This is a genomic window from Streptomyces sp. NPDC050287 (assembly GCF_044459385.1).
GTDB lineage: Bacteria > Actinomycetota > Actinomycetes > Streptomycetales > Streptomycetaceae > Streptomyces.
In genome coordinates this window covers 191885-249555 of record NZ_JBITIY010000006.1, presented here as the reverse complement: position 1 = coordinate 249555, position 57671 = coordinate 191885, and the positions used below count along the sequence as shown (strand labels likewise).

At 69.6% G+C, this 57671-nt stretch carries 51 protein-coding genes and 2 tRNA genes; 48 read left to right on the top strand and 5 right to left on the bottom strand.

Translation table 11 applies throughout. The features are described 5' to 3' along the window. Positions 1–50: 50 nt before the first annotated feature. On the bottom strand, positions 51–335 hold the full coding sequence (locus ACIBK3_RS23100; RefSeq protein WP_399368211.1) for a hypothetical protein: 285 nt from the start codon (positions 333–335) through the stop codon (positions 51–53). Between the two features lie 410 nt (positions 336–745). Here ACIBK3_RS23100 and ACIBK3_RS23095 point away from each other — a divergent pair, with 410 nt between their 5' ends. From ACIBK3_RS23095 to ACIBK3_RS23010, 18 genes are all read left to right on the top strand, one after another. Continuing rightward, positions 746–1369, top strand: coding sequence for an RNA polymerase sigma factor (locus ACIBK3_RS23095; RefSeq protein WP_399368209.1), 624 nt, complete (start codon positions 746–748; stop codon positions 1367–1369). Next, entirely contained in the window at positions 1335–2189 is an 855-nt protein-coding gene (locus tag ACIBK3_RS23090) for a zf-HC2 domain-containing protein (RefSeq protein WP_399368207.1), read from the top strand. The genes ACIBK3_RS23095 and ACIBK3_RS23090 overlap by 35 nt, the downstream gene beginning before the upstream one ends. Further along, positions 2186–3061, top strand: a complete 876-nt coding sequence (locus ACIBK3_RS23085; RefSeq protein ID WP_399368205.1) for an ABC transporter ATP-binding protein — start codon at positions 2186–2188, stop codon at positions 3059–3061. Before ACIBK3_RS23090 ends, ACIBK3_RS23085 begins: the two co-directional genes overlap by 4 nt. After that, positions 3058–4650 (top strand): ABC transporter permease, encoded by a 1593-nt coding sequence (locus ACIBK3_RS23080; protein ID WP_399368203.1) that lies wholly within the window; start codon positions 3058–3060, stop codon positions 4648–4650. Before ACIBK3_RS23085 ends, ACIBK3_RS23080 begins: the two co-directional genes overlap by 4 nt. Further along, entirely contained in the window at positions 4650–5354 is a 705-nt protein-coding gene (locus tag ACIBK3_RS23075) for an ABC transporter (protein ID WP_399368202.1), read from the top strand. The genes ACIBK3_RS23080 and ACIBK3_RS23075 overlap by 1 nt, the downstream gene beginning before the upstream one ends. Positions 5355–5573: 219 nt before the next feature. Beyond that, a complete protein-coding gene (locus ACIBK3_RS23070) occupies positions 5574–5900 on the top strand; it encodes a hypothetical protein (RefSeq protein WP_399368200.1) in 327 nt (108 codons plus the stop codon). A 72-nt stretch (positions 5901–5972) separates the two neighbouring features. Continuing rightward, positions 5973–6287 (top strand): pore-forming ESAT-6 family protein, encoded by a 315-nt coding sequence (locus ACIBK3_RS23065; protein WP_399368198.1) that lies wholly within the window; start codon positions 5973–5975, stop codon positions 6285–6287. A 109-nt stretch (positions 6288–6396) separates the two neighbouring features. Further along, entirely contained in the window at positions 6397–6789 is a 393-nt protein-coding gene (locus ACIBK3_RS23060; RefSeq protein ID WP_399368196.1) for a DUF6507 family protein, read from the top strand. After that, a complete protein-coding gene (locus ACIBK3_RS23055) occupies positions 6786–9629 on the top strand; it encodes an ADP-ribosyltransferase (RefSeq protein ID WP_399368194.1) in 2844 nt (947 codons plus the stop codon). The genes ACIBK3_RS23060 and ACIBK3_RS23055 overlap by 4 nt, the downstream gene beginning before the upstream one ends. 42 nt (positions 9630–9671) lie before the next feature. After that, positions 9672–10073, top strand: a complete 402-nt coding sequence (locus tag ACIBK3_RS23050) for a hypothetical protein (protein ID WP_399368192.1) — start codon at positions 9672–9674, stop codon at positions 10071–10073. Next, positions 10074–10508: a hypothetical protein gene (locus ACIBK3_RS23045; protein WP_399368190.1), complete on the top strand. Its 435-nt coding sequence runs from the start codon at positions 10074–10076 to the stop codon at positions 10506–10508. It abuts the gene before it with no gap. 5 nt (positions 10509–10513) lie between these two features. After that, positions 10514–11719, top strand: a complete 1206-nt coding sequence (locus ACIBK3_RS23040) for a DUF6508 domain-containing protein (protein ID WP_399368188.1) — start codon at positions 10514–10516, stop codon at positions 11717–11719. 132 nt (positions 11720–11851) lie between these two features. Then, the gene (locus ACIBK3_RS23035; RefSeq protein WP_399368186.1) at positions 11852–12295 is read left to right on the top strand and encodes an HD domain-containing protein; all 444 of its coding nucleotides are present in this window, start codon (positions 11852–11854) and stop codon (positions 12293–12295) included. A gap of 69 nt (positions 12296–12364) precedes the next feature. After that, the gene (locus ACIBK3_RS23030) at positions 12365–12676 is read left to right on the top strand and encodes a hypothetical protein (RefSeq protein WP_399368184.1); all 312 of its coding nucleotides are present in this window, start codon (positions 12365–12367) and stop codon (positions 12674–12676) included. 96 nt (positions 12677–12772) lie between these two features. Next, positions 12773–14128, top strand: coding sequence for a type VII secretion integral membrane protein EccD (gene eccD / locus ACIBK3_RS23025; RefSeq protein WP_399368182.1), 1356 nt, complete (start codon positions 12773–12775; stop codon positions 14126–14128). Positions 14129–14217: 89 nt separating this feature from the next. Then, the gene (locus ACIBK3_RS23020; RefSeq protein ID WP_399368180.1) at positions 14218–15738 is read left to right on the top strand and encodes a hypothetical protein; all 1521 of its coding nucleotides are present in this window, start codon (positions 14218–14220) and stop codon (positions 15736–15738) included. A 52-nt stretch (positions 15739–15790) separates the two neighbouring features. Further along, on the top strand, positions 15791–19765 hold the full coding sequence (gene eccCa / locus ACIBK3_RS23015; protein ID WP_399368178.1) for a type VII secretion protein EccCa: 3975 nt from the start codon (positions 15791–15793) through the stop codon (positions 19763–19765). Positions 19766–19769: 4 nt separating this feature from the next. Next, positions 19770–21203 (top strand): DUF6177 family protein, encoded by a 1434-nt coding sequence (locus ACIBK3_RS23010; protein WP_399368175.1) that lies wholly within the window; start codon positions 19770–19772, stop codon positions 21201–21203. A gap of 121 nt (positions 21204–21324) precedes the next feature. Here ACIBK3_RS23010 and ACIBK3_RS23005 read toward each other — a convergent pair whose 3' ends face one another. Continuing rightward, positions 21325–22545 (bottom strand): acyltransferase family protein, encoded by a 1221-nt coding sequence (locus tag ACIBK3_RS23005; protein ID WP_399368173.1) that lies wholly within the window; start codon positions 22543–22545, stop codon positions 21325–21327. Between the two features lie 555 nt (positions 22546–23100). Between ACIBK3_RS23005 and ACIBK3_RS23000 the strand changes: the two genes are divergently transcribed. Both ACIBK3_RS23000 and ACIBK3_RS22995 read left to right on the top strand, forming a co-directional pair. Next, positions 23101–23295 (top strand): hypothetical protein, encoded by a 195-nt coding sequence (locus tag ACIBK3_RS23000; RefSeq protein ID WP_030675302.1) that lies wholly within the window; start codon positions 23101–23103, stop codon positions 23293–23295. A 1420-nt stretch (positions 23296–24715) separates the two neighbouring features. Continuing rightward, positions 24716–25276: an HDIG domain-containing metalloprotein gene (locus ACIBK3_RS22995; protein ID WP_399368172.1), complete on the top strand. Its 561-nt coding sequence runs from the start codon at positions 24716–24718 to the stop codon at positions 25274–25276. On the opposite strand, the gene ACIBK3_RS22990 is transcribed toward ACIBK3_RS22995, so the two are convergent. Together ACIBK3_RS22990 and ACIBK3_RS22985 are read right to left on the bottom strand one after the other, a co-directional pair. After that, entirely contained in the window at positions 25264–25734 is a 471-nt protein-coding gene (locus ACIBK3_RS22990; RefSeq protein ID WP_399368170.1) for an NUDIX hydrolase, read from the bottom strand. The genes ACIBK3_RS22995 and ACIBK3_RS22990 overlap by 13 nt on opposite strands. 34 nt (positions 25735–25768) lie before the next feature. After that, positions 25769–26500 carry an XRE family transcriptional regulator gene (locus tag ACIBK3_RS22985; RefSeq protein WP_399368168.1) on the bottom strand — a complete coding sequence of 244 codons (732 nt, stop codon included), beginning with the start codon at positions 26498–26500 and terminating at the stop codon, positions 25769–25771. Positions 26501–26657: 157 nt separating this feature from the next. Between ACIBK3_RS22985 and ACIBK3_RS22980 the strand changes: the two genes are divergently transcribed. The 11 genes from ACIBK3_RS22980 (at position 26658) to ACIBK3_RS22930 (ending at position 33468) form a co-directional block, all read left to right on the top strand. Next, positions 26658–27014 (top strand): hypothetical protein, encoded by a 357-nt coding sequence (locus tag ACIBK3_RS22980; RefSeq protein ID WP_399368166.1) that lies wholly within the window; start codon positions 26658–26660, stop codon positions 27012–27014. A gap of 2 nt (positions 27015–27016) precedes the next feature. Next, complete coding sequence (locus ACIBK3_RS22975) at positions 27017–28372, top strand: FtsK/SpoIIIE domain-containing protein (RefSeq protein ID WP_399368164.1); 1356 nt, start codon at positions 27017–27019, stop codon at positions 28370–28372. Between the two features lie 82 nt (positions 28373–28454). Further along, positions 28455–29135 (top strand): DUF2637 domain-containing protein, encoded by a 681-nt coding sequence (locus ACIBK3_RS22970; RefSeq protein ID WP_399368162.1) that lies wholly within the window; start codon positions 28455–28457, stop codon positions 29133–29135. A 21-nt stretch (positions 29136–29156) separates the two neighbouring features. Next, positions 29157–29348 (top strand): mobile element transfer protein, encoded by a 192-nt coding sequence (locus ACIBK3_RS22965; protein WP_143614700.1) that lies wholly within the window; start codon positions 29157–29159, stop codon positions 29346–29348. 13 nt (positions 29349–29361) lie between these two features. Beyond that, positions 29362–29517, top strand: a complete 156-nt coding sequence (locus tag ACIBK3_RS22960; protein ID WP_399368159.1) for a hypothetical protein — start codon at positions 29362–29364, stop codon at positions 29515–29517. Between the two features lie 11 nt (positions 29518–29528). Next, complete coding sequence (locus tag ACIBK3_RS22955) at positions 29529–29843, top strand: SpdD-like protein (RefSeq protein ID WP_399368157.1); 315 nt, start codon at positions 29529–29531, stop codon at positions 29841–29843. Between the two features lie 92 nt (positions 29844–29935). Further along, a complete protein-coding gene (locus ACIBK3_RS22950) occupies positions 29936–30487 on the top strand; it encodes a GGDEF domain-containing protein (protein ID WP_399368156.1) in 552 nt (183 codons plus the stop codon). A gap of 85 nt (positions 30488–30572) precedes the next feature. Continuing rightward, positions 30573–30758 (top strand): hypothetical protein, encoded by a 186-nt coding sequence (locus tag ACIBK3_RS22945; protein ID WP_399368154.1) that lies wholly within the window; start codon positions 30573–30575, stop codon positions 30756–30758. Beyond that, positions 30751–32133, top strand: a complete 1383-nt coding sequence (gene repSA / locus ACIBK3_RS22940; protein ID WP_399368152.1) for a replication initiator protein RepSA — start codon at positions 30751–30753, stop codon at positions 32131–32133. The genes ACIBK3_RS22945 and repSA overlap by 8 nt, the downstream gene beginning before the upstream one ends. Further along, positions 32126–32329 (top strand): excisionase family DNA-binding protein, encoded by a 204-nt coding sequence (locus ACIBK3_RS22935; protein ID WP_399368150.1) that lies wholly within the window; start codon positions 32126–32128, stop codon positions 32327–32329. The genes repSA and ACIBK3_RS22935 overlap by 8 nt, the downstream gene beginning before the upstream one ends. Next, complete coding sequence (locus ACIBK3_RS22930; RefSeq protein WP_399368149.1) at positions 32329–33468, top strand: tyrosine-type recombinase/integrase; 1140 nt, start codon at positions 32329–32331, stop codon at positions 33466–33468. The genes ACIBK3_RS22935 and ACIBK3_RS22930 overlap by 1 nt, the downstream gene beginning before the upstream one ends. A gap of 71 nt (positions 33469–33539) precedes the next feature. On the opposite strand, the gene ACIBK3_RS22925 is transcribed toward ACIBK3_RS22930, so the two are convergent. Then, positions 33540–33613, bottom strand: a tRNA-Gly gene (locus ACIBK3_RS22925). Positions 33614–33742: 129 nt separating this feature from the next. Between ACIBK3_RS22925 and ACIBK3_RS22920 the strand changes: the two genes are divergently transcribed. From ACIBK3_RS22920 to ACIBK3_RS22840, 17 genes are all read left to right on the top strand, one after another. Then, positions 33743–33819 (top strand) — tRNA-Pro (locus ACIBK3_RS22920). 214 nt (positions 33820–34033) lie between these two features. Further along, positions 34034–35437, top strand: a complete 1404-nt coding sequence (gene tig, locus ACIBK3_RS22915) for a trigger factor (protein WP_399368147.1) — start codon at positions 34034–34036, stop codon at positions 35435–35437. Between the two features lie 494 nt (positions 35438–35931). Further along, complete coding sequence (locus tag ACIBK3_RS22910) at positions 35932–36537, top strand: ATP-dependent Clp protease proteolytic subunit (RefSeq protein WP_030928601.1); 606 nt, start codon at positions 35932–35934, stop codon at positions 36535–36537. A gap of 71 nt (positions 36538–36608) precedes the next feature. Then, positions 36609–37289, top strand: coding sequence for an ATP-dependent Clp protease proteolytic subunit (locus tag ACIBK3_RS22905; protein WP_030675317.1), 681 nt, complete (start codon positions 36609–36611; stop codon positions 37287–37289). Between the two features lie 206 nt (positions 37290–37495). Beyond that, positions 37496–38782 carry an ATP-dependent Clp protease ATP-binding subunit ClpX gene (gene clpX, locus ACIBK3_RS22900; RefSeq protein ID WP_399368145.1) on the top strand — a complete coding sequence of 429 codons (1287 nt, stop codon included), beginning with the start codon at positions 37496–37498 and terminating at the stop codon, positions 38780–38782. Positions 38783–38981: 199 nt separating this feature from the next. Then, the gene (locus ACIBK3_RS22895) at positions 38982–41612 is read left to right on the top strand and encodes a valine--tRNA ligase (protein ID WP_399368143.1); all 2631 of its coding nucleotides are present in this window, start codon (positions 38982–38984) and stop codon (positions 41610–41612) included. 219 nt (positions 41613–41831) lie between these two features. Continuing rightward, on the top strand, positions 41832–43331 hold the full coding sequence (locus ACIBK3_RS22890) for a bifunctional folylpolyglutamate synthase/dihydrofolate synthase (RefSeq protein WP_399368140.1): 1500 nt from the start codon (positions 41832–41834) through the stop codon (positions 43329–43331). 5 nt (positions 43332–43336) lie between these two features. Beyond that, a complete protein-coding gene (locus tag ACIBK3_RS22885; RefSeq protein ID WP_399368138.1) occupies positions 43337–43693 on the top strand; it encodes a DUF4233 domain-containing protein in 357 nt (118 codons plus the stop codon). A 140-nt stretch (positions 43694–43833) separates the two neighbouring features. Continuing rightward, on the top strand, positions 43834–44247 hold the full coding sequence (gene ndk, locus ACIBK3_RS22880; RefSeq protein WP_030675333.1) for a nucleoside-diphosphate kinase: 414 nt from the start codon (positions 43834–43836) through the stop codon (positions 44245–44247). Between the two features lie 268 nt (positions 44248–44515). After that, complete coding sequence (locus ACIBK3_RS22875) at positions 44516–45535, top strand: rod shape-determining protein (RefSeq protein WP_004931372.1); 1020 nt, start codon at positions 44516–44518, stop codon at positions 45533–45535. Between the two features lie 210 nt (positions 45536–45745). After that, complete coding sequence (gene mreC, locus ACIBK3_RS22870) at positions 45746–46693, top strand: rod shape-determining protein MreC (RefSeq protein WP_399368137.1); 948 nt, start codon at positions 45746–45748, stop codon at positions 46691–46693. A gap of 12 nt (positions 46694–46705) precedes the next feature. Further along, the gene (mreD, locus tag ACIBK3_RS22865) at positions 46706–47383 is read left to right on the top strand and encodes a rod shape-determining protein MreD (protein ID WP_399368135.1); all 678 of its coding nucleotides are present in this window, start codon (positions 46706–46708) and stop codon (positions 47381–47383) included. A gap of 244 nt (positions 47384–47627) precedes the next feature. Further along, complete coding sequence (gene mrdA / locus ACIBK3_RS22860; RefSeq protein WP_399368133.1) at positions 47628–49877, top strand: penicillin-binding protein 2; 2250 nt, start codon at positions 47628–47630, stop codon at positions 49875–49877. Next, positions 49874–51073, top strand: a complete 1200-nt coding sequence (gene rodA / locus ACIBK3_RS22855) for a rod shape-determining protein RodA (RefSeq protein ID WP_399368131.1) — start codon at positions 49874–49876, stop codon at positions 51071–51073. The genes mrdA and rodA overlap by 4 nt, the downstream gene beginning before the upstream one ends. A 48-nt stretch (positions 51074–51121) precedes the next feature. Beyond that, the gene (locus ACIBK3_RS22850) at positions 51122–52693 is read left to right on the top strand and encodes a CHAD domain-containing protein (protein WP_399368129.1); all 1572 of its coding nucleotides are present in this window, start codon (positions 51122–51124) and stop codon (positions 52691–52693) included. A 132-nt stretch (positions 52694–52825) separates the two neighbouring features. Further along, positions 52826–54796 (top strand): TIGR03960 family B12-binding radical SAM protein, encoded by a 1971-nt coding sequence (locus tag ACIBK3_RS22845; RefSeq protein ID WP_399368127.1) that lies wholly within the window; start codon positions 52826–52828, stop codon positions 54794–54796. A gap of 491 nt (positions 54797–55287) precedes the next feature. After that, on the top strand, positions 55288–57671 hold a 2384-nt coding region (locus tag ACIBK3_RS22840; protein ID WP_399368126.1), incomplete at its 3' end, for a tetratricopeptide repeat protein.

Sequence of the window (57671 nt, the reverse complement as noted above, 5' to 3'; positions counted from 1 at the left end):
GGAACGCCCTTTGTGCTCACTGCGTCAACTGCGGCTCAACTGCCGGCTGTTCAGCAGTTGTTGACGCCGTCGAAGCGGCGCGGCTCGATGGCGACCTTGGAGGTGGCCTCCCAGCCCGGGTCGAGCGTGGTGCAGGTGCCGTCCGCGCCGTAGGCCCAGACGATCTTCACGCGCACGCGGTAGCCACAGTCGTTACGGGCGTGGCCGGTCTGCGTGAGCGTGCCCCGGTTGACCCAGCCGGCGACGCAGGTGGGCGCCGTACCGGTGGCGCCGCGGGTGGCGGCGGACGCCGGGGAGGCGCCGACGACGGCTGTGAGAGCCGCTGCGGAGAGCATTATCGCCCCCGTGCGCTTAAGGGTGGTTGAGGTACGCAAAGGACTTCCCCCTTTGTGTGGGTACAACAAATCGTTCCGTCGGAGACCTGGTCAGGGATCCCCGGGGAGCGCGGTCGGTCGGTAGCTTTGTCTGTGCCTGTCAGGCCCACAAGTACCTTGCACAACATGCGAGTTGAGCCGGTGTCCGAATGTGTGCGCGAGTTCGGAAAAAGGGAGGGAAACCCTCCGTTCGTCCTTGATGGTGTCCAGTCAGGGCGTTTGTGGCTCGCGGACATCCTGCGTGGCCGGATTCCGACCGGACATGCCTCCGCCATGTGGCGTGAAACAAGCGGGTCTCCCCGGTCGAATGTGACGAGGATCACTTTTGGTCCGTGAACCGCAAGCGCGGGCCGTTACGACGAAGGGGTGTGATGGGAGAGCCGCGCGACGCGGATACCGAAGCGGACCTCGTGGCGGCTGTCGCCGAGGGGGACCGCGACGCCTTCGCGCTGCTCTACCGTCACTACGCCCCGTGGCTGACCGCCCGACTGCGCCACCGCTGCGCGGACGACTCGCTGCTCGACGACATCGTCCAGGAGACGTTTCTCAACCTGTGGCGCACCTGTGCGGCCGGCCGGCAGCAGCAGGTCGCCGACATGGGAGGTTGGCTGTGGCGCATCGCCTCCCGGCGGCTCGCCGACCAGGTCCGCGCGGGAGGCGCTCGCTCGCGGCTGCATCAGGCGCTGCAGCGGCTGCGTGTCCCCGACGAACCGTCGGCCGAGGAGAAGGCGCTCGCCGGCGGCCGGCACGGCGATCTGGCCGATGCGCTGGCCCGGCTGCCCGTGGAGCTCCGGCACGTCATGCAGGCGACGGTGGTCGACGGCCTGACCGTACGGCAGGCCGCGAAGGTCCTCGGAGTGCCGCCCGGCACGGTGAAAACGCGCGCCATGCGCGCCCGCACATTACTGAAGCAGGAACTCAGAGGGCCGCGGTCGCGGCCCGGCTGGAGAGGAGGCGAGGATGACGCAGCGGAGATTGCCGCAGGAGAGTACTGACCACCACACACCTGACGCGCTGCTGCGCGGCTACGCGCGTGGAGAGACGGCGCCGCACGCCCTGCGGGCCGTCGAGTCGCACCTCGACCACTGTCCGCTCTGCCGCTCACGGCTGTCGGACCACACCGACCGGCGGATCCTGGACCACGGCTGGGAGCGCCTCGACATCGCGATCGACGCACCCGTACCCGGCAGGGGAGAGCGACTGCTGCTCCGGTTCGGGGTGCCGGAGCATGTGGCGCGGCTGCTCGCGGCGACTCCGGCGCTGCGCGCCTCCTGGGTGAGTGCCGCCGCTCTGACGTTGCTGCTGGCCGCGCTGATCGCGCGCCTCGCTGAGCCGGCCGGGACTCCGGTGCTCTTCCTCGGTCTCGCGCCGCTGCTGCCCGTGGCCGGCGTGGCCGTCTCCTACGGCCGGCGCTGGGACCCCGCGCACGAGATGGGCCTGGTGGCCCCCATGCGGGCCTTCCGGCTCGTGCTGCTGCGCACCGCGGTGGTCCTCGGCACCTGCATTCCCCTGACGGCCGCCGCCAGTCTGGCCCTGCCCGGGCTCGGCCTCGCCACCTTCGGGTGGCTGCTGCCCGGCTGTGCGCTCACCGCCGTGAGTCTCGCCCTGGCGGCACGTATGGACTCCACGACGGCGGCCGGCGCGACCGGGGCCGGCTGGCTCGCCGTCCTGATCGCCACCCACGCATCGCACGCGGTCTTCAGCGCGACGGGACAGACCGCCTCGGCCGCGGTGCTCGCCGTGGCCTCGGCGTGCGTGCTGCTCTCCCGTACCGCATTCGACCGGCCCGCCTACCGACAGGGGACTGCCCGATGACCGACCACACCGTCGAGGTACGGGACCTGGGTGTGCGCTACCGGCGCTCCGTGGCGCTCGACTCCGTGTCCTTCTCGCTGCAGACGGGCGTCACCGGCCTGCTCGGACCCAACGGCGCGGGCAAGACCACCCTGCTGCGGGCCCTGGCCACCGCACTCGTACCCGACGCCGGGGAGATCCGGGTGCTCGGCAGGGATCCACGCGACCCCGGCCAGCGGACGGAGATCAGGCGGCACCTCGGATTCCTGCCGCAGGACCCCGGATTCCATCCGAACTTCACCGCCTTCGAGTTCGTGGACTACGTCGCGATCCTCAAGGAGATGACCCACCGCGGCCGCAGGCACGACGAGGTGCGCCGGGTGCTCGACGCCGTGGGCCTGAGTGAGCACCGCGGCAAGCGGATCCGGATGCTGTCGGGCGGCATGAAGCAGCGCGTGGCGCTCGCCGCGGCCCTCGCGGGCGAGCCCGAACTGCTCATCCTCGACGAGCCGACCGTCGGCCTCGACCCCGAACAGCGGCTGCGTTTCCGGGAGTTGATCGCCGACATCGGAGAGGGGCGGACCGTCCTGCTCTCCACTCACCAGACCGAGGACGTCGCCGCCCTGTGTCATCGCGTCGTCGTACTCGACCACGGCGTCGTCAAGTTCGACGGTGATCCGGTCGGTCTGAGCGCCGTCGCTGAGGGCCGGGTGTGGAGCAGCGCCGAGCGCGACCCGCGGGCGCTGGCCGGATGGCGTACGGGCAAGGGGACGTTCCACAACATCGGCAGTCCGCCGTCGGGTGCCGCGATCGTGGACCCGGCGCTGGAGGACGGCTATCTGCTGCTCCTCGACGACACCGGGCGGCGGGCCGGTCAGGGGGCAGCGGCATGAGCGGCACGATGACCGAGGCCCCGGTGCGTGCCGAGAGCCGCACCCCCTCCGCCGCGGCGGGCGCCGCGACGCGCACGCTCGCCCGCGTCGAAGCCGTGCGGCTGCTGCGGCACCCCGCGGTACTCGCCGCGTTGGCGCTGTATCTGGCGCAGTGGGTGTACAGCGCGTATTCCGGCGACGACCGCTATCCGGTGCTGCACGACGAGGACCGCTACACCCAGGTGTCGCTCCTGCTGATCGCGGCGGGCACCCTGCTCGCGGCCAACCTCGCCGCGCTCCGCTCGTACCGGCACGGCACCGACGCGATGTTCGACCTCCTGGTGCTCCCGCCCTGGCGGCGCACCTGGGCCCTGCTGCTCGCCCTGTTGCCGGTGACCGCGCTGTCGGTGGTCCTGGCCGGCGCCCGCATCGGATACCTGGCCGCTCAGGACGCGGCGGTCGGCAGCCCTTCCGTGGCGGAACTCGCCACCGGCCCGCTCGTGGTGCTCCTGGCCGGCGCGATCGGCGTCCTCGTGGCCCGCGTCGTCCGGTCCGTGGTGGCCGCGCCGCTCACCCTGGCCGCACTCGGGATCGCGACCGTGGTGGGCGCGCTGCAGCCGACGTCGGATGCGCGGTGGTGGGGTCTGGTCGGCATCGAGGACGAGAACGTGCCGCCACTGCCCACCGCACTCACCCACCGTCCCGTGAGCTGGCATCTGCTCTATCTGGCCGCCCTGGTGACCCTGGTCGTCGCAACGGCGGTGCTCCGCGCGGGCGGTCGCTCGACCGCGTTCAAGGCGACGGCCGGCGTCGCCCTGCTCGCGGTGATCGGCACGGGTGTCGCGCAGCAGGGCGGCCTGCCGGACGAGGTGCGCAAGGCCCGTACGACCGCCGAGAACGCCCCGTCGTCGCAGCAGGCGTGCGTCGAGCACGACGGCATCGCCTACTGCGCCTTCCCCGAGTTCAAGGACCGGTACCGGCAGTGGGCCGAGGTGACCGGGGGAGTGCTGCGCTGGGTGCCGCCGTCCGAGCGGGCGAAGCGGTATGCCGTACGCCAGCACGTCTTCCTGAACACGGTCGACAGCGGTGTCGTACCTCCGTTGCCGGTGGCGCGGTGGGCCGCCGACGACCGTGCGGCCGGGACGCCGGGCGCCGTGCCTGTCGGCACCGACTGGGGCACGCACAGCGAACTCGCGGGCGACCACATGCTCGGCTTCGCCGGGAGCTTCGCGTACCGCGCGGTGACCGGCGAGGCCTCCGCCGACGCCCGCAGCCAGGCGATCTGCCGTGCTCGCGGGGCGATCACGCTGTGGCTCGCCGTCCAGGCGACCGACCAGACCCGGGAGGCCTACGACTCACTGTCCGGGCGGTCCTTCGGCGGTCTCTCGCTCAACGCCTTCAACGCCGCCACCGGCTTCCATGTCAACGCGCGGGAACAGGACCTCGTACGGACCCTGCTGACCCGAACCGACGCCGAGGTCGGCGCCAAGGTGAAGCAGTCGTGGACGGAACTCACCGCGCCGGACACCACTACCGACGAGGCGGCCGCCCTCCTGGGCGTCCCGGCCCCGCCGGCCGCGCGCGAAGGGGAGGAGGGCCGGTGCCGGTGATGACCGCTTCCACGAGTGCGGTGCTGCGCACCCTCCTCGGGCCCGACCTGCGGGCCGCCCGCACCCTTCCGCTGCTCGGCGCGGGCGTGGTGGGGGTGGTGGGTACGGGCTGCCCCGCGCTGTTCTCCGCACACGTCCAACCGGACGCGGCCACCGTGCTGTTGCGGATCGCGACAGTACTGACCGCCATCGGCCTCGCCTGCCTCCTCGACGACCCCGCGGCCCGGACCACCGTGGTGGTACCCGTTTCCCGAGGGCTGCGAAGCGGCCTGCGGATGGCCGTGGGCCTGCTGGTCTTCGGACTCTTCTGGAGTGCCTCGGCGAGCCTCGCCCGGCTGGGGGTGGAGGCCGACGCACGGCAGTTGTTCCCCGTCGGCGGTCTCGCGGTGGAAGGCCTGACGCTCGCCGTCGGCACGCTCGCCCTCGCCCTCGTCGGCGTACGGCGCTCTGCGCTGGGAGCGGGCAGCCTGGTAGCCGCGCCTGCGGTGACGCTCTTTGTCGTGGCGGCGCTGTTCCTGCCGGAGGGCCTGGCGTTGTTTCCCGTACCGGGTGATCCGAACTGGAGCGATGCCACCCTGCGGTGGTCGGTGCTGCTGGTCGTCGCCCTCGTCGGCTGCGCGGCACAGCTGCGCGACGAGCCGCGTGCGAAGCGCACTTCCCCCGGAACTGGCGGCGAGGCTCTCGAGCCCGACTCCGCCGTCTGATCGCCGGCACGAACGCCGCCCGTTGGACCCTGCCCCCACGTCGTCGGCGTGACCCTGCTCACCTCTCCGGTAACGGGATCCCGGCCGAGTTGTGGTGCTTCTGTGCGTGCTGGGGACCCCGATTGCGCAGGCAACTGACGGGTTGATAGATATGGCTGGAAGTAACTTCTGCGGTGGACCGGGATGGGTCGCCGCAGCAGCCCGTACGGGGGAGGCGTAATGAAGTTCGACATGGGTGCGCAGACGCTGTCGCAGCTGCAGCGCGATTCGCGGGGATCGAGTGATGATCTCGGCTCGCTGATCCGGCAGTTGGTGCAGGCGGCGACGCCGCTGGAGGGCAAGTTCAACGGCTCCGGCCGCGCGATGTTCGACCGGTTCAAGGGACAGGCGGACCGGATCACCTCCGACCTGAACTCCTCGCTGTCCGCGATCCTCGGTGGTCAGTCCGGGATGGACTCCGCGTTCAGCTCCGGCGACCAGGAACAGGGCGACAACGCCCGCCAGCAGATGGGTGCCGCCAACTTCGACGCGGCTCGCTTCCGCTGAGCTTGGCCTTGGGCTTGGGCTTGGGGTTCGTTCGGTGCGGACTTTCTTTCGACTTTCGGGGAGTGGTGTGTGATGGCGGGTTCGGGTGCTGATCGTCGGTCGTACGACACGGGTGCGTCGGCGGATGCGCAGTCCAACATCCAGGTGGTGATCGGCCGCCTGGAAGAGGTGATCGCGAATCGTGACCGTCAGGTGAAGGCGGCGATGGCGGACTTCACGGCGGATGGCGTGGCGGACGAGTACCACGGCAAGGAACAGCGGTGGAACAACGCCTCGCAGGAAGTGAAGAACATCATCGGTCTGCTGAAGTCGACGCTGGAGAAGAACGACGGTACGGCGCAGTCGACGCTCCAGCGGGCGAAGGCCGCCGTCGACAACATCGGCTGACGGGCGGGTTCTTCTGCCGTAATCATTCGCTCTGGAGCGGGGTTCGGGTCCGCTCCAGGGCTGTTTGTTCGGTATCGGTATCGGAAGTTTAGGAAAACGGGGGTTTTCGGTGCCCGGCTGGGATCTGAAGCCGCAAGGCATTTCGCATGTCCTGAAGACGACGGGTGATACGGCGTCGGACCTGGAGAAGTACGCGAAGGCGTTCGGGGAGCACCTGACGTCGGCGGCGACGCACGCGGGCACGATCTCCGCCGAGGGCGGCGGTGGCGGTGAGGGCGGCGAGAAGCCTGGGGGCGGTCTGGTGGCTCTCGCGTTGTCGCAGTACGCGGAGCGGGCGTCGAAGGATCTGCAGTACGTCGCTGCCCGGGCCGGTAAGTCCCTTCAGGGTGCGGTGGACGCGACCACGGCGTACCTCAACGGCGACCAGGAGATGGCCGCGGAGGCGCAGCGCAAGACGTTGGCCGAGCCGAAGCTGGACATGCCAGGGGTGGGCAAGTCGTGATTCAGCCGGAGAAGATTCCCCAGTTCACGGGCAACTTGCCGCTGCTGGAGACGGACTACGCGGACCTGAAGAAGGACGCGACGCATGTCCGGACCACGGGCGGTGACGTCCACGATCAGTTCCAGGGCCTGTCGGCGTACTACACGGCTCCGGAGGCGGAGCAGCTCTTCGCGACGACGAAGCCGGTGAAGGAACGGGCGGACGATTTCGCCACCGATCTCGAGACCGTCTCCGGTGCGTTGTCGTCGTACGCCACCGAAGTCCAGCCCCTTGTCACCAAGTTGGAGGAGCTGAAGGCCAAGGCCACGACGTTCGTCGACTCGGTCAAGGACGATGACGACTGGGAGTACGACGAGGACAAGGTCGACAAGCACAACCAGATCCGGGACGACATCACCGCGACGGTGGCGGCGTTCTGGGCGGCGGAGCGGACCTGCCACAACAAGATCACGGCGTTGTGGGGCGGCACGCAGATGGTCGCCGGGGACGGTTCGGACCGGAAGGACCAGTACGGCTTCAACGCGGACGATCTGAAGAACGCGAAGCTTCCCTGGGGTGACCCGGTGGAGGAGAAGCATCACTGGTACGAGGTCGGCCACTGGGTGAAGTCGTTCGTGTGGGACGGCCTGATCGTGGACGGCATCTGGGGGACGATCAAGGGCCTGGGGACCCTGGTCGGCTTCGGCGGCTGGGATGCGATGGGTCAGGCGTGGAAGGGTCTGGCGCAGCTGGCGACGGGTCTGGCGATTGCCTCGATTCCGGGTGTGGGTACGGCGTTCTGGCTGGTGCCGGACGACAAACTCCCGTCCTGGATCCGTGATTCGCGCACCGCGATGAAGGAGACGGGCAAGGCGCTGGTCGCCTGGGACGAGTGGGGGAAGAACCCCGGTCGTGCGGCCGGTGCGGTCACCTTCAACGTCCTGACGACCGTGTTCACGGGTGGTGCGGGTGGTGCGGCGGCGGGCGCCGGCAAGGCGGGCGCGGTCGCCAAGGTCCTGTCGGTGGCGGGGAAGGCGGGGAAGGTCATCGACCCGATGACCTACATCGCCAAGGGCGCGGGCGCGGGCCTGTCGAAGATCGGCGACATCGCGAAGGGGCTGCGGGGCGTCGGCAACATCGACATCCCCACTCTCCCCGACGGCTCCGTCCACCTGCCCAGCGGCCACCTGATGGACCCCAACGGCAACCTCATCTCGCCCAACGGCTCCATCGACACGACGCCGGTCCACTACGAGACGAACACGCCGACAGTTCCCCACGGGACCACACCGACGCTTCCGGCTCACTGGACGACCCAGGGTGCCCCCACCCCGTCGTACGCCGGGAGTCACGCGGGCGCCGACGGGGCCGCGCACACGGTCGACAACGCCGGGCACTACGACGCGCCCAACGCCGGCCACTACAACGCGCCCGCACACACTCCGGCCACGGCCGCGAGCCACACGCCGGGCGGCGCCTTCGACACGACGCCGCCGGGCGGGTACGACCATGCGCCGTCGGGGTCGCCGTACGGTCACGCGCCTTCCGGATCTCCGTACGACCACGCGCCTTCGGGGTCCGCGCACGACCACACGCCGGGCACGAACCCGTACGCTCAGACGCCGTCGGGGTCGCCCTACGGGCATGCGCCGTCGGGATCCCCGTACGACCACGCGCCGTCGCCGTCCGCGTACGATCACGCGCCCTCGCCGTCCGCGTACGACCAGGCGCCGACCACCACGCCGCACGAACCCCCGACGTCGACGCCGCACACCGGCGGTAACGACGTTCCCGGCGGCGTCGGCCACCCGGGTGCGACGACCCCGTGGTACCACCAGGGCGCGGCAGCCCCCGCGCATGAGGTCCCGACCACCACGCCGCACACCGGTGGCCACGACGTTCCTGGGACCGGCGGTCATGACGTCCCGGGCACCGGCGGCCACGGCACCCCGGACACCCCGCACGGCACGGGTCACGACACCCCCGGCGGCGGTCATGCCGACGACGCCTCGCACGGTGCCGGACACGGTGACGACGGTGTCGGTCATTACGCGGACGATGCCGCGCACGCCGGTGATCACGCGGACGTCGACGACGCCGCTGTGCACCACGGCACCGATGCTCCGGTCGCTCCGGGTCATCCGGGTGCGGATGTGCCGGGCAGTGGGGCCGGGGAGCCGTTCGACTACAAGCCGCACATGTCGGCGGACGACTTCGACAACCTGGCCACCGACGCGGAGAAGCACGCGGTGGCCGAGGCCGAACTGGCGCGCGGTACGAACCCCGCACCCAGCGTCAGCAACGAGGCGGGCCTGGCCTATGGCAACGCGTACTGGGACGACTTCATGAGAGGGCTGGACCCCGAGACGAGGAGTGGGGTCGTCACCTACACCGGTTCGTCCTACACCCCGATCAACAACCGCCTCCGCTTCGGCACGGACGCGCCCCAGCACATCCTCGACACCATCAAGAACATGGACGAGATCATGGACGCCCGTCCAGTGCCTGAGGACGTCATGGTCGTGCGCGGCACCGGGGTCGACCACATCAAGATCGACGGCCAGCCACTGGAGTCACCGATGGAGATGGTGGGTGGTGTGTTCGACGACAAGGCCTTCACCTCCACGGCACTCGGCAAGACGCCGCCGCCCCCGTTCGACCAGAAGCCCGTGTGGATGCACCTGCGGGTACCGAAGGACACGCCCGCCCTCTGGCTTGAGTCCATCACCCAGGTAAAGGGAGAACGCGAGCTGCTCCTCGCCAAGGGCTCCGAGTACAAGGTGACGCGCGTCTTCCAGGACACGATGGGCAAGTGGCACGTATACGGGGAGGTTCTGCCGAGGCCGAGGCCGACGCCGTAGCCTTCGTTGCCGATCATCCCAAGCCAGAGGAATGTGGACGCCATGAGCGATGAACGACCGATCAACCCGCGCTTCGATGATGACGTGCACTTCAACCTCGTGTCGGGTCCGCCGCGATACCGAAATCACACTGACAAGCCGGTGCGTTGCTTCACGGTGGTTGACAAGCAGGATGGCGCGGTCCTCGGTTGGGTGTGGGCCAGCGACGAGGACGACGCCGCCGCGTGGCAACCGCGGCAGGCTGGTGGCCCCCGTGCGGCGAACGAAGGCGGCTTCTGGATCCGTCGGCTGCGCGATGCCAAGGAGCGGGGCCTTCTACCTTCCCAGGCCCTCGCGGAGTTGTACGGCACCCCGGAGACTGCCGGCAAGGGCCGCCCCCTCCCAAGCTCCCTCGCCGACGCTCCCAACGCCGCTGCGGTCAAGGCCCTCGCCAAAGGTGACTAGGTGACTGGCGAACGACCGATCAACCCGCGTTTCAATGATGACGTGCACTTCAACCTCGTGTCGGGTCCGCCGCGCTACCGGAACCACACCGACAAGCCGGTGCGGTACTTCACGGTTGTCGACAAGCAGGGTGGCGCGGTCCTCGGTTACGTGTGGGCCGGTGACGAGGACGATGCCGCCATGTGGGAACCGTACGAGGCCGCCGGAGGTCGGGCTCTGGCCGAGGGAGGCATCTGGTATGCCAGGCTGCAGGAGGCCAAGGAGCGGGACCTCCTGCCGTCGCAGGCCCTCGCGGAGATGCTGGCCAACCCGGAGGGCAACCGAGGACGCGCCCTGCCCGAGTCCCTCACCGACGCCCCCAACGCCGCCGCGGTAGAAACCCTCGCCCAGGGCCACTCGCGAACTCTTCATGGAGGTACCGGCCCCGAGGCCTGAGCGTCATGACCAACCCCGTGCACTACATCACCGTCACTGCCCCCGACGGCGAAGTCGTCGGATACGCCTGGGGCGATGGCACCGACGTCGAGTGGATCAACCGGAAGGCGAGCAGCAGTGCCGCCTACGACGCCGGGATGGAGTGGTACACCAAGGTCCGTGAGGCCCATGAACGTGGCCTCACCCCCCTCGGCGTCCTCGGTCTGCTCAGCCACGAACCCGGTGTCGGGCCGGTCACCGAGGCCCCCGATGTCGCCGCGCTCGAGGAACTCTCCCGCGTCGTCACCCCGGCCGACGACCGGCGCCTGCTCGCCCAGCTCGTCCGTGACGACGCTCAGGCCTGGCAGGAACTCGCCGACGCCTTCGACGCGCTCACGGACGAGGACCGGGACGTGCAGTGGGGCGGGGGACAGAAGTCGCCGAGTGGTGCCATCCAGGTGCCGTACCCCCGCTACAGCAAGCCACTGCAGCGCGCTGTCGCCTCCCTGCGCGGCATCGGCGCCGTCACGCCCGAGCACCGGTGGACGGAGAGCCCGATGCCCGAGGTGCCGCCGGACGGACGGCTGCGGCCCGCCGACGCCGTGCGTGCCGCCACCACGCTCGTGCGCGGGGAGCACTTCAGCGACGGCACGATCGCCCAGGCCGTGGAGAGCGGCCTCTTCGACGCCGTCGCCGCGTCGCTCCGGGCTTGGTACGCCGACCCTTCCATCGATCAGCCACGGACTGCCGCCCCGCCCGATGCCGAGCAGCCCTCGCCTGGCGCCGCCGAGGCCGAAGCCAAGGCCGAGGGCGACACCGCGCCTGCCCGGAACCCGCCCCCACCCATGTGCAGGTTCTGCGGAGGTTCCCCCGCGGCCGACGTCACCTTCCGTGCCCATCGCGGCCTCGTCGTCTTCATGGGGTTCAAGAGGATGGACGGGCCGATGTGCATGACCTGCGGGCTGGCCGTGTACCGGTCGCTGACGACCCACACGCTCTGCGTGGGTTGGTGGAGCCCCTTCTCGCTGTTCGTCTTCGCCCCGTTGACGCTGGTGAGGAATCTCCTCGCGGTGCGCAAGGTGAAGCAACTCCCGCCCCCGGGCCCGGGAATGCTCGGCCCGCGCTACGACCCCGGCGTGCCCGTCCACCGGCGGCCGCGGGCGTACGTCGCCTTCGTCCCCGTGCTGTGGGTGCTGTTCATGATCGTGACGGGGTTGTCGGGCGGGGTGTGAAAAGCCGTGAGAGGCGCCCGAACGCTCCCGTACCCCGGCTGTACGCGTGGCGCGTTCATGTCTTATGTTGCGGAAGCGAAGCCAGGGGGGATCCGCATGCCGCAGGAGAGGCCGCCCGGGACCGGGGCGGAGATGAGTCTGAGTGAGGTCGAGGCCGTCGCCCGTGCCGCCCACGCCGGGCAGACGGACAAGGCCGGACGGCCGTACGCCGAGCACCTGTCGGCCGTCGCCGAGGGCGTACGTGCCCGCGGCGGGGGCGATGAGCTGGTCGCGGCGGCCTGGCTGCACGACGCCCTGGAGGACGGAGTGCTCAGCGAGGAGTGGCTGGAAACAGCCGCGCTGCCGCAGCACACCAAGGATGTCGTACGGGCCATGACCAAGCGGCCGGACGAGGAGCAGGAGGCGTACGCCACCCGGATCCTGGCCGTCCCCGGCGCCCGGCTGGTGAAGGCGTCCGACCTCGCGCACAACGCCGACCCGGTCCGTCTCGCCGTACTCGACGAGCACACCGCCCGGCGGCTGAAGCAGAAGTACGCGGCCATGCGGAAGCGGCTCGGCCTGGCTCCCGGCGACTGAAAACCCAGCCCACAAGACCTCCCCGGGGAACCAACCTACCCAACCCACCCACCTACACAGGACACTTGAATGGCACGGGACTACGACAGCCAGCTGCTGGAGTCGGTGGCGGTGCGCCGGCGCCGGATGCGCGACGCGCTGCTGTTCGGCGCGCAGCGCGGTCGGCGGACGGCGGACGAGCGGTTCGGCAAGATGTTCGCGGGTATCGCGATCGCGGCCGTACTGTGCGCCGGATGCGTCGGCTGGTCCTTCCTCCAGTCCACCCTGGCCAAGCAGAAGGCCGAGCAGGAGAAGCAGCAACAGCAGCAGGAGCAGATGTACAACCCGGCGGCCGGCACCGCCCCGAGCGGCGCCGGTGACAAGGGCACGGAGAAGCGGTGAAGGGCTGTGAACAGCGGTGAGCACGGTGTGCACGGTCCGCCCGCCCATGCCGGCGAACTCCGTTGGCCGAAACGACGCGATGATAGGTTCCGGTGAGTGGTGAGCACAGCGACTTCGTTCCGGACCCAGCTCAGCAGGGTCACTCTGATCGGTGAGCGGCGACGCGCCGACATCGTGTTGCCGTCGGACACTCCGATCGGCCAGCTGCTCCCCGACATACTCCAGTTGCTCGACGACCGGGCCGCGTCCCGGCCGACCACCCGGCAGCTGATCACCTCCGACGGTTCCGCGCTGCCGCACGACGCCACGCTGTCGTCGGCGGAGGTCCCCGACGGTGCCGTGCTGCGCCTCGTACGCGCCCACGCCGCACCGCCGGCGCCGGTCGTGCACGACGTCACCGACCAGGTCGCGGACGACCTCGACCTGCGGGGCTGGCGCTGGCGTCCCGCCGTCCGCCGTACCGCCGCCGGTGTCGCCACGGTCGTGTTCGCCGTGATCGCGGCGCTGCTGGCCCGGCGCGAGTTCGCGCTGGAGTCGGTGGCCACCGGGCTGGCGCTCGGCACGGCGCTGTTCCTGGTGGCCGGCGCGGCCATCGCGAAGATCGGCGAGGGCAACCGGGGCCTGGCGACCGCGTTGTTGCTCGCCTCCGGCGGGCTCGGCCTGCTGACCGCGTGGACCGCCGCCGACGCCTACGACTGGTCCGGGACCGCCCGGCTGGCCGGTGTCGCCGCCGCGCTGGTGCTCACCCTCGTGCTCCTCGCCTACTGTTCGCCGCTCGGTCGCGGCGGACTGATCGGGGCCGGGGCGATCGTCGGGGTGACCGCCGTGTGGGAAGCCGTGGCCCTCGTACAGGACCGGGCGGACCGGATCGGTGCCGTGATGGCCGTGGTCTCCGTCATCCTGCTCGGGCTGCTGCCGCGGTTCGCGCTGATGGCCTCGGGGCTCACCGCGCTGGACGACAAGCGTTCCTCGGGCACCTCGGTGAGCCGGCACGAGGTCGCCAACGCGCTCGCCGCCACCCACCGCGGGCTCGCTCTCGCCACCGTGGTCACCGCCGCCTCGGCCGCCGCCGGCGGCTGGCTGCTGACCACCGCGAAGGAGCCGACCGTCTGGACGGTGGCTCTCGCCTCCCTCACCGCCGTCGTGCTGCTGTCCCGGGCGCGGGCCTTCCCGCTGGTCGCCGAGGTCGTGGCGCTGTTCGGCGCGGCGGGACTGCTCGTCGTACGGCTCGCGGTGCTGTGGCTGGACCACGCGGGCGGCGCCGGCGCGCTCGTCCTGCTCGGCGCGGCGGCACTGCTGCCGCTGCTGGTCCTCGCGGTGGAGCCGCCGGAGCACGTCCAGGTACGACTGCGGCGGTTCGCCGACCTGATCGAGTCCCTCGGCGTGATCGGGCTGTTCCCGCTCGCCATCGGGGCGTTCGGCATCTACGGGCAACTGCTCGACAAGTTCTGAGGCTGCTGAGGCTTCGAAGACCAGACGCCGCCGCGCCGTCGCTCAGGGCGGGCCGACGAGGCGGCGGCGTAGCAGGAGAGAAGGGCGACATGCCGAACGGGGACAACTGGCAGAGCGACGTGCTGCGCGACCTGAAGGGCGGCGCGGCCCAGCAGCGCATCCCGCAACCCCCACAACAAGGGGGCGCGCAGCCGGAACAGCAGTCACAGCCGCCTGAGCAGCAGGGAGCTCAGCCCCAGCAGCAGGGCGCCCAGCCCCAGCAGCAGGGCCAGGCCCCCGCCTACGGCTACCCGCAGCAGGCCGCCCCCGGCCGGCCGCAGCAGCCGTACGCCGAACAGGCCTACGGCTACCCGCAGCAGGCCGCCCCTGCCCAGCCGCAGCAGCCGCAGCAGCCGTACGGCTACCCGCAGCAGGGTCACCCCGCCCAGCCGCAGCAGCCGTACACCCAGCAGCCGTACGGCTACCCGCAACAGCCGTACGGCGACCAGCCCACCGCCCACCCCCAGCAGCAGCCCTACGGCGACCAAGCCGCCGCCTACGCCCAGCAGCCGCAACAGCCCCAGCAGCCGCACCAAGCCCAGCCCCAGCCGCACCAGGCATACCCCCAGCAGCAACAACCCCCCGCCCAGTCCCGGCAGACGCAGGCGCAGGCCCACGCCCCCGCCCCCCGCGCCCGCTCCCCCCGCGCCACCCCCGACTCCCGCCCGGTCGTCGACAAGAAGCTCGCCTCCGCGGGGCTCGGCCCGCGGCGCGGGGAGCCGTTCAGCGCCCGCGCGCTGCGAGCCGTACGCCGGACCGTGTCCTCCTCGGCCGCGCGTGAGGTCGCCGAGACCACCGCGACCGCCGAGGTGCTGCAGCAGCCGGTGACCACCGGCCGGCAGATCGCGGTGACGTCGATCCGCGGCGGCTCCGGCAAGACGACGATCGCCGCGCTGCTCGCCACCACGTACGCGCACTACCGCCAGGACCCGGTGCTCGCCGTCGAGGCCGACCCGGCGCTCGGCTCGCTGCCGATCAGGCTCGGCGCGGAGAGCCTGCGGTGGACCACCGGGGACCTCGCCGATGTCGTCGAGCCGCAGATGACGCTGCTCGACGTCACCGGCTACCTGGTCAAACTGCCCGACAACGCTTGGCTGTTGCCCGGCAGTCAGGGGCAGGTCGGGGCGATGCTCGACACCCGGGCGTACGAGCGGGTCATGGTGTCGATGCGCCGCTACTTCGGGGTGACCGTCGTCGACTGCGAGACGATGCCCGCCGAGGTCGCCCGTACCGCGCTGTCCGCCGCGCAGGGCCGCATCCTCGCCGTGCCGGCGACGCTGGAGGGCATCGCCAGCACGCACGCGGTCCTGCAGTGGATGCGCGGGCTGCCCCGGGACATCACGACCACGACCGTCGTCGTCCTCACCGAGACCGTGCCGCACACCGGTGTCGACCTCGGCAAGGCCGCGGCGCAGCTGAAGGAGACCGGGGCGAGCGTGCGCGTGCTGCCGTACGACCGGCATCTGGCGGCGGGCGGCGTCATCCGTACCGAACTGCTCGCGCGGGACACCCGTCAGGCGGCCACCCGGCTGGCCGCGGAGGTCTTCCAGCTCTCGCAGAAGAGCCGCTGAACCATCCCCGCACGAAGGGATTTCGAGGACCACTGAGGACAGGGCATCAACGATGAGCACCCGACTGATCCACCGGCCGGCCCGCACCACCCGGCCCCCGGCCTCCCCGGAGCCGCGCACCATCGAGGCGCCGCCCAACCTGCCCGAAGGCAAGGCGGGCTCCATAGCGACCTCGCTGCTGCCCGTCGCCGGTGTGATGTCGTCCGTCGTGATGATGACGGTCGTGCGCAACAGCCAGTTCGCGGGGCTGGGCGCGATCATCCTCGTCGTCACCATCGCCGGCTCGATGGTCATGGTCTTCTCCCAGCGCGGCAAGGCCCAGCGCACCCGCCGCACCCAGCGCGAGGCCTACCTCGCCTACCTGGAGGACATGCGGGAGGAACTGTCCAAGGAGGAACGGGAGCGGCGCGAGAGCGTCCAGGTGCTCAACCCGCCGCCGGACGCGCTGTACGACATCGTGCGCGACCCCGCCCGGCTGTGGGAGCGGCGCCGGACGGACGCCGACTTCCTGCGGGTGCGGGTCGGCACCGGTGAGATGCCGGTGCGCGACCTGAAGGTGGGCCAGCCGAGTTCCTCGGTGCTCACCCCGCCCGACCAGTTCATGCTGAACGAGGCGTCCGCGCTGGTGTCCCGGTTCGGCAACGGCACCGAACTCCCGCTGACCGTCCCGCTCGACCGGGTCGGCAACATCAGCGTCATCGGCAGCCGGGAGGACACGCTGCGGGTGGCCCGCGCGCTCCTCGTCCAGGCCGCCGCCACCCACGCGCCCGACGACGTGGCGATGGCGCTGGCCGCGCCCGGCGACCGGATCGCCGACTGGGAGTGGGCCAAGTGGCTGCCCCACCTGCTCGACAGCGAGCAGTTCGACGGCCCCGTCGCCGCCCGCCGGATCGCGCCCTCGCTGCCCCAACTGGCCCGCCAGATCGGCCCCGAGCTGCGCCGCCGCGCCTCCTACGCGGCCGAGGTGCGCCGCGGTCTGTCCGGCAAGGACGCCCTCGCCATGACCTCCCGGCTGCTGGTCGTCGCCGACGGGCACGGTCAGGACGCCGTGGACCTGCCGCGCCCGGACGACGCGGTCGGGCTGCGGGACATGAGCATCACCGTGCTGCATCTGCTGGACCAGCGGATCCAGGAACCGGGCAGTGTCGGCGTACGGATCACCGTCGACGGCGATCAGATCGTCATCGAGGACCTGCGGATGCCGGAGCCGATCAGCGCCCACGGCACCGTCGACGAGATCGGTTTCCCCTTCGCCGAGGGCCTCGCCCGGATGCTCGCCCCGATGCGGCTGTCCGCCGAGTCGATGGTCGACGCCCCGCTCACCGGCCCCGTCGACTTCGCCGAACTGCTCGGCATCGACGACGTCGCCGACCTCGACCTGAACCGGATGTGGGCGCCGCGCGGTGAACGGGCCTTCCTGCGTGTGCCCATCGGCATCAGCGACTCCCACGAGCCCGTGCTGCTCGACCTGAAGGAGTCCTCCGAGCTCGGCATGGGCCCGCACGGCCTGTGCGTCGGCGCCACCGGCTCCGGCAAGTCGGAGCTGCTGCGCACCCTCGTCCTCGCCCTGGTCGCCACCCATCCGCCGGAGGACCTCTCCCTGGTCCTCGTCGACTACAAGGGCGGCGCCACCTTCGCCCCCTTCGCGGACCTGCCGCACGTCGCCGGTGTCATCACCAACCTGGAGAACCAGGCAGGCCTCGTCGAACGCGTCCACGCCTCCCTGGCCGGCGAGGTCAAGCGCCGCCAGCAGGTGCTGAAGAACGCGGGCAACGTCGCCGACATCGGCCACTACGCCGCCCTGCGCGCCGAGAAGCGCCCCGACCTGGACCCGCTGCCGCACCTGTTCGTGGTGATCGACGAGTTCGGCGAACTCCTCACCGCCAAGCCGGACTTCATCGACCTGTTCCTGTCCATCGGCCGCATCGGCCGCTCCATCGGCGTCCACCTGCTGCTGTCCAGCCAGCGCATCGAGGGCGGCAAGCTCAAGGGCCTGGACACCTACCTGTCGTACCGGCTCGGCCTGCGCACCTTCTCCGCCGACGAGTCCCGTACGGTCCTGGACACCACGGACGCCTTCCACCTGCCCCCGCTGCCCGGCTTCGGCTACCTCAAGGTCGACACCAGCCACTACGAGCGGTTCAAGGCCAGCTACGTCTCCGGCGCCTACAGCGGCCCCGTGCAGCGCGACGCCGAGGACACCGGGCCGATGGCCCTGGAGTACGAGGCGTACAACACGATGGGCCAGGACGAGGGTTCGGACGCCGACGAGCCGAAGATGCGGCGCAGGGAGACCGGGCCCACCGAACTGGGCGTCCTCATCAACCAGTTGGAGAACGCCGGCGCCCGCTCGGTGCGCCAGATCTGGCTGCCGCCACTGCCCTCCGCCGTCCCTCTCGACAAGGTCGCCGGGCCGGTGGAGGTGGGCGCACGCGGCATGCAGCTCGCCAAGCGGCGGGGCCCGCTCCAGGTGCCGCTGGGCATCCTCGACGACCCCACCAAGCAGTGGCAGGGCCAGTGGTACCTGGACCTCACGCTCTCCGGCGGCCACGCCGCGATCATCGGCGGCCCGCAGTCCGGCAAGACCACCCTGCTGCGCTCCCTGGCCCTCTCGCTGTCCCTGACGCACACCCCGCAAGAGGTCGGCATCTACGGCCTCGACCTGGTCGGCGGCGGCCTGCAGGCCCTGTCCGGGCTCCCGCACGTCGGCGGGGTCGCCGGCCGCGCCGACCGCGAACGCGCCGCCCGCACCATCGACTCCGTACGCGCCATGCTCGACCAGCGCGAGGAGCTGTTCCGCATCCACAACATCGACTCGCTGGAGCAGCTGCGTACGCTCCGCTCCGCCGGCCGGGTGCCCGAGCTGGCCTCCACCGAGATCGTGCTGCTCATCGACGGCTTCGGCGCGCTGCGCGACGACTTCGAGAACCTCGACGACGCCGTCGTCGACATCCTCAAGCGCGGCGGCGGCTACGGCATCCACGTCGTCGCCGGCATGCTCCGCTGGAACGACGTGCGCATCGCCACCCAGTCCCAGTTCGGCACCCGCGTCGAGCTGCGCCTGAACGACCCCAGCGAGTCCAGCATCGACCGCAAGCTCGGCGAGACCCTCTCCCCGGAGGAGAAGGGCCGCGTCCTCACCGACGGCAAACTGTTCGCCCAGGTCGCCCTGCCGCGTGTCGACGGCGTCGCCGACACCGCCGACCTCGGCGCGGTCCTGGAACACACCGCCCGCCAGCTCCGCGCCACCTGGACCGGCGAGGTCGCCCAGCCGGTGCGGGTCCTGCCGCACGTCCTGGAGCCGGAACTGCTGCCCGGCCCCGCGGCCGAACCGCGCCGCGTCCCGATCGGCCTCGACCAGACCCAGCTGGCGCCCGTCCTGCTCGACCTGTTCCAGCACGACCAGCACCTGATGATCATGGGCGACAGCGAGTGCGGCAAGACCAACCTGATCAAGGCGATCGCCCAGGGCCTGATCGAGCGCTACGGCGACGACGAGCTCGTCTTCGGTGTCTTCGACCCGCGGCGCGGCCTGCGCGGCGCCATCCCGGAGGAGTACCGGGGCGGCTACGCCTACAACTCCAAGCTCGCCGCCGGTCTCGCCGCGGGCATCGCCGGCGAGCTGGAGAAGCGGCTGCCCGACGAGAGCGCCGACACCGAGGACCTGGAACCGGGCAGCTTCTCCGGCCCGCGGATCGTGATCCTCGTCGACGACTACGACGTCCTCACCACCGCCGGCCAGCAGCCGCTCGCGCCCTTCGTGCCGTACATCCCCTCGGCCGTCGACATCGGCCTGCACTTCATCCTCACCCGCCGGGTCGCGGGCGCCTCCCGCGGACTGTACGAGCCGATGCTGCAGGGCCTGCGCGAGTCCGGCTCCTCGGCGCTGGTGATGTCGGGCGACCGCAGCGAGGGCCAGCTCTTCCCCGGCGTGTACGCCAGCGCGCAGCCGCCCGGCCGAGGAGTGCTGGTGCGCAGGGGTCAGTCCAGCCGGCTGATCCAGACCGTCTACACGGGGACCAGGTGAATCCATGACGAAGGACGTCATCACCCTCACGAAGAAGATGCCCGACCCCCTGAGCGTGATCGCGGGTCTCCTCTCCGGCGGCCCGGACCGACTCGTGGGCACCGAGGGAGAGGGCGCCGTGGTGCAGCTCTGCGACGAGCAGGGCCGCCCGCTGGTCTCCGTCGAGGCGCCCCTGCTTGTGCAGGTCAGGGGTGAGGCGGAACGGCTGCTCGGGGCGAGCGCGCCCGAGGTGCCGTACTGGTGGACCGAGGCCCGCGCAACGACCGGCGTGAAGGAGGCCGAGCAGCTCGCCGGCACCTTCGCCGCCCGGCTCGCCACCCTGGTGGGCGGCACCGCCTGGCCGCGCGAGGTCGCCTGGTCGCTGGCCGTGGTCGACACGGACGGCATGAGCGTGGCACCGGTCCCGGCCGCCGCCCAGCCCGCCGTCGACGTCCTCACCGACAAGGTCGCCGTCATCATCCAGGACCGCCCGGTGGTCGCGATGACCGCCTGGCTCTCCGACGCCTTCCGCGCCGCCGCGAACGCCGAACTCGGCCTCCAGATCGTCACCCCCGCCGGCACCCGCCTCTCCCCGGCGGTCCGCGCGAGCCTGCCCGGCTGGCCCTCGCGCTGGGTCGTGCAGGACGAGCGGGACGGCTACTACGACGGCCTGTCCGGAGCCGTTCTGGAGTGGAAGAACGGCTTCTTCGCCACCGTCGTGCCCCCGGACGCGACCCGCGAGGACCCGCGCACCCCGCTCGCCGCCACCTTCCAGGAGGGCGCCACCGCACAGGGCGACACCGGTGAACGCCAGCTGGCCATCTCCTTCCGCACCGTCCACCCCGCCGACGACCGCCTCGTCCTCGGCGGCGCCGTGGAATCCGTATGGCGGGAGATCACCGGCGAGCCCCCGTCCGGCTGGGGCACCGAGGAACCCGCCAACCTCCCCTGGTCCCTGCGCCAGTTGACCGACGTGGCGTACGAGCGCTCGCCCGCGCCGACCTGGCTGGTCGTCGTCGGCACACCGGAACGCCCCGGACTCGCGACCGTCCGCGTCACCCGGACCAAGGGCGGCGTCGAGGAGGACGTGACACTGGCCTTCGGGTACGGCCCCGGGGAGCAGGTCCCGACGGACGCCGTCCAGGCCGCCGCGGAGGCCCTCGCCACCCGGCACGACCTGCAGTCCATGCTCGTCCAGATCCGCAGGGCCCGGCGCGACCTCTCCGTCCCGCCCCACTTCGAGGGCCCCGGTGTGCCGTACGCCTTCGTCCTGGGCGCCGAAGAGGTCCGCACCATGCCCGGCGACCGCGCCCGCCGCACCCCGCTCGCCGAGGCCCCGCGCGAACTGGGCCCACGGACGCGGCCCGCGCTGTACTACCCCCTGCCGGGGGATCCGTCGGACCTGTCGGGGTGGCAGGACTTCGAGCGGCTGATGAGGCATTTGAAGGGCGAGGGGTGAGCGGGTGAGGGCTGAGGGGCGGCATGCTCCGCACCGGCCTGGGAACACGACCGACCGGGAAGTACACGCCGAGGCGTGCGCTTCCCGGTCAGGTCGGAGAACTGGTCGGTGAGCCGGGTGACTAGGCGCTGACCTTCTCGCGCTCGGGTGCGCCCTGCCCGGTCTTCTCACGCCTGTGTGTGACGTCGGCGGAGTCCGGCTTGAAGGCCCACTCCATCGTCGGCTCCATCGCGAACCGGAAGACCCGGCGCACCGGCGAGGTGCACAACAGGGTCACGGCGGCGGCCGCGAGGACGCTCAGGAAGATCTCGCCGAGCGGACGCTCCAGCCAGGCGTGGTCGAACCAGCCTCCGTACTCCCCGCCCTTGATCAGGAAACCGTGCAGCAGATAGCCGTAGAGCGTGCCCGCGCCGAGCGCCGTGAACCACATCTTCCGGCCCGGAACCCAGGCGAAGAAGCAGGCGGTCAGCAGCAGCGAGCAGCCGAACAGCGCGAGGACCATGACCGGCCCGGACCACCAGGGCGCGGCCAGCTCCTGCGCGGCGGCCCGGTGGTAGAACCACCCCGTCTTCATCCGGGGCACGGCCCACCAGCCGACGACCAGCGCGGTCGCGAACGCCGGCACCGACAGGACGCGTACCGAGCGGCGGCGCACCAGCCGGAAGTGTTCGGGCTTCATGTACAGGCCGAGCACGAAGAACGGCAGGAACTGCAGCACGCGTTGGAGGTCGAGGTCGTCGCCGATCTCCGGGCTGACGGACGCCAGCATGGCGATGCCGAGGGCGATCGGCAGGGGCCAGCGCACCAGCTTCCAGATCGGCGTGGTCAGCCGCCAGATGAACAGCGCGCACAGGAACCAGGTCAGATACCAGGGATCCAGCAGGCTGATCTCCTGGTCGGGCGCGTGATCGACGTAGCGCTTGAAGAGGGAGTAGGCCGTCTCGAAGACGACGTACGGCACGACCACACCGGTCAGCAGCCGCTTGAGCCGGTCGGCGCGCAGGTCGAAGCTGCGCGAGAAGAAGCCGGAGATGATGATGAACGCCGGCATGTGGAAGGTGTACACGACCGTGTAGAAGCTCTGCAGGATCCGGCTGTCGCCCTTGACGGGCTCCCAGGAGTGGGCCACGGCGACGAGAACGATCGCCAGGTACTTGGCGTTGTCGAAGAACGCGTCGCGCTGTTTGCCGGGCCGCTCGCCGGCGCCGGCCGTGGCGCGGGAAGAGGCCTGTTCGCTGTGCTGGTTCTGCGGCGAGCGCGGACTCGGCACTCCGTCCGCCGACGGCTGGGTCGGGGGGAGCGGCGCCCGGTTCTGGCCGTGCGGTCGCAGCGGATTCGTCACAGGGACCTCGCTGCGCTTTCGGGGGACGAGGCGGCGTGGAACATCTGAGGCACCTTAGCCCCGGCTGTGCGTTTTCGTAAAACCTGGGAAGTCGTTCCTGATTAACGTTTTCGCATACTCGCGTTTTCCCGAAGTTCGGGCCGCCGCCCGCGTGATGACCGACACAGGGCAGGCGCTTCCGAGCCGCACCATATCCAACCCACTTGTCGCGATTCATCCGTACTAAACGGTGCATGGTCGGCATGCCGTACAGGTCACCTCTGCCTGCTCAGGCCGACCACCCGAATTCGCCGCGAAAACGGCGTACATGGTGTGTGGACACGGAAACGATCGGGCCGAATGTTCTGTGCCGGTGCCCCGTCGAATTGCCGTGCGAAAGCCGGGGAGGAAGCCCGTCCGGGCCCGTGGCCGCGTGGTGATCCGGGGCAGTCATGGCCAACGTTGGGTCACGTGCCGCATATGCGGGCCGCGTTGGTGGCACGATGGTTCTGGCGGGGGTGCGCGGGGCTGCATCCCCGGGCCGGGAGAGCGGACCGACCGAGGGTGTGATCAGTTGTGGCCATTTCGCTGTCAGTGGTGCTTCTGTTGGGGATCATCATGGTGGTGCTGATCCGGGGTGGCTCCATCAAGGCCGGCCCCGCCGTAGTGGCCGTGCTCTTCGGCTTCTTCCTCGCCTCGACCGGCATGGCCGACGACATCCAACGGTTCCTGAACTCGATAGCGGAGACCATCAACTCGATCCAGTTCTAGGCGCGGCGCGTCCTCCCGGTTCCGGACGTGTCCCCTCTCGTCCGCCGCCGAACCGACCTCGCCCGACCGCACACGACAAGCGGTCGCGCGTGACGCCGAAGACCTCCGCCAGCCGCCGGAGGCCGCCTGAGCCGGCGAGACGCCGGCCTCAGCGCATCTGAGACGCTCGCCGACGTTTCCGTGGGGCCCCGCCCGTCGCCTTTCGATCGGGGCACGCAGGGGCACGTGTGGCCCCCGAAGCGTGCCCGGTCACCGAGGAGCCGGCATCCGCGCCGGCACCGTCACCTATGCTCCCGATGATCACGTGCGGACGGTCCGAGGGACTTCTGCACGCGGGGGGCACGCCGGACTGGACAAGCCCCGGAAACGACCAGGGCCAGGCGGAGGAGTGATCCTCTGGCCTGGCCCTGAGCCGTATGGAGCGGGCGACGGGAATCGAACCCGCGTAGCTAGTTTGGAAGATCGCGTACGCGGATGCGCTCTGAGCTGGCAAAGTGGTGAGCTGCGGGTTCCTGCCGTCAGCGCCGTGGTTCCCCGTTGCTCCCTGCTCGTTGCCGACCGTACGGGCACGCAAAGGGCACGCGTGCTCCTCCAGTTAGACGCGGTGCAACAGTAGGGCTGCCAGCCCCGTCAGGGCCGTGATCAGGCTGGCGAAAGCTGTGATCAGTGCTGCCGTGTGGTGGCCGCCGGAGGGTGGCTCGCTGGTTTCCCTGGGTGTACTATTCCGCGTAACCCATATTCCATGGCGTACGCCATAGGGTTGGGGGGAGCGTGGGCGGTCCTCGGGCATGAGGATCCTTTCGCTTCGCTGGATGCCGTGGGCACGTTGGAGTCTTGGAGGATTCCGTGCCACACGGCAATCAGGTGTGTCCTGATTACGCGAGAGTGTAGCTGAGTTGGCCGTGCGGCCCCACAACTCTCGTTACCAGCAGTCTTCTTCAGCCCACCACTCACCTTCAGCTTCCATCCCGTCCGCCGTCGACCCACACACCGTGGAGCGGACGTGGTTCATGGCGTCCAGGTGGAGCGCGCCACTGTACGAACGACCTGGACGCCATGGGCCGCGTCTGCTCGGCTCTGCCTGGGTCGACGGCGGACGGGATGGAAGCATCTCCTCGCACGCCCCTACGTGCCTGTACTCGGCAACGGCGCCCCCTCCATCCCGGTGCCGGCCGATCCCCCGCCGGAGGCATCATCCTGTGCTCGCGGGTGACGTCCCGTCCTTGCCCGCTTGCACGTAGCGCGCCGCCGGGCGCGGCCAGCCGGGGCGAAGACAGAGGCAGGCCGCGCCGCAGAGGCGGCGCGCGCCCGCGCCGTGCGCGGGCCTTGATGAAGTAGGGAAAGTTCTACCGCACACGGAGCTTGCTCCGCTCGATCGTGGGCTGTCGGCTCCTTGCTGGCCTCGGCTAACGTTCAGTCCATGCCTTCTGCATTGGACACGCCCCAGGGTGCGGCGGAACTCGCCGAGTCCCTGCTTCCTCCGCTTGGGAACCGCTGGCTGCACACTCAGGCCGTGGCTGCTCGTGCCGAAGAGGCTTCCGCGGCTGTGTCCGAGACTGACCGGGATCTCCTTGTCGCCGCCGCGTGGCTTCACGACATCGGCTACGCGCCCGAGCTGCGGGACACCGGGTTCCACCCACTCGATGGTGCCCGCCATCTGGAAGCACTCGGTGCGCCGGCACGTCTCGTGCGGCTGGTCGCCCATCACTCCGGGGCGGTGTACGAAGCTGAGCAGCGCGGGCTGTCGGCAGAACTAGCCGTCTACGACCGGGAAGACTCTCCGGTTCTGGATGCGCTGATTTTCGCGGACATGACGACCGGCCCCGCCGGGGAGTCCTTCGACTTCGATGTTCGTATCGATGAGATCCTCGTGCGCTACGAGCCGGGCAGCGAGGTTCACAACGCGATCAGCAAGGCACGGCCGTACCTCAAGGAGGCGGTCGAGCGGACGCGGGCCCGCATGGTTGATCAGCCGATGTAGGGCTTTGCCCGATCGGACAAGCCGTGCTCGATGCGCATCCGCATGGACGGGTGGATGTTCAGCTCGTCCAGCCTGCTCGGGTCGACGAACGCCACTTCCTTGCTCTCGCTGCTGGTACGCAACTCGCCGCCGGTGATCCGGGCCGTGAAGCAGATCGAGAACTGTTGGCGGACTTCGCCGTCGTCGTAGGCCATGACGTGGCCGGGGTCGGTGTAGAGGCCGACCAGGCCTGTCACCTCGACGTCGAAGCCGGTTTCTTCCTTGGTCTCGCGCACTGCTGCATCCGCGACCGATTCGCCGACGTCAACGCCGCCGCCCGGCAGGGCCCACAGGTTGTTGTCGGTCTTATGGATGAGCAGGACCTCTCCATCCTCGTTGCGCGCAACGGCGGTAACCGAGGGGACGATGCTGTTCGCCTTCGGGGCGTTCGGATCGTTGATGTAGTCGACGCGGGCCATGCCTCCAGCCTCGCACGACGGGCCCACAGTTGGACTACGCGGTCCGGCCCCGCTCCCACGTGTAGTCGAAGCTCCGCATGTAGTGCCGGAACGTGCGGGCGCCTGGGATGTAGCGGAAGTGCAGTACCGGGTTCTGCCCGGCGGGAGCTCCGAGCACGTGCGGGTTCACCAGCACGTCGTCGTCGAACCGGTAGATCGAGTTGTAGAGGATCGTGTCGTGCAGCCGGACGTCGACGCCCGGTGTCTTCATCGCCGGTTCGAGGTAGCTCCGGGTGATCCGGGCACGTGCCGCCAGGCCGTCCCCTATGCCTTCCTCTTCGCCGCGCTTCCGGACCATCTCCGAGTCAGGGTCGCCGAGGAGGACACGTACCTGGGCCCCCGCCTTGGCTTTCTCGGCCAACTCGTACGGCAGGTCCGGATGGTTGTCGAAGAGGAACAGTCCCGCGTACACGAGGATGTCCACCTGGTCCGCCGCCCTTTCGATGAGCGATGACCACAGCGCGGCCGGCACCGCGCCCCGGTGCGGGTAGTACGTGATCAGCTCGGACGTGCTTGCCGTCTCGGCCTGCTTCTCGACGGTTGGCCACAGGTAGACCTCATCCACGCCGAGGAAGCTCGCGGCCTTCCAGCGGTGGCCCCGGTGAGGCGTGCGGTTGGTCGTGATCCAGCGCTCCACGCTCTTGGGATCGACCCCGACGTGCTCAGCCACGGACTGGATGGTCTCGCCCTTCGCTGAAATCGCCGCGCGCAGACGCTCGTTCGCCATGGCTTGCCCTTCCTCGGACGTCTCGGGGACGTTTTGACGATAACTCAGACGTCCCCAAACGTCCATACGGGCCGTGATGTGTCCATCCCCTCTCGCGGTCTCCTGGTCTCACCGACGGGAGTCGGTCAACAGACGCTCTACAGCTAAGGACAAGACGATGCGTCAGATCCCCGTGGACACCACTGGCGCGACCGTGATGGTCGCTCAGCCCCCGCAGAAGAAGGTGGCCGACCGCAAGACCGGTCAGGTGGCCGTGGACCGAGACAGCGGCGACACGCTGTGGACGGTGGACGTGCTGTTCGTCATGAACGGCAATGCTGAGGTCGTCACCGTGGCCGTGCCCGAGCCGGGCATCTCCGCTGAGCTGACCATGGGTACCCCGGTCGCGCTGACCGGTCTGGTGGCTCGGCCGTGGGAGAACGAGTTCAACGGCCAGAAGCGCCACGGCATCAGCTTCCGCGCGGTCGCCGTGACCTCGCTGGCCGCCGGTGCCTCGAAGCCGAAGGCGGCCTGACCATGACCTGGTTCATGGTCGCTCTGGTGCTGGTCGTCGCTGCCGCAGTGATCCTGCGGTGGCGGCGCCCCGCCTGGTACTGGCTGACCTTCGGCGTCACCCTCGCCACGTTGCGGATCCTGGTCCGATACGCCTCGGTCATGGACGCCTGCGGCCTGACGGTCCCGCCCTCCCGATGGCGCCTCACCCTCGCCCGGATGACCAACCGTCCGGCACCCGAGTCCCGTCCGCCGCGCATCCTGCGTATCCGCCCGACCCGCACCGGCCTGGTCCTGCGACTGGGCCTGCGCCCCGGACAGGATGCCTTCGACGTCTCCGCCGCAACGGACCGGCTGCGCCACTCCTTCGGGATGTACGGCGTCACCTCTCGCGAACTGTGCTCGGGTGTCGTCGAAGTGCGGATGACGGGCTACGACGTCCTCAAGCGGGTGCAGATGCCCGCCAGGACCGACGCCCGGCCGATGCGGGTCCCGGTCGCCCTGCGCGAGGACGGCTCGGTCCACTACCGCGACTACCGGGCCGTTCCACACGGGCTGACCCTGGGCGCCACGGAATCCGGGAAGTCCGTCTACCAGCGCAATCTGGTGGCCGGACTCGCCGCCCAGGACGTCGCCCTGGTGGGCATCGACTGCAAGCAGGGCGTCGAACTCTTCCCGCTCGCCCGCCGCTTCTCCGCCCTCGCCGACAACCCCGACACCGCCCTCGATCTCTTGGAGGCGCTCGTCTCGCACATGGAGGACGTCTACCAGCTCATCCGCGCCCAGCAGCGCATCAGCATCAGCACCCCGGATGCGGAGATCGCCGCCGACATCTGGGACCTGCCCGCCGACCTGCGACCGGTCCCGGTCGTGGTCCTGGTCGACGAGGTCGCCGAACTCGCCCTGTTCGCCACCAAAGACGAGGAGAAGCGGCGGGACCGCATCATCACCGCCCTGGTGCGCCTGGCCCAGCTCGGCCGCGCCGCCGGCATCTATCTGGAGATCTGCGGGCAGCGCTTCGGCGCCGAACTCGGCAAGAGCATCACCATGCTCCGCTCCCAGCTCACCGGCCGCACCGCCCACCGCGTCAACGACGAGACCTCCGCCAACATGGCCTTCGGCGACATCTCCCCGGACGCCGTCCTGGCCGCCGTCCAGATCCCCACCGACATGCGCGGCGTCGCCATCGCCGGGGACTCCTCCGGCGGCTGGGCCCGCATCCGCGCCCCGCACACCACGCTGCGCGAGGCCGTGAACATCTGCAACAAGTACGCCGACCGCGTTCCGGACCTGCCCGCTCTGGCGGCCTACCGCCCCGCGGTTGCCCCGCTGCCCCCGGCCCGCGTGCCGCTGTCCAAGACAGCGCCCGCCACCGCCTGACCCACCCCGTCCCACCGGTCGGCGTGACCGTCTCGCGCCAGGTCCCTACCCCCGCCATGCCTCATCACCGGAAGGAGCCGTGATGGCCCGCCCCGCCCTCCGAGTCGACGCCGTGCTCGTCCAGGCCGTCATCGCCGGGGCACTGTCCTTCGCCCACCTCCACGACCTCGCCGCCGCTGCCGGACAAGACGGCTGGAAAGCCTGGGCCTACCCCATCAGCGTTGACCTGCTCCTGGTCGCGGCCTGGCGGCGGCTGCGCTCCGATGGCCCGTCCCGGCTGGCCTGGTGCTGGTTCGTGATCGCGCTGGTGGCCTCCCTCGGTGCCAACGTCGCCACCGCCGGATTCCTCAACCTCGGTGACGTCCCGGCCTGGCTGCGGATCCTGGTCGCCGCCTGGCCCGCCCTGGCCTTCATGGGCGGCACCCTCCTCGCCCACTCCACCACCGACCACCCGGCACCCGAAGTGCCGGCCACTCCGTCCGGCCCCGACCCGGTCCCTTCACCTGAGCCGGAAGCCATCCCGGCCCCTGTGACCGAGGCCGAACAAACCCCCGCGCTTCCGGCCGCTGAACCCGTCCCGACGCCGGAGCCTGCCACGGCTGCTCCCGCTGCTTCGGTCCCGGCTGCGCTGGTCGACCACGCCCGCAAGGTCGCCGACGACCACCACGTCCGCACCGGCACTCGGATCGACACCGACACCCTGCGCGCCCGCCTCGGCGTCCCGCCCCAGCTGGCCGACGCCATCGCCGCCCAACTCACCTGACTCGAAGGGAGAACCACCGTCATGCCTGCCCGCGATCACTTCCACTCCGTCATGCGGATCGGCCCCGTACAGATCGGCACCCACCGCGACCGCCACGGCCGTACCAAGCACGCCGCCGTGTGCACCAACGACCGCTGCGGCTGGTCCGCCGACTACTCCAGCCAGTCCGCCGCCCAGCTCGCCGCCCGCACCCACCGCTGCACCGCCCGATAGGAGGCCACCACCCATGGACGTCCCCCTCTGGTTCGCCCTCGCCGCCGTCGGCTACCTCGGCTGCAAGCTGATCCGCCCGCCGCTCTGGCTGGTCCTGGTGCTCCTCCTCGGCGGCTACCTCATCGCCGACAGCCTCCTCGCCCCCGTCATCGACACCGCCATCAAGTAGGGAGATCCGCCATGCTCCGCCCGAAGATCCCCACCATGCCCACCCCGACCGGCCGCGTCTCCCAGCCCGCCGTCGTCGAGCCGACCTCCGTCGTCCAGCACACCCCCGCCACGACCACCCCGGTGGCGCAGGCCCCCTCGTCCCGGTCGACGATCCAGCTCACCCCGGGGTCCGTCCTCGCCCTCGTCGGCGGCGGCACCGCCGTGGTCCTGGTCGTCGGCACCGTCCTGGTCTCCATGCTCCTCGCGGTCGCCGTCACCGCCGCCTCGGTCGCCGTCTGCGCCCTGGTCATCCGCTCGCTCGCCGCCTCCCAGCACCGCCGCTGAACGGTCCTGGGGGCGACGCACAAGCCGCCAAGCACGCCGCCGCCTCTGGGACCGCGTTCCGGCAGCCAACCGCCATCGCCAAGGAGAACGCCGTGGACCTGAACACCACCGTGAGCATCGTGCCGTTACTCGGCTGGGCCGTGCACGGCGGCATCCTCGCCCGCCGCCTCGCCTCCGCCCGCCGCGACCCGCTCACCGGCCTGCACACCCGAGCCGGATGGACCGCCCGCGCCGAAACCCTCATCCGCCGGCACCCGGACGCGGCCGTCCTCCTGGTCGACCTCGACCACTTCAAGACCCTGAACGACACCCACGGCCACGCCGCCGGAGACGCCGCCCTCATCGAGACCGCCGCCCGGCTGCGCGCCTGGTGCGGACGCAACGGCATCCCCGGTCGCCTGGGCGGAGACGAATTCGTCGCCGTGATCCGGGACCTTGCCGCCGCCGACCTCGACGCGCTCACCACCGCACTCCACCAGCCGGTGCACTACGACGGCATCCCGCTGCCGCTGGCCGCCTCGGTCGGCGCCTGCCCCATCGCCGACCTTCCGGTGCCCACCCTCACCGACGCGCTCGCCGCCGCCGACGCCGCCATGTACGCCGCGAAAGGCCGTGGCCGCCGGGGCTCCCGCACTGCTCTCTGACCGGCCACCGGGTGGCGCACAAGCCGCCAAGCACGCCGCCACCCGGGGCCGTTCCTTCCAACCGCAATCGAAAGGAACCACCATCATGGCCCACCCCACCCCGCGCCCGGCGAGGATCTGCCCGGCCTGCGACGGCTTCCCCTCCGTCGCCGTCACCCTCGGCGGCCGCGACCACCGCGGCCACCTGCGCACCATCACCGCGCACTGCCCGGCCTGCCAGGGCACCGGCACCGCCCCCACCCACCGCACGCGGGAGGGCGCCCGTGCCTGAGCAACTGCTCGACCCGACCACCCTCGGCGACCTGCTGAGGGTGGCTTCGGCGTCCGACTACGACCGCTGGGCAGACCAGATCCGCCGCACGGGAGGCTGCGCCGACCCCATCCACCTGACCGGCTGGACCCTCACCAAGGACAAGACCACCGGCGAGACCCTGCACCACTACTCCACCGAGAACGAACCTGGCGGACGCCTCCGCCTCGCCTGCGGCAACCGCCGCGCCTCCCGCTGCCCCTCCTGCGCCTTCACCTACGCGGGTGACACTTACCACCTCATCCGCGCGGGCCTGGCCGGAGACGACCGCCGCGACGTCCCCGCCACCGTCCGCGATCACCCCCGCGTCTTCGCCACCCTCACCGCCCCCTCCTTCGGCCCGGTCCACAACCGCCCCGACCATGGCGTCTGCCGCTGCGGCACCCGCCACCCCGCCGACGACCCCGCCCTCGGCACCGCCCTCGATCCGATCACCTACGACTACGCGGGCGCCGTCCTCTTCAACAACCACGCCGGACAGCTCTGGCAGCGCTTCACCAACCGGCTCCGCCGCGAGATCGCCGCCCGCGCCGGACTCACGCAACGGGAGCTGAAGGAGGCAGCACGGCTTTCCTACGGCAAGGTCGCCGAGTTCCAAAAGCGCGGCGCCCTGCACTTCCACGCCGTGATCCGCATCGACGGCCCGGAAGGACCCGAGACGGCTCCTCCGGCCTGGGCAACGGGCGACCTGCTCGCCGACTCGATCCGCGCCGCCGCCGCGCACTCGTACACCTCGGTCTCCGTGCCGGCCGTTTCAGACCAGCCCGCCCGCACCTTCCGCTGGGGCACGCAGCTCGACGTCCGGCCAGTGAAGGCCTTCGGTGACGGCTCCGACATCACCGAGCAGGCCGTCGCCTCCTACGTCGCCAAGTACGCCACCAAGGCCGCCGAGAACACCGGCACCCTCGACCGCCGCATCGGCGAACTCTCCGAACTCGACCGCCACGGCGTGCCCGACCACACCCGCCGCCTCATCGAAGCGTGCAAGGTCCTCGATCCGCTCTACCCCGACCGGCGCCTGTGGGCCTGGGCTCACATGCTCGGCTTCCGTGGCCACTTCAGCTCCAAGTCCCGCCGCTACTCGACCACCCTCGGCGCCCTCCGCCAGGCCCGCGCCGACTTCCGCGCCGCCCAGGAACGCGAAGCCCTCGGCCTCGAGGACCGCGAGCCGGACACCGTCCTCGTCCTCGCCGACTGGCAATACGCCGGACACGGCCACACCCCCGGAGAATCCGCCCTCGCCGCCACCATCGCCCGCGACCTCCAGCTCAACCGCGAAACCACCCGCGAAGCACTTGCAGACCTGCGCCTGGAAGGAGAGCAAGACCATGAATGAGCGGTACCTCAGCGTTGATCAGGTTGCCGAGATCCTCGGCACGACCGTGCGCTTTCCTCGGCGCCTGATCGAGGAGCGTCGCATCACCTATGTGAAGGTCGGTCGACACGTCCGCATCCCCGAGAGCGCCATACGGGAGTTCATCGACGCCAACACCGTTGCGCCTTCCGCACGGCGGCTGAGGAGCGTGGCCTGATGGCGGGTAGGAAGCGGTCGTTCGGCCGTGTGCGCAAGCTGCCCTCTGGGCGCTATCAGGCTCGCTACCTGGCACCTGATGGCACTGACCGCCCGGCGCCCCACACCTTCCGTACGAAGCGGGAAGCCGATGACTGGCTGGCCGAGCGCCAAGCCGAGCTGCGAGCGGGGGACTGGACAGACCCGGATGCCGCCAGAGTTCCTTTCGGATCGTACGCGGCTACCTGGATCGTTGAGCGGGGCATCAGCGCTTCGACTGCTGACCTGTACCGGTCGCTCCTGCGGAACCACCTTGCGCCGACCTTCGACAAGGTTGCGTTGGCCGACATCACTCCGGCCATGGTGCGGGCTTGGCGGGTAGCTCGTTTGGACGCAGGTGCCGGCGCCTCCTCGGTGGCCAAGTCGTACGCGCTCCTCCGCGCCGTACTCATGACTGCCGTGGACGACCAACTCATTCGGCGCAACCCCTGCCGGGTCAAGGGCGCGAGCGTCGCACCCACGCCGGAGCGACCCACGGCGACGGTTCAGGAGGTGTACGACATCGCGGGGGTGATTCAGCCCCGGTATCGCGTTCTCATCCTCCTGGCGGCCTTCACGGGGCTTCGCTGGGGCGAGCTGATCGGTCTGTGTCGTCGTGATCTCGACCTGGACACGGGAACACTCCGCGTCCGCCGGAACGTGGCCGAACTCCACAGCGGCAAAAGACTGCTGAAGGAACCGAAGAGCGCTGCCGGAAAGCGCACCGTGGCGATACCTGCCGTGATCGTTACCGATCTGGCTACGCATCTTGCGGTATTCGCCGAGCCGGGGCCTGACGGCCGGGTCTTCGTCGGGGCCAAGGGGGCGACTCCGCGCCGGAACCACTTCAACAAGCTGTGGCGCAAGGCGTGTGATCAAGCTGGCATCAAGGGCCTTCACTTTCATGATCTCCGGCACACGGGGAACACCCTCGCTGCTGCGACCGGTGCGAGCACACGTGAGCTGATGACCAGGATGGGCCACAGCACGGCCCGTGCTGCGCTGATCTACCAGCACGCCACGGCCGAGCGAGAGCGGCTGATCGGTCAGGCTGTGAGCGCCGTCGTCGAGCAGGCTCGGAAGAATGATTCGAAGTCGAACGGGCACGCAGCGGGCACGTAGGCCGAAACGAAGATCGGAAATGCATCAGGGCCAGGCGGAGGAATGTTCCTCTGACCTGGCCCTGAGCCGTATGGAGCGGGCGACGGGAATCGAACCCGCGTAGCTAGTTTGGAAGACTAGGGCTCTACCATTGAGCTACGCCCGCGAGGCGCACCGCAGATCGGTGATCGCGGCACAGGAGGCATCGTAGCGGGTCGCCCCGCCTCATCGCACACCCCGTTAATGCGGGGGCCCGCGCCGCCTGCGGGCATGTACCCTACGTGTCGCACCAGCACGGGGTGTGGCGCAGCTTGGTAGCGCGTCCGCTTTGGGAGCGGAAGGCCGTGGGTTCAAATCCCGCCACCCCGACCATGGACCGGCCGTCCCCGGCCGTCACCGGTCACGTACGCGGTCACCTCGGGTGATCGCGTTCCGTGATCGCCTTTGGGGCCGTGTCGCCGCTGCCGTTACTATGCAAGCTGCACGCCCGTGTGTCTCTCCTTACGAAGTCCTCCGGGCGGCGAATCCGCCGGAGCCGTTCTGGCTCCGGCAGAACCCAAGCAGTCAGCCACAAGGAGACCGAACCGTGAAGAGCGCCGTGGAGACCCTGAACCCGACTCGGGTTCGGCTCACTGTCGAGGTGCCCTTCGAGGAGCTCAAGGACAGCCTCGACGCGGCGTACAAGAAGATCAACCAGCAGGTCACGGTGAAGGGCTTCCGCAAGGGCAAGATCCCCGCCCGGGTCATCGACCAGCGGTTCGGTCGTGGCGCCGTACTGGAAGAGGCCGTCAACGACGCGCTTCCGAAGTTCTACACCGACGCGGTCAACGAGGCCGACCTCAACGTCCTGGGCCAGCCCGAGGTCGACATCACCGAGCTGAAGGACGGCGAGACGCTGAACTTCACCGCCGAGGTCGACGTCCGCCCGGCCCTCGAGATCCCGGACTACTCCGGCATCGAGGTCGAGGTCGACGCGGTCGAGGTCAGCGACGAGGACGTCGACAAGGCCGTGACCGAGCTGCGTGAGCGCTTCGCGTCGACTTCCCCGGTCGAGCGTGCCGCCGAGGACGGCGATGTCGTCACCATCGACCTGGAGGCCAAGGTCGACGGCGAGGTGCTGGAGGACGGTGTCGCCAGCGGCGTCTCCTACACCATCGGCTCGGGCGAGCTGCTGGACGGCATCGACGACGCCGTGAAGGGCCTGGAGGCCGGTGGCGAGGCCACCTTCGCCTCCGAGCTCAAGGGCGGCTCGGCGGCCGGCAAGGAGGCCGAGGTCACCGTCAAGGTCACCCAGGTCGCCGCCCGCGAACTGCCCGAGCTGGACGACGAGTTCGCGCAGCTCGCCTCCGAGTTCGACACCCTCGAGGAACTCCGGGCCGACAGCCGCAAGCGCCTGGAGAACATGAAGCAGTACGACCAGGCCACGCAGGCCCAGGAGCGCGTCCTGGAGAAGCTGCTGGAGCTCGTCGAGGTGCCCGTCCCGGAGAAGCTCCTCGAGGACGAGATCAACACCCGCAAGCACAACCTGGAGCACCACCAGCTCGGTCAGATGGGCCTCGACCTCGAGAAGTACCTCGAGATCCAGGGCAAGACGGCCGAGGAGTTCGACACCGAGACCAAGGAAGCCGCGGTCAAGGGCATCAAGACCCAGTTCGTCCTCGACGAGCTCGTCAAGCAGGAGAAGCTCAACGTCAGCCAGGAGGAGCTCACCGAGCACCTCATGCGGCGCGCGGCCTCCTCCGGCATGTCCCCCGACCAGTTCGCCCAGGCGGTCGTCGAGGGCGGCCAGGTCCCGATGCTGGTCGGCGAGGTCGCCCGCGGCAAGGCCCTGGCCGTCGTGGTCGAGAAGGCCACGGTCAAGGACACCAACGGCGAGATCATCGACCTGGAGGACGACGAGGAGGAGGAGACGGAGGCCCCCGAGGCCGCCGCCGACGCCACCGAGGACACCCCTGCCGAGGAGAAGACCGAGGAGAAGACCGAGGGCTGAGCCCACGGCACCTCTGACGGACACAGGACGGGCTCTGGGGACATCGCACCCCAGGGCCCGTTGTCTTGCCCCCTGGGCGCGGGGCCGTACCGATGCGCGACTCCTCCGCCACTCCCGGCCCCGCTCGAGCGGGGAGACCTCCGTCGTGGCCCCGGCGGATCCAGGGCGGACCCACGGCGGCCCCCGCCCCTGTACCACCGCGCTGAGTGGCCACGGCGGTCCTCGCCCCGGCACCACCGCGGGTGTGCGGCCCCGGCGGACCCGTAGCGGCCCCGCCCCTGTACCACTGCTCTGAGTGGCACGCGGCCCACCTGTCGCAGGCTCTACGCCCCCGGCGAACACCCCCCTTCCCGGGATTCTCCGAAGGGACCCGCGCGTTAGGGTCCATGAATACGAGGGCAGGGGAGTCTCCGAAACGGCTCCAGCCCCGCAGGGAAACGTAAGACGGCCCGGACGCCGTCGTAAGACGAGCAGGTGGATACGTGACGAATCTGATGCCCTCCGCCGCCGGCGACCCCTCCATCGGTGGTGGCCTCGGTGACCAGGTCTACAACCGGCTGCTCGGCGAGCGGATCATCTTCCTCGGCCAGGCGGTCGACGACGACATCGCCAACAAGATCACCGCACAGCTGCTGCTCCTTGCCGCCGATCCGGACAAGGACATCTTCCTGTACATCAACAGCCCCGGCGGCTCGATCACGGCCGGCATGGCGATCTACGACACCATGCAGTACATCAAGAACGACGTGGTGACCATCGCCATGGGCCTCGCCGCCTCGATGGGCCAGTTCCTGCTCAGCGCGGGTACGCCCGGCAAGCGCTTCGCGCTCCCGAACGCCGAGATCCTGATCCACCAGCCCTCCGCGGGCCTGGCCGGTTCGGCCTCCGACATCAAGATCCACGCCGAGCGGCTGCTGCACACCAAGAAGCGCATGGCGGAGCTCACCTCCCAGCACACGGGCCAGACGATCGAGCAGATCACCCGTGACTCGGACCGCGACCGCTGGTTCGACGCCCACGAGGCCAAGGAGTACGGCCTCATCGACGAGGTCATCGCCACGGCCGCCGGTATGCCGGGCGGCGGCGGCACCGGGGCCTGAGCCCCATGCGGGGACCGGAACACCCCCCGCACAGCCCCCAGCCGACCGCCTCAGCCCTTAGGAGACAGACAGTGAACGACTTCCCCGGCAGCGGCCTGTACGACCGCGCACGCGCCGAGAGCACGGTGCCCGTCGCCGAGTCCCGCTACGTGATCCCCCGCTTCGTCGAGCGCACCTCGCAGGGCATCCGCGAGTACGACCCGTACGCGAAGCTCTTCGAGGAGCGCGTGATCTTCCTCGGCGTGCAGATCGACGACGCCTCCGCCAACGACGTCATGGCGCAGCTGCTGTGCCTGGAGTCGATGGACCCCGACCGGGACATCTCGGTCTACATCAACAGCCCCGGCGGTTCCTTCACGGCGCTGACTGCGATCTACGACACCATGCAGTTCGTGAAGCCCGACGTCCAGACGGTCTGCATGGGCCAGGCGGCCTCCGCCGCCGCCATCCTGCTGGCCGCCGGCACGCCCGGCAAGCGCATGGCGCTGCCCAACGCCCGCGTGCTGATCCACCAGCCCTACAGCGAGACGGGCCGGGGCCAGGTCTCCGACCTGGAGATCGCCGCCAACGAGATCCTCCGGATGCGTGCCCAGCTGGAAGACCTGCTGGCCAAGCACTCCACCACGCCGATCGAGAAGATCCGCGAGGACATCGAGCGCGACAAGATCCTCACGGCTGAGGACGCCCTGGCGTACGGTCTGATCGACCAGATCATCTCCACCCGGAAGATGAACAACGCGGCCGTGCGCTGACGCGGGCGGGGATCCCCCGGCCCGAGCACTTTCGAGGGCCGGGGGAGTATCGTCTGCCGCCCCCTGGCACGGTTGACACGCTGCACGTCAAAGTGAACCGCGCCAAGGGGGGCCCGAACGGGGGGCTCGGCAAGGTACCGTCGGACATAAGGCAGCACCAGGAGCCGCTGGACCTAGGCGTCTCCCAGGCGAAGGGGAAGCACACCGTGGCACGCATCGGTGACGGCGGCGATCTGCTCAAGTGCTCGTTCTGCGGCAAGAGCCAGAAGCAGGTCAAGAAGCTCATCGCAGGGCCCGGTGTGTACATCTGCGACGAGTGCATCGATCTCTGCAACGAGATCATCGAGGAAGAACTCGCGGAGACGAGCGAGGTGCGCTGGGAGGAACTCCCGAAGCCCCGCGAGATCTACGAGTTCCTCGAGGGCTACGTGGTCGGCCAGGAGCAGGCCAAGAAGGCCCTCTCGGTCGCGGTGTACAACCACTACAAACGGGTTCAGGCCGGTGAGAACGGCGGCGCCCAAGGGCGCGAGGACGCCATCGAGTTGGCGAAGTCCAACATCCTCCTGCTCGGTCCCACGGGCTCCGGCAAGACCCTCCTCGCGCAGACCCTGGCGCGGATGCTCAACGTCCCGTTCGCCATCGCCGACGCGACGGCGCTGACGGAGGCCGGCTATGTCGGCGAGGACGTCGAGAACATCCTGCTCAAGCTGATCCAGGCGGCCGACTACGACGTCAAGAAGGCCGAGACCGGGATCATCTACATCGACGAGATCGACAAGGTCGCGAGGAAGAGTGAGAACCCTTCCATCACGCGTGACGTGTCCGGCGAGGGCGTCCAGCAGGCCCTGCTGAAGATCCTTGAGGGGACCACGGCCTCGGTCCCGCCGCAGGGCGGCCGCAAGCACCCCCATCAGGAGTTCATCCAGATCGACACGACGAACGTGCTGTTCATCGTGGGCGGCGCCTTCTCGGGCCTGGAGAAGATCATCGAGTCCCGGGCCGGCGCGAAGGGCATCGGCTTCGGTGCGACGATCCGCTCCAAGCGGGAGCTGGAGGCCAAGGACCAGTTCGAGGACGTCATGCCCGAGGACCTGGTCAAGTTCGGCATGATCCCCGAGTTCATCGGCCGCCTCCCCGTCATCACCTCGGTCCACAACCTCGACCGCGAGGCGCTCCTCCAGATCCTGGTCGAGCCGCGCAACGCGCTGGTGAAGCAGTACGAGCGGCTCTTCGAACTCGACGGCGTGGAGCTCGACTTCGAGCGCGAGGCCCTGGAAGCCATCGCCGACCAGGCGATCCTCCGCCAGACCGGCGCCCGCGGCCTGCGCGCCATCATGGAAGAGGTTCTCCAGGGCGTCATGTACGAGGTCCCGTCCCGCAAGGACGTGGCCCGCGTGGTCATCACCGCCGACGTGGTCCTCTCCAACGTCAACCCGACCCTGATCCCGCGGGATTCGCGGGGCCGGGGACCGGGCGAGCAGAAGACGGCGTAGCCGCCGCCGACAGGACGAACAGGAAGGGCCCCGGTCGACTGGCCGGGGCCCTTTCCCATACCGGGAAGCGAAAGAAGCGCGCGAAGGATGACAAAGAAGCGCGCGAAGGATGACAACGCACCGGGATGGCGTCGGGGACCTCACCGTCACAGAACAAACGCGTTTCGGGACTGCCGTGCGACACCCCTAAACTGAGCCCGTGACCGAGAACGCTCAGCAGCAGCCATCAGCGCCCCCCACCGAACTGCCGACCCAGTACGCGCCGGCCGACGTAGAGGGGCCGCTGTACGAGCGCTGGGTGGAGCGGGGTTACTTCGAGGCCGACGCGAAGAGCGACAAGCCTCCGTACACCATCGTCATCCCGCCGCCGAACGTCACCGGCTCGCTCCACCTCGGGCACGCCTTCGAGCACACGCTCATCGACGCCCTCACCCGCCGCAAGCGGATGCAGGGGTACGAGACGCTGTGGCAGCCCGGCATGGACCACGCGGGGATCGCGACCCAGAACGTCGTCGAGCGCGAGCTCGGCAAGGAGGGCAAGTCGCGGCACGACCTCGGCCGGGAGGCCTTCGTCGAACGGGTCTGGCAGTGGAAGGCCGAGTCCGGTGGGCAGATCAGCGGGCAGATGCGCCGCCTCGGCGACGGTGTCGCCTGGTCGCGTGAGCGGTTCACCATGGACGAGGGGCTGTCCCAGGCCGTCCAGACCATCTTCAAGCGGCTCTACGACGAAGAGCTGATCTACCGCGCCGAGCGCATCATCAACTGGTGTCCGCGCTGTCTGACGGCCATCTCGGACATCGAGGTGGAGTACCAGGACGACGACGGCGAGCTCGTCTCCATGAAGTACGGCGAGGGCGACGAGACCATCGTCGTCGCCACGACCCGTGCCGAGACGATGCTCGGTGACACGGCCGTCGCCGTCCACCCCGACGACGAGCGGTACAAGCACCTCGTCGGCAAGCTCATCAAGCTGCCGCTGACCGACCGTTCCATCCCGGTCGTCGCCGACGAGCACGTCGACCCCGAGTTCGGCACGGGCGCCGTCAAGGTCACCCCGGCCCACGACCCGAACGACTTCGAGATCGGCCGACGCCACGACCTGCCCGCCATCACGATCATGGACGAGCACGCCGTCATCACCGCCCACGGCCCCTTCCAGGGCCAGGACCGGCTGGAGGCCCGCTCCGCGATCGTCGCCGCGCTGCGCGCCGAGGGCCGGATCGTCGCCGAGAAGCGGCCGTACGTCCACTCGGTCGGCCACTGCTCGCGCTGCAAGACCACGATCGAACCCCGGCTGTCCCTGCAGTGGTGGGTCAAGGTCGCTCCGCTGGCGAAGGCGGCCGGTGACGCGGTCCGTGACGGCAGGGTCAAGATCCATCCGCAGGAGATGGAGAAGCGGTACTTCGACTGGGTCGACAACCTCCACGACTGGTGCATCTCACGGCAGTTGTGGTGGGGCCACCGGATCCCGGTCTGGTACGGCCCGGACGGTGAGGTCGTCTGCGTCGGCCCCGACGAGCAGCCGCCCGGGACCGAGGCGGAGGGCTGGCGGCAGGACACCGACGTCCTCGACACCTGGTTCTCCTCCGGCCTGTGGCCGTTCTCCACGCTCGGCTGGCCCGAACAGACCGAGTCGCTCGCGAAGTTCTACCCGAACTCCGTCCTGCTCACCGGCTACGACATCCTCTTCTTCTGGGTCGCCCGGATGATGATGTTCGGCCTCTACGCGATGGACGGCACCCCGCCGTTCCACACCATCGCCCTGCACGGCATGGTCCGTGACCAGAACGGCAAGAAGATGTCGAAGTCCTTCGGGAACGTCGTCAACCCGCTGGACTGGATGGACAAGTACGGCAGCGACGCCCTCCGCTTCACCCTCGCCCGCGGCGCCAACCCCGGCACCGACGTCCCGATCGGCGAGGACTGGGTCCAGGGCTCCCGCAACTTCGCCAACAAGATCTGGAACGCGACGCGCTTCGCGCTGATGAACGGCGCGACGGTGGACGGCCCGCTGCCGGAGCCGTCGGCCATGTCGGCCACGGACCGCTGGATCCTCTCCCGCCTCAACTCCGTTGTCGCGGAGGTCGACGCGTTCTACGAGGACTACCAGTTCGCGAAGCTCTCCGACGCGCTGTTCCACTTCGCGTGGGACGAGGTCTTCGACTGGTACGTCGAGCTGTCGAAGACGACGTTCCAGGCGGGCGGCACGGCGGCCGAGGTCAGCAAGCGGGTCCTGGGCGAGGTCCTGGACGTCACGCTGAAGCTGCTGCACCCGGTGGTCCCGTTCGTCACGGAGACGCTGTGGACCACCCTCACCGGCGGCGAGTCGCTCGTCATCGCCGAGTGGCCGGCCGACAGCGGCTTCCGCGACGCCGACGCCGAGCGCGAGATCGTCACCCTCCAGCAGGTCATCACGGAGGTCCGCCGCTTCCGTGCCGACCAGGGCCTGCAGCCGGGCCAGCGCGTCCCGGCCCGCCTGTCGCTGGACGGTACGGCGCTGGCGCCCCACGAGGCCGCCATCCGCCAACTTCTGCGCCTCCAGCCGGAGGGCGACGCCTTCACGGCGACGGCGACCCTGCCCGTCGCCGGCGCCGAGGTGGCCCTCGACCTCTCCGGCACGATCGACGTGGCGGCGGAGCGCAAGCGGCTGGCGAAGGATCTGGCCGCCGCGGAGAAGGAGAAGGCCCAGGCGAACGCGAAGCTCGGCAACGAGGCGTTCCTGGGCAAGGCTCCGGACCACGTGGTCGAGAAGATCCGCACACGGCTCGCCAAGGCGGAGGAGGACATCACGCGGATCGCCGCGCAGCTGGAGCGGTTGCCGGAGGCGTAGGTTTTTCGCTGGAGGCCGACGCCCCCGGACCCCCGCGTCGGCTCTGAACGGACCTCGTCCTCAAAATGCCGGAGGGGCTGAAATCAGCCCCTCCGGCATTTGAGGAGCGGGGGGTCCGGGGGCTGGCCCCCGGGAAGGGGCGGGAAGGGGCGGGAAGGGGCGGCGGGGGCGAAAGCCCCGTGGGCGCACGACAGGGGCGGGCCTCCGTAGACTGGCCCCGTGAGTGACCAGCCCCCGCACGACGACAGCTCCTTCGACGAGATCATCGCGGCCGAGACCGACCGGGATCCCGATCTCGCGGTCATCGAGGCCGGCAGCCGTACCCTGCGCACCCAGGGCGGCCCGCCGCAGGCCGACGTGCCCGCGCGCCCGGCGGACCCGGAGGTCGACAAGGCCCTGCGCGAGGTCGAGGCGGAGCTGGCCACCCGCTGGGGCGAGACCAAGCTGGAGCCCTCCGTCAGCCGGATCGCCGCGCTGATGGACGTGCTGGGCGAGCCGCAGCGGTCGTACCCCTCGATCCACATCACCGGCACCAACGGCAAGACCTCCACCGCCCGCATGATCGAGGCCCTGCTGGGCGCCTTCGAGCTGCGGACCGGCCGGTACACGAGCCCCCACGTCCAGTCGATCACCGAGCGGATCAGCCTGGACGGGGCGCCCGTCTCCGCCGAGCGGTTCATCGAGACGTACCACGACATCAAGCCGTACATCGAGATGGTCGACTCGCAGCAGGAGTTCCGGCTGTCCTTCTTCGAGGTGCTGACGGCGATGGCGTACGCCGCCTTCGCGGACGCGCCCGTCGACGTCGCGGTCGTCGAGGTCGGGATGGGCGGCAGCTGGGACGCCACCAACGTCATCGACGGGGACGTCGCCGTCGTCACCCCCATCGACCTCGACCACACCGACCGGCTCGGGGAGACGACCGCCGCGATCGCCACCGAGAAGGCCGGCATCGTCAAGCAGGACGCGACCGTGATCCTGGCCCAGCAGCCGGTCGACGCGGCCCAGGTGATGCTGAAGAAGGCCGTCGAGGTCGACGCCACCGTCGCCCGCGAGGGGCTGGAGTTCGGGGTCGTCTCCCGGCAGGTCGCCGTCGGCGGGCAGCTGCTCACCCTGCGCGGGGTGGGCGGGGAGTACGACGAGGTGTACCTGCCCCTGCACGGCCCGTACCAGGCCCACAACGCGGCCGTCGCCCTCGCCGCCGTCGAGGCCTTCTTCGGCGTCGGCTCCCAGCGGCCCGAGCCGCTCGACCTCGACACCGTCCGCAAGGCGTTCGCGGCCGTCTCCGCGCCCGGGCGCCTCGAAGTCGTACGGCGGTCCCCGACCGTCGTGCTCGACGCCGCCCACAACCCGGCCGGCGCCCGCGCCACCGCCGAGGCGGTCAGCGAGGCCTTCGACTTCAGCCGGCTGATCGGCGTGGTCGGGGCCAGCGGGGACAAGAACGTGCGGGGGCTCCTCGAGGCCTTCGAGCCGATCTTCGCCGAGGTCGTGGTCACCCAGAACTCCAGCCACCGGGCCATGGACGCCGACGAACTCGCCGGGATCGCCGTCGAGGTGTTCGGCGAGGAGCGCGTCCAGGTGGAGCCGCGGCTGCCGGACGCCCTGGAGGCCGCGATCACGCTGGCCGAGGAGGAGGGCGAGTTCGCGGGCGGCGGCGTGCTGATCACCGGTTCCGTCATCACCGTCGGCGAGGCCCGACTGCTCCTGGGGAGGGGCTGACAACCGTGCGTACGCTCTGCGCTTCGACCCTGATCGGCGAGTTCTTCGTCATCGGATTCGCCGCTCTGGTCGCCATGAAGGACCCCGGCCTGTCCACGGCGACGGTGTGGACGGTCAGCGGCATCGTCATGTTCCTGTGCCTGGTGCTGTGCGGCATGGTGACCCGCCCCGGCGGCGTCGTGCTCGGCTGGGCCCTGCAGATCGCCCTGATCGCCTCCGGCGTCGTCGTCCCGACGATGTTCTTCCTCGGCGCGGTCTTCGCGGCCCTGTGGTGGGCGTCCGTGCACTACGGCCGGAAGATCGACGAGGCGAAGGCCCGCTTCGCGGCGCAGGCCGCCGAGAACAGCCCGTCCGGCGTGTGAGGCCGCTCCGGGGCCTGCGAGGCTCCGGAGCCCGCGCGGCCGTCGAGGACGAGGCCGCGCAACCTGACACTGCGTAACAGAGGCCCGGACACGCCCGGTAACCTCATCACCCCGCACACACTTGTGTTTAAGGAGCTCACGTGAGCCAGCGCACCCTCGTCCTGCTCAAGCCCGACGCAGTCGCTCGTGGCCTGACCGGCGAGATCATCAGCCGTATCGAGCGCAAGGCCGGCTGGCAGATCACCGCGCTGGAGCTGCGCACCCTGGACCAGGAGACCCTGGAGCAGCACTACGGCGAGCACAAGGGCAAGCCGTTCTACGAGCCGCTGGTGGAGTTCATGTCCTCCGGTCCGGTCGTGGCGCTGATCGTCGAGGGTGAGCGGGTCATCGAGGGTGTCCGCGCGCTCGCCGGTCCGACCGACCCGATCGCCGCGGCACCGGGCTCCATCCGCGGCGACTACGGTGTGATCGTCCGCGAGAACCTGATCCACGCCTCCGACTCCGAGGAGTCCGCCGAACGTGAGGTGAAGATCTTCTTCCCCGGCCGCGCGTAACGCTCCGAGCGGCCGAAAAGGGAGTCTGGGGGCAAAGCCCTCGGACTCCTTGGCATATGCGTGACCGATCGGGGGAACGGGTGTCCCCGAACGCCCGTCTCCAGAAGCGGACCCGCACATCATCTGCTGACAATGGCGGAGACCCTCACGCGGTGTTCGCGAAGGCGCGTCTACGATGGAAGCCTTCACGTCACCGCACCCACCTCGCCGACCTGAAAAGCCCTCAGAAGCAGCTCGGAAGGCCAGAAGAATCCTGATGGGGAACTCAATGTCGTTCATCGGCCGTGACATGGCTGTCGACCTCGGGACCGCCAACACGCTGGTGTACGTCAGGGGTCGCGGGATCGTACTCAACGAGCCGTCCGTCGTCGCGATCAACACCAACACCGGTGGCATCCTCGCGGTCGGCGCCGAAGCGAAGAAGATGATCGGGCGCACGCCCGGCAACATCGTTGCCGTACGTCCGCTGAAGGACGGCGTGATCGCCGACTTCGAGATCACCGAGCGGATGCTCCGCTACTTCATCCTGAAGATCCACAAGCGGCGGTATCTGGCTCGTCCGCGGGTCGTCGTCTGTGTGCCCTCGGGCATCACGGGCGTCGAGCGCCGCGCCGTCATCGAGGCGTCGTCCCAGGCCGGCGCCCGTCAGGTGCACATCATCGAGGAGCCCATGGCCGCGGCCATCGGCTCCGGCCTGCCGGTCCACGAGGCCACGGGCAACATGGTGGTGGACATCGGCGGCGGCACCACGGAGGTCGCGGTCATCTCGCTCGGCGGCATCGTCACCGCTCAGTCCATCCGCGTCGCGGGCGACGAGTTGGACAACGCGATCATCCAGCACATCAAGAAGGAGTACTCCCTTCTGCTGGGTGAGCGGACGGCCGAACAGATCAAGATCACGATCGGTTCGGCGTACGACCTCGACGCTGACGAGCACACCGAAATCCGTGGCCGGGACCTCGTCTCCGGGCTGCCCAAGACCGTCGTCATCTCGGCCGCCGAAGTCCGCAAGGCGATCGAGGAACCGGTCAACGCCATCGTGGACGCCGTCAAGACGACCCTGGACAAGTGCCCGCCGGAGCTGTCCGGCGACATCATGGACCGGGGAATCGTTCTGACCGGCGGCGGAGCGCTGCTGCGCGGCCTCGACGAGCGGCTGCGGCGCGAGACCGGTATGCCGATCCACATCGCCGAGGACCCGCTGGACAGCGTGGCGCTCGGCTCCGGCAAGTGCGTCGAGGAGTTCGAGGCGCTCCAGCAGGTCCTGGACGCCCAGCCGCGCAGATGACGTGACGCTTCGATCCCGCCGTACGAGATGATCTGCTCTCGTACGGCGGATCGTTGATCTGGCGGCATAGGCTCCCCCACATGCCTCCGCGGAACTGAAAATCCGCCCACCTGAACACGTCACCACCCGAACGCATCAACACCCGCACACGTCAACACCTGAACACTGAACCTCTGCACATTCCTATCGAGGAAGGCACGGCCGCCGCACGTGAGGGACACACGAGAGAGCCGGCTCCTCCTGGTGCTGCTGGTCGCCGTCGCGTTCGCGCTGATCACGGTGGACATCCGCGGCGGGGAGGACTCACCGGTCGACGGTGCCCGCCAGGCCGCGGCCACCGTGTTCGGTCCGATCGAGAACGGCGTGTCGACCGCGGTCGACCCGGTCGGCAACGCCGTGTCGGCCATCCGTGACTCCGGCGAACGCCACGACCGGCTCGCCGTGTTGGAAAAGGAGAACGCGGCCCTCAAGGCGAAGCTCGGCAGCGACGACCGCAACCGCTCCCGCCTGACCCAGCTCGACAAGATGCTGAAGATCGCCGGAGCGGGCCAGTACGGCATCAAGGGCGCCCAGGTCATCGCCATAGGAGCGGCCCAGGGCTTCTCCTGGACCATCACCATCGACGTCGGCGCCCATGACGGCATCCAGCGCGACATGACCGTCCTCAACGGGGACGGCCTGGTCGGACGCGTGACCACCGTCGGTCCCGACACAGCCACGGTCCTGCTCGCCAACGACCCCGACTTCACCGTCGGCACCCGCATGGAGGCCGGCGACGAACTCGGCTTCGCCTCCGGGCAGGGCGACCGTCCGCTGCGCGTCGAACTCCTCAACGGCAAGGCCGACGTCAAGAAGGGCGACCGCCTGGTCACCTTCGGCTCGCAGGCCGACAAACCCTTCGTGCCCGGCGTCCCGGTCGGCGTGGTCTCCCGCGTCGACCCCTCCGGCGGCGACCTCACCCGCACCCTGTACGTCACGCCGTACGTCAGCTTCACCAAGCTCGACGTCGTCGGCGTGGTCGTCCAAGCCCCGAAGAAGGACCCACGCGACACGGTGCTCCCCGCCAAACCCAAGCCGACCCCCACGCCGACCGTGACGGTGACCGTCACCCCGTCCGCGAACGCGGCGGTCGACGGCGAGATCCAGTCAGAGCAGTAGGAGCTGTAGCCCATGCGTGTCAACCGGATCCTGCTCTCGTCCGCCCTGGTCGTCGTCGCCCTGGTGCTCCAGGTGAGCATCCTCGCCCGCCTCCATCTCCCCGGCGCCGTCCCCGACCTGCTGCTGCTCACCGTCCTCGGCCTCGCCCTGGTCTACGGCCATGTCGGCGGCGCCCTCGTCGGCTTCGGCGCCGGTCTGCTCGCCGACCTCGCGCCGCCCGCCGACCACGCGGCCGGCCGCTACGCCCTCGTGCTGTGCGTGATCGGCTACCTCGCCGGCCTCGTCAAGCCGGAGACCGGCCGCCTGAAGTCCGCCACCGGCCCGTTGGCCGTGGTCGTGGCCGCCGCCATCGGCTCCACCCTGCTGTACGCCGGGGTCGGCGCCCTCGTCGGCGACACCGCCGCCCGCCATGTCGGCCTGCCCAGCCTGCTGTTCACGGCCGCCCTGTACGACGTGCTGCTCGCCCCGTTCGTCGTGCCCGGGATCATGGCCCTGGCCCGGCGCGCCGACAACGACCCGCTCGCCGAGACCGGCTCCGCCGCCCAGTCCACCGACATCTCCTCGGGCTGGCTCGCCTCGGGCACCGGCCTCAGGATCGGCGGTCAGCGCGGCGCGCTCGGCTCCCTGAAGACCAAGACCCGGACCCGCACCGCGCGGGCCGGCCGCATCAAGGGGGTCAAGCGGCTGTGAGGGCGGGAGCCCGCGCGCTGAGCGCGCCACTGGACACTTCACCCGAACGGGGACGCTCCGGCGGAACGCGCCCTCACAGGCTCGTCGTTCATCATTCGTACGCGGATCATTCGTACGCGGATCATTCGTACGCGGATCACTCGTACGCGCATGGCTCGTACGCGCATGGCTCGTACGCGCATGGCTCGTACGTACACACGTCCGTTCACACACGTCCGCACACTGAGAGGGGGAGGCAGCCGCAGTGACCAACATCCCCGAGACCGGCCGGACCCCACGGGTCCAGATCCGGCTCGTCGTCATCCAGATCCTCGTCCTCTCCCTGCTCGGCACCCTCGGCGGGCGCCTGTGGTACCTCCAGATCCGAGAGGGCGACGAGTACGCCAAGGAGGCCTCCGGCAACCACGTCCAGCAGGTCGTCGACCCCGCCGTGCGCGGGTCGATCCTGGACGCGCGCGGAGTGCCCCTCGCCGACAACGAGACCCGGCTGGTCGTCTCCGCCTCCCGCACCGACCTGTTGAAGATGAAGGACGACGGCAAGGCCGTCCTCGCCAAGTTGGCCGGCGTCCTCGGCATGACGCCCAAGGAGGTCATGGAGAAGGTCCGGCTGTGTGACGCCAAGACGCCGCAGCCCTGTTGGAACGGCTCGCCCTACCAGCCGATCCCCATCACCGACGAGGCCACCGCCCGGCAGGCCCTGCAGATCCGCGAGCGGGCCGAGGACTTCCCCGGCATCACCGCCGAGCCGCAGGCCGTACGCCGCTACTCGGGCCCCGGCAAGGCCAACACCGCCCAGGTCCTCGGCTACCTCTCCCCGGTCACCGACGAGGAGATCACCAAGGCCCAGGACACCGACTCGCCCTACCTGCGCTCCGACCAGGTCGGCCGCTCCGGCCTGGAACGCCAGTACGACAAGGAGTTGCGCGGCAAGGCGGGCGTCACCCGGTACGAGGTCGACAACCTGGGCCGGGTCATCGGCCAGGCCGAGGCCGACGCCGCCCAGCCCGGCTCCAACCTGGTCACCAGCATCGACGCCCGCGTCCAGCGGGTCGCCGAGTACGAGCTCGACCAGGCGATGAAGACCGCCCGCAAGCAGTTCGACAAGATCACCGGCGAGAACTACAAGGCCGACTCGGGCGCCGTCATCGTGATGGAGGCCAAGACCGGCCGGATCGTGTCGATGGCATCCGCCCCGAAGTACGACCCGAACGTCTGGGTCGGCGGCATCTCCGCCAAGGACTACAGGAAGCTCACCGGCAAGGACTCCAACTACCCCCTGCTCAACCGGGCCATACAGGGTCAGTCCGCGCCCGGTTCGACCTTCAAGGTGGTCTCCACGGCCGCCGCGGTCGAAGCCGGCTACGAGTGGGACGGCGGCTACCCCTGCACCAGCTCGTACTCGGTGGGCGGCCAGGTCTTCAAGAACTTCGAGGGGGAGAACTTCGGCCCGATCTCACTCGGCCGTGCCCTGGAGGTCTCCTGCGACACCGTCTTCTACGGCCTCGCCGACCGCGAGTGGAAGAAGGACGGCGGCATCAACCCGAAGAAGGGCGAGCCCAAGGACTACTTCTACAAGGCCGCCCACCAGTTCGGCCTCGGCAAGGAGACCGGCGTCGACCTGCCCAACGAGGTCACCGGCCGCGTCCCGGACCGCCAGTGGAAGGCGGACTACTGGAAGGCCAACAAGGACTCCTGGTGCAAGACCGGTAAGAAAGACGGCAGTTACGTCGAGAAGATCGCCTACGAGAATTGCCTCGAAGGCAACAAGATGCGCGAGGGCGACTCGATCAACTACTCCATCGGCCAGGGCGACACCCTCGTCACGCCGATCCAGGAGGCCATGATCTACGGGGCGCTCGCCAACGGCGGCACCGAGTACGTCCCGACCATCGGCAAGGCGATCGTCAGCGCCGACGGCAAGACGGTCAAGGAGATCAAGCCGCGGGTCAGGGCCAAGCTCCCGATCACCCAGGCCACGCACGAGGGCATGGACAAGGCCCTGGCGGGCGTCGTCACCAGCGGTACCGCCGCCTGGAAGTTCCAGGGCTGGCCGCAGGACAAGATCGAACTGCACGCCAAGACCGGTACCGCGGAGGTCTACGGCAAGCAGACCACGTCCTGGCTGGCCACGTACTCCAAGGACTACACGATCGTCATGACGATCTCCCAGGCCGGTACGGGCTCCGGTGCCTCCGGTGAGGCAGTGCGCAACATCTACAGCGCCCTGTACGGCGTCCAGGCCGACGGCTCCATCAACCACAAGAAGGCGCTGCTGCCCACCCCGCAGAAGAGCCTGCCGAAGATCAAGGCGGACGGCTCGATCACCTCCCCGAAGATCGCCAAGGACCCGGTCAAGGAACTGCGGTCCGCCAAGAAGGCAGTGACCGACCCGGGCGGGCAGCAGGTGCCGGGCACGGCCCCGACGGCCACCACGGGCAACCAGAACACGCGCCGGCGACGGCGCGGCAGGGCAAGCCGGAGGAAGCTCACATGACGGGCGCGAACAGCTTCTCCGTCTCCGGGTACGGGCCGCAGCGCGCGGGCTGGACCCGGGTGTTCGCCCGCGACTCGCTCGCCCGGCGACTGGACTGGCCGATACTGCTGGCGGCGCTCGCGCTCTCGGCGATCGGCTCGGTCCTCGTCTTCTCGGCGACCCGCAACCGCACCGAGATCAACCAGGGCGACCCGTACTACTTCCTGCTCCGGCACTTCCTGAACACCGGCATCGGCTTCGCCCTGATGATCGGCACCGTCTGGCTCGGCCACCGTGGCCTGCGCACGGCCGTGCCACTCCTGTACGGCGCCTCGGTGTTCCTGATCCTGATGGTGCTGACCCCGCTCGGCACCACGGTCAACGGCGCCCACTCGTGGATCGTGCTGGGCGGCGGCTTCTCGCTCCAGCCCTCCGAGTTCGTGAAGATCACGATCATCCTGGGCATGGCGATGCTGCTGGCGGCCCGGGTGGACGCGGGCGACAAGCTCTACCCCGACCACCGGACCGTCCTCCAGGCGCTCGGCCTGGCCGCCGTACCCATGCTCATCGTGATGCTGATGCCCGACCTCGGGTCGGTCATGGTCATGGTGATCATCGTGCTCGGTGTGCTGCTCGCCTCCGGCGCCTCCAACCGCTGGGTGTTCGGACTGCTCGGGGCGGGCGCGGCAGGGGCGATCGCCATGTGGCAGCTGCACGTCCTGGACGAATACCAGATCGCCCGGTTCGCCGCCTTCGCCAACCCCAGCCTCGACCCCGCGGGCGTCGGCTACAACACCAACCAGGCCCGCATCGCCATCGGTTCGGGCGGCCTGACGGGCGCGGGCCTCTTCCACGGCTCACAGACCACCGGCCAGTTCGTGCCCGAGCAGCAGACGGACTTCGTGTTCACCGTCGCGGGCGAGGAACTGGGCTTCGTCGGCGCGGGCCTGATCATCGTGCTGCTGGGTGTCGTGCTGTGGCGTGCCTGCCGCATCGCCCGCGAGACGACCGAGCTGTACGGCACGATCGTCGCCGCCGGGATCGTGGCCTGGTTCGCCTTCCAGTCGTTCGAGAACATCGGGATGACCCTCGGGATCATGCCGGTCACCGGACTGCCGCTGCCCTTCGTGTCGTACGGAGGATCGTCGATGTTCTCCGTCTGGGTGGCGGTGGGGCTGCTGCAGTCGATCCGGGTGCAGCGCCCGATGTCCGCGTAGGAACGCGTGCCCCTGCCCTGACAGCCCGCCGCGGACTAGATTCAGGTCATGGTGGACATACAGCGGGAGATCGAGCGGAAGTACGAGTCCGACGACAGCGGGCTCCCCGACCTGACCGGCGTCGCCGGGGTGGAGGCCGTGATCGACAAGGGTGTCGCGCAACTGGACGCCACCTACTACGACACCGCCGACCAACGTCTCGCCGCGTCCTCCATCACCCTGCGCCGCCGCACGGGTGGCTCGGACGCGGGCTGGCATCTGAAGTTCCCCGTGGCCCCGGGCGTACGGGACGAGATGCGGGCACCGCTGTCCGACACCCTCCCCGACGACCTCGCCGGACTGGTCCGCTCCCGCGTCCGGAAGGCGGAACTGGTCCCCGTGGTCCGGCTGCGCTCGGCCCGGGACGTGCGCGACCTCCTCGACGTGGCGGGACGGCTGCTCGCCGAGGTCAGCGTGGACGCCGTGCGGGCCGAGCGGCTGACCGGGGGCGAGGGCGAGGCCCAGTGGACCGAGATCGAGGTGGAACTCGCCGACGGGACCGACCCGGTCTTCCTCGACCAGGTCGAGAAACGGCTGCGCAAGGCGGGGGTACGGCCCTCCGCGTCCGCTTCGAAGCTGGCACGGGCGCTGTCGGAGACCGATCCCGAGGCCCGTAAGGCCGGCAGAGCCCGCAAGGCCCATAAGGCCCGCACGGGTGCCGGGAAGAAGTCGGCCGGGAAGAGCGCGCCGGCGTCCCAGGAACCACCTGTGACCGCGGGCGACCACGTCCTCGCGTACCTCCGCGCCCAGCGGGACGCGATCGTCGAGCTCGACCCGGCCGTACGCCAGGACGTCGAGGACTCCGTGCACAGCATGCGCGTCGCCACCCGCCGGATGCGCGGAACCTTCAAGTCGTACGCGAAGGTGCTCGACCGTGCCGTCACCGACCCGGTCGGCGAGGAGCTGAGGTGGCTGGCCGGTGAGCTGGGCGTGGACCGGGACCGCGAGGTACTGACCGAACGTCTGACGGCGGCCCTCGCGGAGGTGCCCGACCCGCTGGTCTCCGGTCCCGTCGGCGCTCGGCTGGCCAGGTGGGCGAGCGACAGCCGCGGCGGCTCGCGCGGCCACCTGATCGGCGTCCTGGACTCCGCGCGCTACCTCACCCTGCTGGACACCCTGGACGCGCTGATCGCCCACCCGCCGCTGCGGGAGGCGGCCGGGAAGAAACCCGGCAAGGTGATCGCCGGCGCCGTGCGCAGGGACTTCGGGAAGGTCGCCGGGCTCGTCGGGGAGGCGCTGGAGCTGTCGCCCGGCCCCGAACGGGACATCGCCGTGCACGAGGCCCGCAAGAGGACCAAGCGCACCCGCTATGCGGCCGAGGCCGCCACCCTGGCCCTCGGCGCCCCGGCCAGGGACCTGGCCAAGGCGATGAAGTCCCTGCAGAGCCTGCTCGGCGACCATCAGGACAGCGTGATGGCCCGGCAGACCCTGCGCGAGCTGTCCGCGGTCGCGCACGCGGCGGGGGAGAGCGCGTTCACGTACGGACTGCTGTACGGGCGCGAGGAGCGGCGTGCGGCCGCCGTGGAGGCGGAACTGCCCGGCTTCTGGACGGGTATCAAGGACGGGGCGGCGGCCCTCTGACCCCTCTGGGCGCTCCGGACACGGACGGGACCCGGCCCGTCGGGCCGTTCGGCCGTACGGAGGGCCCTCGCGATCGCGTTACGCTGAATGGTCAACCCTGTCAGTCCTGTCCCGCTCACGAAGGTTCGCGAGATGCCTGCCGAAGTCGCTGCGTCGGTGTTCCCGCAGCTCGAAGCCCTGCTCCCGCATGTGCAGAAGCCGATCCAGTACGTCGGCGGAGAGCTCAACTCCACCGTCAAGCCGTGGGAGTCGTGCGACGTCCGCTGGGCGCTCATGTACCCGGACGCGTACGAAGTCGGTCTGCCCAACCAGGGCGTCATGATCCTCTACGAGGTCCTGAACGAGCAGGAGGGCGTCCTCGCCGAGCGCACGTACAGCGTGTGGCCGGACCTGGAGGCGCTGATGCGGGAGCACCACGTCCCGCAGTTCACGGTGGACAGCCACCGCCCGGTGAAGGCCTTCGACGTGTTCGGCCTGTCCTTCTCCACGGAGCTGGGCTACACGAACATGCTCACCGCGCTGGACCTGGCGGGCATCCCGCTGGAGTCCAAGGACCGTACGCTCGACGACCCGATCGTCCTGGCCGGCGGCCACGCCGCCTTCAACCCCGAACCGATCGCCGACTTCATCGACGCGGCGGTCATCGGTGACGGCGAACAGGCCGTGCTGGACATGACCCGCATCATCCGGGAGTGGAAGGCGCAGGGCTGCCCCGGCGGCCGCGAGGAGGTCCTCTTCCGCCTCGCGAAGACGGGCTCGGTGTACATCCCGGCGTTCTACGACGTGGAGTACCTGCCCGACGGCCGTATCGCGCGCGTGGTCCCCAACAAGTCGGGCGTCCCGTGGCGTGTCTCCAAGCACACGGTCATGGACCTGGACGAGTGGCCGTACCCCAAGCAGCCGCTCGTCCCGCTCGCCGAGACGGTCCACGAGCGCATGTCGGTCGAGATCTTCCGCGGCTGCACCCGAGGCTGCCGCTTCTGCCAGGCCGGCATGATCACGCGCCCGGTCCGGGAACGCTCCATCACCGGCATCGGCGACATGGTGGAGAAGGGCCTGAAGGCGACGGGCTTCGAGGAGGTCGGCCTGCTGTCCCTCTCCTCCGCGGACCACAGCGAGATCGGCGACATCGCCAAGGGCCTCGCAGACCGCTACGAGGACGACAAGATCGGCCTGTCCCTCCCCTCCACCCGCGTGGACGCCTTCAACGTCGACCTGGCCAACGAACTGACCCGCAACGGCCGCCGCTCCGGCCTGACGTTCGCGCCCGAGGGCGGCTCCGAGCGCATGCGCAAGGTCATCAACAAGATGGTCTCGGAAGAGGACCTGATCCGGACGGTCGCGACGGCCTACGGCAACGGCTGGCGCCAGGTGAAGCTGTACTTCATGTGCGGCCTGCCGACGGAGACAGACGAGGACGTCCTGCAGATCGCCGACATGGCGATGAACGTCATCCAGAAGGGCCGTGAGGTCTCCGGCCAGAACGACATCCGCTGCACGGTGTCGATCGGCGGCTTCGTCCCCAAGCCCCACACCCCCTTCCAGTGGGCACCCCAGCTGAGCGCCGAGGAGACGGACACCCGCCTGCAGAAGCTCCGCGACAAGATCCGCGGCGACAAGAAGTACGGCCGCTCCATCGGCTTCCGCTACCACGACGGCAAGCCCGGCATCGTCGAGGGCCTGCTGTCCCGGGGCGACCGCCGCATCGGCGCCGTCATCCGCGCCGTCTACGAGGACGGCGGCCGCTTCGACGGCTGGCGCGAGCACTTCTCCTACGACCGCTGGATGCGGTGCGCCGACAAGGCGCTGGCCCCCTTCGGCGTCGACGTCGACTGGTACACCACCCGCGAGCGCACCTACGAGGAGGTCCTCCCCTGGGACCACCTCGACTCGGGCCTCGACAAGGACTGGCTCTGGGAGGACTGGCAGGACGCCCTCGACGAGACGGAGGTCGAGGACTGCCGGTGGACGCCTTGCTTCGACTGCGGGGTGTGCCCGCAGCTGGACACGCACATCCAGATCGGCCCGACCGGGAAGAAGCTGCTGCCTCTGACGGTCAAGAACGCAGGTCCGGCGCCCGCCGCGAGTGGTCACGCGCACTGAGGTGAACGGGGCGCTCGGTCGGTGGTCGAAGTGCTGGCGGGGATGAGCGACGACGAGGTGACGACTGTGCTCGCAGCCGTCGTCGCTTCGCGCCATCGCCCGCCAGCGTCGTCAGACACACTTCCCGGACGCCCTTGCCGAGTCCTGGAGGCAGCCCGCGGGTCGTCTCCGAGGAGGCGGGAACGCTCGCCCGCTTTGTAACAAGTCATGCCCGCCATCGAGACCCTGCCCGAGCCCCAGCCCAGTAGCTCGGCGGCTCGCGTGGTGAGGGAGAGGTGGCCGTACGGACGGCTCAGATCACGATCACGACTCATCGTGGAGAAGTGCGACGTACTCCGGCAGATGCGCGGTGACGGGGCCCTCTGCCTGGGGAGAGGAGCGCCAGCCCAAGGTCTTGAGTAGGGGTCACCCGTCACCGTGAACTGCTATTAGATCTTTGAGTATTGCTCCGCTGCCACGAGTTGTCTTCCGGAGGAGCTCGGATCAACCTCGTGCCCGCGCCTGCAATCTGGGAGCATGGCCGAGGCAGTGCATCTGCCGTTTCCGGGAGGGGCGAAGCGGTGGCGGTGCGGAAGATCTCGCGACAAGAGTTGATCCGGCAACGGCGCCGGGACGGGTTCGTAGGACGGCAGGGCGAGCTCGCGGCCCTCACAGACACCCTCAGGCGGCCTCCTGAAGCATCCGCAGAGTTCCTCTTCCACGTTCATGGCCCCGCCGGTGTCGGGAAGTCCACTCTGCTACGTCGTATGGAAAGCGAAGCCCGGGAGCGTCATGCGGTCACGGGGTACGTGGATGAGTCCGTAGCCGATGTGGTGGAGGCCATGGAGGCTCTCAGTACGCAGTGCGCCCAGCAAGGGGTGGCTCTTAAGAACTTCGACAAGGCCTTGGCGGTGTACCGGCAACATCGCCACGAGCTCGATGCTGCTTCTGCCCTCGCACCAGGGACCCAGCCGACAGCTGGAGAATCAGACGCGGGGTCGGGGCCAACCGCGTCGGCGCCATCGCCAGGCAGCTTGATCGCCGCACAGGTGGGGCTGGTCGGCCTCGGAATGCTACCGGGGGTCGGGGCCTTCACCGGCGCGGTCGACCCTCACCAAGTGGCCGCCGGAGCAGACCGAATGAAGGCGATGCTCAGCACCCGGTTCCGCAGCCACGAAGATCTTCAACTGGTCATGTCTCCGCTAAAGGTCCTCACCCCGGTGTTTCTCCAGGAGCTGGCCGAGGTAGCACAGCGCCGCCCATGGGTGGTGCTGTTCTTGGACACCTATGAGCGCACGGGTCCGCTCCTGGACATATGGCTGCGCGACATCCTGACTTCCGAGAGGTACGGAGAACTCCCAGCGAACGTGTTGGTCGTGATCGCCGGACAAAACCAACTCGACACCCGTACCTGGGCCGACTGTTTGGACCTGGTCACGGATCTCCCATTGGAGGTGTTCACCGAAGCTGAGGCACGCAAGTTCCTGACGTCCAAAGGCATCACCGATGAACGCACAGTGGAAGTGATCTTGCGACTGTCGGGGCGGCTGCCTGTGCTCCTGTCCACGCTCGCCGAAACCCGGCCCGCTAGCGCCGAGGACGTCGGAGACCCGAGCGGCACCGCCGTGGAGCGGTTCTTGAAGTGGGAGACTGATCCGGCCCGCCGTGCCGCGGCACTGGCTTGCGCCCTACCCCAAGAATTAGACGAAGACATCTACCGGATATCCGTGGGGGAAGATGCCGCGGACCAGTTCGACTGGCTGCGCTCCCTTCCATTCGTCACCGACCGCGCAGGTCGCTGTCACTACCACGGCGTCGTGCGTGACACGATGCTACGCCTCCAGCGCCAGCAATCCCCAGCGCGCTGGAAGGACCAGCACACCCGGCTCGCCGATGCATTCCGAAACCAACGAGCTCAGTTAGAGGAGGGTGTCCCGCCGGAGAAAGGCTGGTGGGAAAGCCATGACTGGCGAAGCCTCCGCCTGCAGGAGACCTACCACCGCCTCTGCGCCGATCCCCACACGGCCCTCTCCCGGACAGTGCGCGAACTTCTCGACGCATACGACCACGGCACTGCCACCCTGCGTCGGTGGGCGCAAACGCTCCTTCAGGTCGGCCAGGACACCGACACGGGAGAGATACTTGACTGGGGGCGACAACTCCTTGTGGCACTGGATCTGGACGACGACCAGAGACCTGAGAGCTCAGCCCTGTCTCTTCTGACCGCACGAGGGCACCTCAGCTCTGACGGAAGGGCCTTCGCGCATCTCCTCCGCGGCCGGGATCACCGCAATGCCGGCCAGTATGAAAATGCTCTACTCCAATATGATAAATCCATTGCCTTGAACTCGCAGAGCTCTCGCGCTTATTATGGCCGCGGCCTCACCTACCGGTTGAAGGGTCTATATGAAAAGGCTCTTTCGGACTTCAATCGCGCCACCGACCTTGACCCTCAAGACGGTATGCACTTCGCGGAACGCGGTATCACTTACTTGCTCATGGGCCGGTATGAGGAGGCTGTTGCCGACTTCAACCGTGCCGTCGAACTCGACTCCCGCAACGAATGGAACTTCGCCTGGCGTGGTTTCACCTACCGGTTCATGGGTCGGTATGAGGAGGCTGTTGCCGACCTTGGCCGCGCTATCGAACTGAAACCGGACTATGAATGGGCTATCGCGCATCGTGGCGTCACTTATCGGTACGCGGGTCGGTATGAGGAGGCTCTTGCCGACCTCAATCGTGCCGTCGAACTCGACCCTCAACGCGATTGGAAATTCGCCGAGCGTGGCGTCGTGTACCGGTTCATGGACCGGTATGAGGAGGCTGTTGCCGACTTCAACCGTGCCGTCGAACTCGACCCTCGGGACGAACGGAACTTCGCCGAGCGTGGCGTCGT

What these genes read in the sequence shown, in the direction of transcription:
- ACIBK3_RS23080 (WP_399368203.1), top strand. Translation starts at nt 3,058, where the DNA reads ATGAGCGGCACGATGACCGAGGCCCCGGTGCGTGCCGAGAGCCGCACC.
- ACIBK3_RS22980 (WP_399368166.1), top strand. Translation starts at nt 26,658, where the DNA reads ATGCGTCAGATCCCCGTGGACACCACTGGCGCGACCGTGATGGTCGCT.
- ACIBK3_RS22845 (WP_399368127.1), top strand. Translation starts at nt 52,826, where the DNA reads ATGCCTGCCGAAGTCGCTGCGTCGGTGTTCCCGCAGCTCGAAGCCCTG.
- ACIBK3_RS22875 (WP_004931372.1), top strand. Translation starts at nt 44,516, where the DNA reads ATGTCGTTCATCGGCCGTGACATGGCTGTCGACCTCGGGACCGCCAAC.
- ACIBK3_RS23085 (WP_399368205.1), top strand. Translation starts at nt 2,186, where the DNA reads ATGACCGACCACACCGTCGAGGTACGGGACCTGGGTGTGCGCTACCGG.
- ACIBK3_RS23090 (WP_399368207.1), top strand. Translation starts at nt 1,335, where the DNA reads ATGACGCAGCGGAGATTGCCGCAGGAGAGTACTGACCACCACACACCT.
- ACIBK3_RS22995 (WP_399368172.1), top strand. Translation starts at nt 24,716, where the DNA reads ATGCCTTCTGCATTGGACACGCCCCAGGGTGCGGCGGAACTCGCCGAG.
- ACIBK3_RS23100 (WP_399368211.1), bottom strand. Translation starts at nt 335, where the DNA reads ATGCTCTCCGCAGCGGCTCTCACAGCCGTCGTCGGCGCCTCCCCGGCG.
- ACIBK3_RS23070 (WP_399368200.1), top strand. Translation starts at nt 5,574, where the DNA reads ATGAAGTTCGACATGGGTGCGCAGACGCTGTCGCAGCTGCAGCGCGAT.
- ACIBK3_RS23010 (WP_399368175.1), top strand. Translation starts at nt 19,770, where the DNA reads ATGACGAAGGACGTCATCACCCTCACGAAGAAGATGCCCGACCCCCTG.
- ACIBK3_RS23040 (WP_399368188.1), top strand. Translation starts at nt 10,514, where the DNA reads ATGACCAACCCCGTGCACTACATCACCGTCACTGCCCCCGACGGCGAA.
- ACIBK3_RS22930 (WP_399368149.1), top strand. Translation starts at nt 32,329, where the DNA reads ATGGCGGGTAGGAAGCGGTCGTTCGGCCGTGTGCGCAAGCTGCCCTCT.
- eccCa (WP_399368178.1), top strand. Translation starts at nt 15,791, where the DNA reads ATGAGCACCCGACTGATCCACCGGCCGGCCCGCACCACCCGGCCCCCG.
- ACIBK3_RS22945 (WP_399368154.1), top strand. Translation starts at nt 30,573, where the DNA reads ATGGCCCACCCCACCCCGCGCCCGGCGAGGATCTGCCCGGCCTGCGAC.
- ACIBK3_RS22935 (WP_399368150.1), top strand. Translation starts at nt 32,126, where the DNA reads ATGAATGAGCGGTACCTCAGCGTTGATCAGGTTGCCGAGATCCTCGGC.
- ACIBK3_RS22850 (WP_399368129.1), top strand. Translation starts at nt 51,122, where the DNA reads ATGGTGGACATACAGCGGGAGATCGAGCGGAAGTACGAGTCCGACGAC.
- ACIBK3_RS23065 (WP_399368198.1), top strand. Translation starts at nt 5,973, where the DNA reads ATGGCGGGTTCGGGTGCTGATCGTCGGTCGTACGACACGGGTGCGTCG.
- mreD (WP_399368135.1), top strand. Translation starts at nt 46,706, where the DNA reads ATGCGTGTCAACCGGATCCTGCTCTCGTCCGCCCTGGTCGTCGTCGCC.
- ACIBK3_RS22985 (WP_399368168.1), bottom strand. Translation starts at nt 26,500, where the DNA reads ATGGCGAACGAGCGTCTGCGCGCGGCGATTTCAGCGAAGGGCGAGACC.
- ACIBK3_RS23020 (WP_399368180.1), top strand. Translation starts at nt 14,218, where the DNA reads ATGCCGAACGGGGACAACTGGCAGAGCGACGTGCTGCGCGACCTGAAG.
- ACIBK3_RS22910 (WP_030928601.1), top strand. Translation starts at nt 35,932, where the DNA reads ATGCCCTCCGCCGCCGGCGACCCCTCCATCGGTGGTGGCCTCGGTGAC.
- rodA (WP_399368131.1), top strand. Translation starts at nt 49,874, where the DNA reads ATGACGGGCGCGAACAGCTTCTCCGTCTCCGGGTACGGGCCGCAGCGC.
- ACIBK3_RS23030 (WP_399368184.1), top strand. Translation starts at nt 12,365, where the DNA reads ATGGCACGGGACTACGACAGCCAGCTGCTGGAGTCGGTGGCGGTGCGC.
- ACIBK3_RS22970 (WP_399368162.1), top strand. Translation starts at nt 28,455, where the DNA reads ATGGCCCGCCCCGCCCTCCGAGTCGACGCCGTGCTCGTCCAGGCCGTC.
- ACIBK3_RS22990 (WP_399368170.1), bottom strand. Translation starts at nt 25,734, where the DNA reads ATGGCCCGCGTCGACTACATCAACGATCCGAACGCCCCGAAGGCGAAC.
- ACIBK3_RS22965 (WP_143614700.1), top strand. Translation starts at nt 29,157, where the DNA reads ATGCCTGCCCGCGATCACTTCCACTCCGTCATGCGGATCGGCCCCGTA.
- ACIBK3_RS23075 (WP_399368202.1), top strand. Translation starts at nt 4,650, where the DNA reads ATGACCGCTTCCACGAGTGCGGTGCTGCGCACCCTCCTCGGGCCCGAC.
- ACIBK3_RS22975 (WP_399368164.1), top strand. Translation starts at nt 27,017, where the DNA reads ATGACCTGGTTCATGGTCGCTCTGGTGCTGGTCGTCGCTGCCGCAGTG.
- ACIBK3_RS23050 (WP_399368192.1), top strand. Translation starts at nt 9,672, where the DNA reads ATGAGCGATGAACGACCGATCAACCCGCGCTTCGATGATGACGTGCAC.
- ACIBK3_RS23035 (WP_399368186.1), top strand. Translation starts at nt 11,852, where the DNA reads ATGAGTCTGAGTGAGGTCGAGGCCGTCGCCCGTGCCGCCCACGCCGGG.
- ACIBK3_RS22960 (WP_399368159.1), top strand. Translation starts at nt 29,362, where the DNA reads ATGGACGTCCCCCTCTGGTTCGCCCTCGCCGCCGTCGGCTACCTCGGC.
- ACIBK3_RS23095 (WP_399368209.1), top strand. Translation starts at nt 746, where the DNA reads ATGGGAGAGCCGCGCGACGCGGATACCGAAGCGGACCTCGTGGCGGCT.
- ACIBK3_RS22955 (WP_399368157.1), top strand. Translation starts at nt 29,529, where the DNA reads ATGCTCCGCCCGAAGATCCCCACCATGCCCACCCCGACCGGCCGCGTC.